Genomic DNA, 56,170 nt, shown 5'->3' with positions numbered 1-56,170 from the left:
TCGCGGCCGCGTTCGTGATCCAGTGGGTCGTGTTCGTCCCTTCGTTCGCGGCGCAGACCGAGCGCTTCTTCGACCTGACCGGCAGCCTGACCTACATCTCGATCACCCTGGGGGTCGTCCTCCTCACCCCTGCCGTCGACGCCCGTGCCCTGCTGCTGGCGGCCCTGGTGCTCGCGTGGGCCGCGCGGCTCGGCACCTTCCTGGTCCGGCGCGTCCACAGGGCCGGCAAGGACGACCGCTTCGACGATCTCAAGCCCTCGCTCGTCCGGTTCCTCAACGTGTGGACGCTCCAGGGCCTGTGGGTGACGCTCACCGCAGCCGCCGCCTGGGTGTCGATCACCTCGGCCACGCGGGTTGGGCTGGACTGGTTCGCCCTGGTCGGGTTCGTGGTCTGGGCCGTGGGCTTCGGGATCGAGATCGTGGCGGACCAGCAGAAGGGCCGTTTCAACGCCAACCCCGACAATGAGGGCAGATTCATCTCCACCGGCCTGTGGGCACGGTCGCGGCACCCGAACTACTTCGGCGAGATCGTGCTCTGGACCGGGGTCGCGATCATCGCGCTGCCCACGCTCCAGGGCTGGCAGTGGGTCGCGCTCGTCTCCCCTCTCTTCGTGACGCTTCTGCTCACCAAGGTGAGCGGCGTCCCGCTGCTGGAGAGGAAGGCCGACACCAAGTGGGGCGGACAGGCCGACTACGAGGCGTACAAGGCGGGCACCCCCGTCCTCGTCCCCAAGCTCTGGTGAGCAGGTTCAGTTGGGCGACGGTGACCCTCGCCCTCACCGTCGCCACCGGTGCGTGGCTGGCGGGACTGCTGCTCGACGCCGGCCCGGCCGCCACACTGGCCGCGGTGTGCGCTATCTTCCTCACCGTGGGAGCCACCGGTGGCTCCCTCCGAGCAGACCTGCGGCTGCTCGTCGTCGTGGGGCCGGTCTTCATCGTCGCTATGACTCTTCCCCGGCTGCTGACCCCGGTCAGCACGGTGGAAGCCCTGGCCAGCCTCTCGGCACTGGTGCTGGTGGCCGGGTTGCTCGGCGCGCGCGGGCCGCGCTGGGCGACGGTGGGGAAGGGCCTGGCGCTTACCGCCCTGATGTCCTACGGCCTGCCGCTGGGCGAGTCCGTCACCACGGGGCAGTTGCTGGCAGGAGCCGTGGCCGCCCTGTCAGCGGTCGTCGTGTTGCGGATCGCGCTCGGGGCGCGAGACCCGAGCGGCCCGGTGCGCGCGAAGGTCGCGGCCGTGCTCGTCGCCCCCCAGCCCGATGTCGCGGGGGCCCTGGTGGCCTGGCTCCAGGACCGTCCGACGGCGTGGCTGGACGAGGCCTGGTCGCGGCTGGCGCCTTCCGATCGATCCGCACCGCCTCGCAGCCCGACGATGAGCGCAGGGCTCTCCTCGACGCCCGCGCCCGCGAGGTGGCCTCGTTGCTCAGGGCCAGCGAACCGGAGGCCTCTGCCGCCCCGGAACAGGCGGGCACGACCGCACGGGACTCCGCCATGGCCGCTCTCGATCGGGCGGCCGATGCGGCCCGAGCCCGGGGCGAGGCCGTGGTGTCGCTGCCGCCCAGCGCGCGGCGTCGGCTGATCGTCGCGGTCTGGCGAGCGCCGTTCTCCTGGCGCTCCGTCCACCTGCGCCACGCCGTCCGGACGTCCGTGGCGGTGCTCACCGCTGCGATTGTCGCGGTGTCGCTGCTTCCCCCCGGGACCTCGTTGGTCTCGACGCTTCTGATGGCGACCTACGGGGTGCTCCAGTCGAGCTGGGCCGGGACACTTCGTCGAGCCTGGCAGCGCGTGGCGGGGGTCGCCGTCGGCGCGGTGGTCTCGGTGGCGGCTTTGTGGATGTTGCCACCGCAGGCCCTCGTGCCGGTGGGGCTTGCCGCCTTGGTGGTGGGCATCGGGACTGTCGCGGCGAACCCCCCGGTGTCCTACGCCGCCTTCGTCGTGGTCACGTTGGGCGTGAACATCGGCGTGAGGGACCTCGATGCCGGGGCGAGCCTCGGGGGCTACCTCGCATCGGTCGGCGTGGCGCTGCTCATCGGGGTGGTGTTCGGCTTCGCGGTGGTTCCCGGGGTGCGCCGGCCGGGCATGGCCGAGCGGGTGGTCGAGGCGCGCGACTCACTCGCGCGGGCCATGGAGTCCCTCGGGAGCGCCCCCAGCCCCCGCGACCCGGCGGCCGACCTGCGCCACATGAGGGCCGCCCTTGTGGCGGCGTCGGCGCTGAGCGCACCGTCGCCGCGGGGTGACCTGACGCCGACTCCGGACCCAGCGACAGTCCAGCGACTCGTCGATTCCTCGAGCGCCCTGGTTGCGCTCGCTGGGATTGTCGCGGCGGAGCGCTCCCCCGAGTCCGTGGCCGCCTTGAGCTTGGCCGCGGCGGTGATCCGCGGCGGCGAGCCGGCGCCTCCAGGCGGCGCCGGGCTCCGTCGTTGCTGGTGCGCCTGGCCAACGAGGTTGCCGCCCGCCTCGACGCCGTGCCCCGCTGAGCGCGACCACCCCGTCAACGGCGACTCCTACGGGCTGCAGTACTGTGCGCCCGTGATCACTCAGCGCCCGCCCCTCCCAATCCTCGCCTGGTCAGCGGTGATCTCGATCCTCGTCACCGTCGCCAGCGTCTCCGGACTGCTCCTCCCTTGGGCCTATGTCCAGGAGACAGCCAACTGGGCGCTGCAGGCCCAGGGTCAGGACGTCGGCAACCTGCTGGCTGTAGTGGCCCTGACGGCGTCGGCGGTCCGGTTCCGCGCCGGTTCGTTCCGGGCCGGGCTGCTCTGGCTCGGCACGCTGCTGTACCTGATCTACGCCTACATCGTCTACGCCATGGCGGTGCACCTCAACGCGCTGTTCCTCGTCTACGTGGCGATCCTCGGCCTCAGCGCCTACGCCGTCGTTTTCACCGCACCCGCCCTCATCGCCCGCGACACGAGCTTTCCCGACGGTGGACGACGCACCCTGGCCGCCTGGACCATGATCGGCACCGGCGCCCTCTTCGCCCTGCTGTGGCTCAGCGACCTGGTGCCCGCCCTCCTCACCGGCCAGGCGCCGGCGAGCCTGACCGAGGCAGGCCTGTGGGTGAACCCCATCCACGTGATCGACCTCGCCGTGGTGCTGCCCGGATTCATCCTCGCGGGCGTGGCGGCGCTGCAGGGCCGCAGGCACGGCCTGTTCTGGCTCGCCCCATGGCTCGCGTTCTCCGTGTTGATGGGCGCCAGCATCGTCGCGGCCATGCTGCTGATCGCCGGGGCCGGCTACCCCGGCACCCTGCCGCCCACGGTGATGGTGTCCATCGTGGTGACGGCCAGCGCGATCGCGCTCTGGCGCTACCTGCGCGCCCTCTGAGGCAAAGTTGCACGGTGGACCGAATGCCGCGCTTGACAGGCACGGGTGATCGCCATGCCTATCGGGAGCGCCGGTGCGCGTGCCAGACTCGGGCGATGACGCCGTCGGACGGGCGGCGCATACAGGAGGACAGGCATGCCGCACGGAGACATCACCCACATCGACATCCCGGTGACGGACCTCGACCAGGCTCAGCGCTTCTACAGCGAGCTGTTCGGCTGGCAGATCGCGGAGTTGCCCGGCTTCGAGGGCTACCCCATGTGGCAGGCCCCGAACAAGATCAGCGGCGGAGGGCTGGCGCCACGCGGTGAGGGTTTCACGCAACCGCGGTCCTACGTCGAGGTGGACTCGATCGACGAGGCCCTCGCCAAAGCCGAGGAGAACGGCGGCCGCGTGCTCATGGCCAAGGCGCCGATCAGCGAGACCAGCTGGTGGGCGATCTTCGAGGATCCCTTCGGCAACCACGTCGGGCTGTACGAGGGGACGACCGACACCCAGGCCCCGGAAGCCTAGGGGTCACCTCCGTTGGTCCACCAGCCCCAGGAGGTCGGGTGGGGCTGGCCGTTCGACGGCGGGCTGAGACGGAGTGCTCACGCGCACGTGACCGCTGGCATGGTCACGCTTCTGAGTTTCCCCAGATTGCGGCGCTGCGGCGGATAAGTTCTTCGAGGTCAGGCATCGGGTGCTCTGGCCCTGCCGGCAGGTCCGGATCAGGCGGGTCGAGGTGGGGTGGGCGTGGTGGTCCCCCGACGCCGGGTGTGAGTTGTTGGAGCCGGTGGCGTTGATGCTGCCTCGGCCTGCGCGCGGGGTCGATGTGGCGCGGTGGGGTGAACCACGGTGTCCCGGTGGCGGGATCCAGGTGCACCTGCCATTGGGATTCCTTCGATTGGAGGGGGTCCGGTTCGACGAGGCGGTGGTGGAACGGGCAGAGCAACACGCCGTTGGCTAGGCATGTTGCGCCGCCTTGCCACCACGGAATGATGTGATGTGCCTCACATGCCGCCGGTGTGGCGGTGCAGCCGGGGAACACACAGCCCTGATCCCGCTCGGTCAGCGAGGCCCGGAGGGCGGGGGTGAACAGGCGATGCGTGCGCCCCACGTCGAGTGGCCGCGATGGGGTGCCCAGCACCATCGGGATCAGGCGCGCGTCGCAGGCCAGGCGGCGGGCCTCCCCCGCCGACAAACCATCGACGCCGCCCGCTCCGAGGACGCTGACTTCACCCAGCCCGGTGGTGAGGGTGTCGTAGTTGAGGGTGATGTGGACTTGTGGACGGTCCACCCCATGCGAGGGGAGGGTGCCGCCACTGGCGGCGTGCTGGGTGAGGAGGACGAGGGCGTCGGCGCGACGCGCGCCGCGGCTGGGGGTCTCGCCGGTGGTGCCGTAGGTGGAGGCGGGTGGCATCAGGGCGTCGAGTTGGGCGGTGAGGAGGGCTGCGTCGGCGAGGGGGAGTTGGCCGGTGATCCGCATCGACCCGTGGAAATCGGGAGACAAGTGCAGGAACCTGTCGCGCCGCGCGGCGGTCTCTTCCCGTGCGAGGCGTTTCGCGTCATCGGCGTCCGAGTGGTCGGGGTCGATCACGTCGACCAGCCGGGCCGCCAGGATGCGTAGTTCTGTGGGGCCGAGGGTGTCGACGTGGGCGAGGATCAGTTCCTGGCATTCGATCAGCTGGGCGCGGGTCAACCGCGATGGGAGTTTGCGCAGCCCGGTCACGATCGCCTCGGCCTGAGCCACGGAGACCACGCCCTCGTTGAGGGCGGCTCCGATCAGCGGGAACCGGTCCCCCAGATCAGACGCGAGCCGCAGCGTCGCGGTGGCCTGGGCGGGGGTGGTGCGCACCGACTGCCGCACCCCGTCGATCACCGCGTCCGCGGCGGAGAGCTTGGCTTCGTGGAGGAGGTACAGACGGAGCCCGGCCAGTTGCGCTTCGGCCTCGGCGATCAACTCCACCAGTCCGGCCAGCCGTTGCACCGCGATCTGGTCTGCGCCGAGCGATCCGGCGGCGCCCCACAGGGCGGCGATGTATCGCTGCCCCAGGTCCACCACCGTCTCGCTCATGTGAACAATTCTGGCACCGGCCACCGACAGAAACGGGCCCAGAGAGCCGCCCCGACGGAAAGAAGTTCGGGCAATTTCGATCTCTGTCGCGAACAGGCCACGAAGATCGAGGCCACCGCGTTCCAAGAAATGAAATACCTTGTCACCCGCGGTTGAGTCCGTTCAGGAGGACCCGTGTTCTCGGGTGCGAACACGTCGGTCAGGTCCTGCTCGACGGTCGGGTCGGCTTCGACACGGGCTGCGCCGCTGCGCGGCTCGGCCCGGCTCACCCAGCGGGATGGGGCGGGTCGGCCACGACGGAGGCTGCGCCCTCCGCGGGCACCCAAGTCCGGTCACGAAGGGTCCCGCGCCTGACAGGCAAAGGGTGGGGGACGGCAGGGCGGCGCCGCGCAGCGGTGCCCAACCCGACGACCACCCAACCGGCATCCCGCCCAAACAGACCCAACCCCAACGCCGCCCTGCCGGCCGGCACCCGGAACAAGACAACGCCACAGGCATGACGAGTGCGGGGAGACGAGAGGCGAGGCCCGGGCGGCCTCAACACCCCAGCCACCGACCAAACCACCAGCCGACAGCAAGACCATGGACAACGGCCGCCCGGACATCGACTCACGGCTCACCGCACCCGACCACAAGATCCGCGTGAAGGTGGTAGTCACAACCCTTCGAGACAGGCCACGCCGCTCCGCGGGCGGCCCGGCTCAGCCGGCGGGTTCGGGCGGCGTTACTGGCGCCGCGATGCGGGTGAGTTCGTCCCCGAGCGCGCGGCCGGCCACCGGCACCGGAAGGGCCTCTGCGTCGGCATGAACGGCCACGCCCAGCCGGCCCGCGTACGACATGGCCGCCACCCCGAACCTGACGTTGCCCTGGATGACGGCCACTGGCCACATCCGCTCCACCGGCGCTCCGGCCACCGTCAGCAGCCGGTCGGGTCCGCGGACGTTGGTGACGAACAGGGCGATGAACCGCTGCCGCCTCGCCAGCCAGGCGAACAGCCGCGAACCCCACCTGGTGCGCGTCAGCTCGAACGTGCCCTGGGCGCGGGCCTCCGCCTTCGCGGCCCGGGTGAGGGCCGCGATCCGGGTCAGCCGCGGCACCGAATCCGGCCCACCCGTGGCTAGCGGCACCAGCATCACCCCCACCGCGTTGCCAGACGCGCCACGTCCCGGCAGCGCCACCGGGACGCTCGCGGGCAGCACCGGCGGCACCGGATGGCCGTCGGCCCGGAGCGCCGCCTCGGCCGCGACGGTCACCGCCGCGAGCAGCGCGTCGTTGACGGTGGCGCCCACACGCTTGGCCGCGCGGGCGAGTGGTTCGAGCTCGATGTCGGCGAAGGCCACGCCGTGCCGAGGCCCGATCGGTCCCAGCAGCACGGTGGGCGGGACTGTGGCCCTGAAGATCGATGACACCCGCGTCACCCCCGTGGCGACCGTCTTCCAGCGCGGCCGACGCTGCGGGGGCTCGGTGGCGGGCGCGGGGGCTGCGGCAGGCACCCCGGGGGCGGTGTTCGGCGGCGTGGCGTCGCCGAACAGGTGCTGCAACAGCCGCACCCCCGCGACACCGTCGGCCACGCAGTGGTGCGCGCGCAGGATGATTCCCGGGCCGTCGGCCCCGGCGCCCGGGACGATCAGCAGCTCCCACAGGGGGCGGTCAAGGGGAAGCGGGTGCGTCATCAGGGTTGCGGCCAGGCCGGCCAGGCCCTCAAGCCCGTCGACCGGCGCCGCCGGCCGGACATGCCAGGTGAGGTCCGGCCGGCAGTCCTCCCACACGAGCGCGCGCCCCTCGGCCTCGACTCGCTGGGCGAACCGGACCAGCCCCAGCGACGAGCTGTCGTCGAGCCTGGCTGCGAGGTCGGCGCGGAGGAGGTCGAGGTCCGCCGCGCCGCCCGCGGACACGAAGCCGCCGACGCCGAGGACTCCGACCACGAGGGGCACGTTGACCTGGTCCGGCGAGTCCATCACCACATTCGAGGCGTCCGAGGCGCTCAAGCGCTCCCGCTCACCCGTCATGGGCTGTCTTCCCGAGCCGGATGAGCTTCCATCCCACCGAGCCGAACCAGATCGGTAGCAGGAGCCCGTAGATGAGGTAGGCGGGGCCGATCATGGGACGGAACGCCTCGCTGAACAGGCCGATCACCCCCGTCACGATGCCGACCACCGCCAACGCCCGGCCGAACATGCCGTCCCACATCACCAGCGACAGCACCAGGATCCCGGCAGCGGTCAGGATCCCGGCCCAGGAGACGGCGTTGGTGGCCGCGATCAGCGCGTCCGCCGCGCTCACCAGAGAATCGCGGTCGGCGTCGTTGCCGGCCGCGGCGTAGGAGTCGCTCAGGACCACCAGCCCGCCGTGCAGAGACTGCGGGCTGCTGCCCAATGCCAACGCGATGGTCTCCGACGCGATCCCGAACAGTCCGCCGATGGCCGCCAGCCCCTTGTTGACCGCCGCGAGGGCCACCGCCAAGGCGCCGAACACCACCAGCGCGGGACCGCCAGTCCGACGAAACTCACCAACTCCACCAGGTAGACCGCCTTGTGGGCGGCGATGTACTCCAGCAGGGGGCGCCCTTCGGTGGGCGGGACCGGTGCGACGAAGACCAGGGTCACCGGCACCAGGACCAGCACCACGAACACCACAGCGGAGATTCCACCGATCCTGTACAGGGGTTGCCAGGACAGGTCGGGGCGGGCAGCTGCCATACGACGATCCTGCTCCCGCCCTCAGGGGCCGTCAAGGGCGCCGCCGACAACTTCACACGGAGGGCACCTCGCAGCGTCGACGTCGCCTCCCTGGCGTGACACACTCAGCGTCACCACGTCACTGGCGAAGGGGTGCTGCATGGAGGACTTCACGTTCACCGCCGAGCTGTGGCGCTGGTCTGGGGACGCCGCCTGGCGGTTCGTCACCGTCCCGTCGGATCTGGCCGACGAGATCCGGATCGTGTCGGGTCCGCCGCGCGGGTTCGGGTCGGTGCGGGTCGAGGTCACCGTCGGCGCAACCACCTGGCGCACCTCGGTGTTCCCGGATTCCAGCGCCGGCACCTACTTCCTGCCGATGAAGAAGGCCGTCCGCGTCGCCGAGGGCCTCGAGGACGGCGACGAGGTCGCGGTGACGCTGCGGCTTGTGGACTGACCCCAGCACGAGGACTTCACGACGGGGCAAGCTCCAGAGGACGGGGTACATACGCGCGACAACGGGGTATTCCCCTATAGGAATCCCTCCCGGTCAGGCTAGGTTCGCCTTGCCAGGCACATACCGGGCTTGCGTCCTACCCCTGAGGAGCACCACATGGAAAGCGCCGAACACGCCTGGATCGGAGACCAGCTCTCCCTCCACTTCCCCGCGACCGTCACGCCCGCCAAGGGCCTTCCGTTGGCGTTGCCCCTCCCAGGCCTGCCGGCCGGAGCACGCCTCACGTATGGGCAGACGATCGCCCTGGCCGGGGACTTCTTCGGCGTGGTCGGGGCGCCGATCAGCACGGCCACCGATCGGAGGGCCGCGTTCACCGCGGCCTTCGCCAGCCTTGGCGGCAACTGGGCCCAGACGTTGCAGATCCTCTCGATCATGGCCGAGGAGATCAGGGCCATCGACGATGCCCTCGCCGCGAAGAAGGATCCCTCGACCGCCTATGCGGTGCTCGGCGACTCCCTGTCGATGCGCTGGAACGTGGTGACCGGGGGCGAGAACGTGGGTGGCCTTCCAGTGGTGATGGGCCGGTACCTCCAGCTCGCCGCCGAGAACTGGGACCACTTCACCGAGTACGCCGTCGCCGCCTACTCGGCGGGGCACGAGCTCGCGATGGAACACGCCGCGGCCGTCCCCGGCGAATCACCGGCAGAGGCCGAGACCCGGATGCAGGAGGCCTATGCCCTCAACGCGTTCGCGGACCACTTCCTCACCGACCTGTTCTCAGCCGGCCATCTGCGCGCCCCTCGCAAGGAGCTTTCAGAGCAGGTCGCCACGCCGATCCCAGGCATGAGCGGCACCATGGGGAGCCTCCTTGTCCGCTGCATGCATGACGAGGACTCCCACAACGGGCTGAAAGTGAGCAACGCGGCCGGGAACTCCTGGGTGGCGTACGGGGACAAGCGGCTGCTCGACAGCGTCTCGGTGGACAATCGTGCCATGGTGGTCCGCGCCACCCAGGCGTCCGCCGACGACGTATGGGGCGCCCACCTCGGCGGCGCGCACCAGTACTCGGCGCTGTCCTTCATCCCCGACCTCACGCGGGTGGCAGACGTCTCGACGAAGGAGAACTTCTCCCCCCTCTTCCACCGCGACGCCGCAAGCGGGGTGGTGCAGCGCCGCAACGACGTGAGCAACCGCAGCGACTTCTCGTGGACCTCCGACTGGTGGGGATGGAGCACGTGGGCGGCGATCATGGCCGGCCAGTCCAGCGCCTTCGCCCCAGTCAAGTGCTACAGCCTTTCCAGCGGGGCGTTCCTCGGCTGGCTCGGGGTCGGCACCGACAACTACGTCGTCCTGGTGGGCGAGGAGAACCAGGCCCACGGGTTGGACTGGTACGCCTACGGCAACGACCTCTACCTCCGCAAGAACACCAGCCCGGCGTACCGCTACATCGGCGAGGGTGTCTACAGCTACGCCGACTGGGGCCTGTGGGGAGGCAACTACAAGAGTCCCGTCATCTACAACCCGGACTCGACGCTCACCTTGAAGGGCGCTCCCGGGCGATCGCTCTATCTGTACAAGGACAACCAGCTCTGCTGGTCCAACGGCGAGACCGACCTCAACTTCGTGCGGGTGGAGCTGCCCTTCGAGGACCAGTACGCGACGTTCTGACCCCTCACAGTCATCGCGGCGGTCCTCTGGGGCCGGGAGCGAGAGGGCGTACCCCTGCAGATCAGTGACTCCCGGCTCCGCCGGGCGCCCCTACGTCAGGTCTCCTCGCCGTAGGCTGTAGCCATGGCTGGGCTCCGGGCGTTGGGCGAGGATCTGTACGTTGTCGAGGGACCGGTCGTGCGCGACATGGGGATCGTCTTCACCACCCGGATGACGGTGGTCCGCCTGGGCGACGGGTCGGTGTGGATCGCCTCACCGGTCCCTGCACCATTCGCCACGATCGCAGAGATCGCCGCATTGGGCCCGGTCCGCCATCTCGTGTCGCCCACCCCCCGGCACTACTGGCGACTCCACGCCTGGCATGCACTCTTCCCGGAAGCAGAGCTGTGGTCGAGCCCGATCACGGCGGTCACTCTCAGGAAGGGTGACCTCCTCAAGGCCGAGATCCTCGGTCAGCATGCACCGGAGGCCTGGGCCGGCGACCTCGACCAGGCCATCGTCCGTGGCAGCGCACCGGTGAGCGAGGTGTTCTTCTTCCACGCCGCGTCCCGCACCCTCCTGGTGGAGGACCTCATCCAGGTGCACGAGCGCAGCCCAGGACACCCCCTCCGCAACGCCCTCATCGCGCTGGGTGGAGTGGCGGCCCCGCGCGGCGGCGTCGCCCGCGACATCAGGCTGACGTTCCGGGATCGCGCCGCGGCACGCCAGTCGATCCGCAGGATCCTGGAGTGGGACTTCGATCAGGTCGTCGTGGCGCACGGGCCGGTGATCACCCAAGCCGGCAGACGAATGGTCGAGGAGGCATTCTCCTGGCTCGGCCCCGGTGACTGAGTCCGCGCTGGTCAGGAGAATGATGGTGTTCACACACGACAAGGCCGGGCGCGTGGGCGCGAGCGACGGCGCGGCAGATCCACGGGAATCGACGGCGGCTGGAGGCCGGTCGGCGCTGACGCTGAGCTTTGACTCACCTGCTGCCACGTTGGAGTCGTGCGGCGGGAAGGGCATCAACCTGGTGCGTCTGACCCGGGCGGGGTTCAGGGTGCCGCCGGGTTTTGTGGTGGCCGCCGATGCGTATCGCGTCTTCGTCGCCGCCAATGACCTGACGACTCGGCTGGGGGACCTCCTCGAAGGGGTGGACGCGGGCGACGCGGCCGCGCTGGAGGCAGCCTCGGGCCTGATCCGGCGGGCCTTCGCCGACGGCGCGATCCCCGTCGAGGTGGTGGAGGCGGTGCGCGCGGCCTGGGAGCAGACGTTTGAGCCGGACTCCGCCCTGGCGGTGCGTTCGTCGGCGACGGCCGAAGACCTGCCGGACCTGTCGTTCGCGGGGCAGCAGGACACCTTCCTCAACGTGGTCGGCCTCGACGCCGTGATGGAGGCCTTGGTGAGCTGCTGGTCGAGCCTGTGGACGGCGCGCGCCATCGGCTACCGGGCCCGCACCGGCATCCCCCACGACGGTGTGGCGCTCGCGGCGGTGGTTCAGCTATTGGTTCCGGCGCGGGCCAGCGGCGTCCTGGTCACCGCCAACCCGCTGACCGGCTCACGCACCGAGACGGTGATCGACGCGACGTGGGGGCTGGGCGAGGCGCTGGTGTCGGGCCAGGTCGAGCCGGACCACTTCGTCGTCGACTCCGGGACCGGCCGGATCACCCGATCGGTGGGCGCGAAGGCGGTGGTCACGACGGCGCTTGCGGGCGGCGGGGTGACCACCTCCGCCCGGGAGCGCGACCCCGAGCCGTCGCTGAGCGATGCCGAGGTGCGCGAGTTGGTGGCTCTGGGGCGATCGGTGGCCGACGAGTACGGGACCCCGCAGGACCTGGAATGGGCCATCGCCGACTCGACCATCTACCTGCTACAGGCGCGCGCCATCACGTCGTTGTACCCGGTCCCCACCGGGGGAGGCGAGGCGCTGTGGTTCTCCTTCGGCGCCATCCAGGGGATGCTGCAGCCGATCACCCCGCTGGGGCGTGACGCGATCACGATGATGCTGTCGGGGGTCACCGAGCTTGTGGGGCCCCGGGTAGACCTGGGGAGGTCCGGCTACCTGACGCCCGCCGGTGAGCGCCTCTGGATTCGGATCGACCGGATCGTCCACCACCGGATTGGAGGCCGGATCCTGCCCAGGGTGTTGCCCATGCTGGAGCCGAGCTTCGGCGAGATCCTGGCCGGGTTGGCGCGGGAAAACGGATGGGCCCCCAGGCCCGGCCGCCCGAGCTGGTCAACCGTGCGGGGTCTGGCGAGGCTCGCGGCCCAGGTGGTGCCGCAGATCCCCGGTTCGATCCTCACCCCGGTGCGTCGACGCCGCGGGATGGATGCCCGGATGGCTGGCCTGCTCGCCGCTGCGCAGCGACGGCAGGTCGAGGCCGGCGCAGAGGACGACCCGTGGGCGCGCCTGGCCGCCAGGGCACGGGCGATGAGGGCGACCCTGGAGGGGTTGTTCCCGGTAGTGGTGCGCGCCTTCATCCCCATCATCGGGCCGGGCATGGCCATGATGGTCCGCGTGAAAGCGACGGCCCACGAAGCCGGCGATCAGGCTCAGGTGTTGGCGATGGAGGTCCTCCGCGGGCTGCCCGGCAACGTCACCACCGAGATGGACCTGGCCCTGTGGCGCACGGCCGCCGACATCCAGGCGGAGCCGGCCTCGATGCGTGCATTCGCGGAGCTGGAGGCCGCCGAGTTGGCGGACCGGTACGCGGCGGGTCAGCTCCCCACCCAGGCCCAGGGAGCGGTCGCGGCCTTCCTCGCGGAATACGGGATGCGTGGCGTCGGGGAGATCGACCTCGGGGTGCCCCGGTGGCGGGAGAACCCGATCGACGTGATGCGCAGCCTGCAGAGCTACACCCAGATCCGCGATCCCGATCAGGCGCCCGACGCCGTGTTCGCGCGCGGCGCGGCGCGCGCCGCGCGGGCCACGGACGAGCTGGCTGCTCTGGTGATCTCCTCCGGCGGCGTGCGGAGCCGCGGCAAGGCGGCCCGCGCCCGGTTCATGGTCGGCAGGATGCGCACTCTCCTGGGCGCCCGGGAGACGCCGAAATTCACGATGATCCGGGCCCTCGGTCTGGTGCGGGAGGGGCTGCTGGCCAGCGGCGGGGATCTGGTGCGCGCCGGCGTGCTGGGTCGGGCCGAGGATGTCTTCTTCCTGCACGTGGACGAGCTCGAGCGGCTCCGGGCCGAGCCGGCCGAGGTGTGGAGGTCCGTCGTGGCCGCGCGCCGGGACCTCGCGGACCGCGAGCGCCGACGCCGGCAGGTCCCGCGCGTGATCGCCGGCGACGGCCGCGCGTTCTACGAGGGGCTGGGCAGCGTCGACGGGGCGATCAGCGGGAGCCCCGTGTCCCCTGGGGTCGCGGAGGGCCTGGTCAGAGTGGTGTTCGACCCCCAGGCCACCCACCTGCTAACCGGGGAGATCCTGGTCTGCCCCGGCACCGACCCGGCCTGGACGCCGCTATTCCTGTCGGCCGGCGGCCTCATCACCGAAGTGGGCGGCATGATGACCCACGGCTCGGTGGTGGCCCGCGAGTATGGCATCCCCGCAGTCGTCGGCGTCCACCAGGCCACCGCGAGACTCCACACCGGGCAGCGGATCCGGCTGGACGGCATGACCGGGACGATCGAGATCCTCGACCAGGCCCTGGACCCCGCCCTCCAGGCCAGTGAGGTGGTCGACGGTGGCGCCGGGGCGCGATGACACGGAGGCGGGACTCGAGGCGCGGGCCGGCGGGTCGCTGTTCGCCGACGCCGGCCTGACGGGCGTCACGGTCGGGGTGCTCGCGCTGCTGTCGGCCATCAACGCCCTGTCAACAAGCGCCTACCTGCCCGCGCTGCCCACGGTGGCCGCGGATCTGGGTGCGTCGACCTCCTCCACGCAACTCACCCTGACCGCCTACCTGCTGGGCATCGCGGTGGGCCAGCTGACCTGGGGGCCGCTGTCGGATGCGGTGGGACGCCGCCGGCCGCTCCTGGTGGGACTGGTGTGCTACATCGCGGCCAGCCTGCTCTGCGCGGCCGCCCCGTCGATCGGGCTGCTCCTCGTGTTCCGGGCGGTGCAGGGGTGGGCCGCGTGCTCCGGTCAGGTGCTGTCGCGGGCGGTGGTCGCCGACCATGCCAGCGGGACCCGCCTGGCTCAGCTGATCACGGTGTTGATGCTGATGGGGGTGATCGCCCCCGTCGCGGCGCCGCTGATCGGTTCCGGGCTGCTTCTGGTGGGCTCGTGGCGGACGGTCTTCATCTTCCTGGGCCTCATGGGCGTGCCGATGGTGGTGGGCGTGATCCTGACCGTGGACGAGTCGTTGCCTCAAGCTGGGCGCCGCCGCGGGGGGCTCGTCGAGCTCGGGCGCACGGTGGGCGGCCTGATCGTGAATCGACGGTTCGTCGGTTACGCGGTGGCGTTGTCGTCGGGGTTCTCGACGATGTTCGTGTTCATGGCCGCCGCCCCTTTCCTGTTCCAGAACCGGCTCGGCCTGTCCGCGCAGCAGTACGCGTGGGTCAACGCCGGGATCGCCACCGGACTCGGCGCGTCCATGGCGCTGGTCCACCGGCACCTGGGGCGTCAGGCGCGAGAGGGCGTGTCGAACCCCGCCGGGACGGCCCGCTTCGGGATCGTGGCGTTGCTGGTCGGGACCTGCTGCACCCTGGCGGCATCCCTCCTGGACGCACCGCTGGCGGTGTGGATCTTCGTGCTGCTGCTGACCGTTGGCAGCCTGGCTCCCATCATGGGGAGCACCATGTCGCTCGCCTTGGGCGAGTCGTCCCACGCGATCGGGACCGGGACGGCTGTCGTCGGCGTGCTTCAGGCCATGCTCGGCGCTCTGGCCGCGCCCTTGGTCGGGTTGGGCGGACCGGAGGCCACGCTCCCGATGGCGCTGACCATGGTGGGGGCGGCGTGCGTCTCCGGCGCGGCGTTCCTCACGGCACGCCGCGCCCAGGCGAATGACTGGGCCCCCTGACGATGGGCGCCCGCGAAGTCGGCTGGCCCGTCCCCATCGCCCCCTGAGGAGGGCCGCCCGCGGAGTCGGCTGGCCCGTCCCCATCGCCCCCTGAGGAGGGCCGTCCGCGGAGCGGCGTGGCCCGTCTCGAAGGGTTGTGACTACCACCTTCACGCAGATCTCACTGTCGGGTGCGGTGAGCCGCGAGTCGATGCCCGAGCGGCCGATGTCCATAGACTGAAGGTTGCTGCCGGTGTGGTCGGTGGTCGGGTTGTTGAGGCCGCCCGGGCATCGCCGCCCGCCTCCCCGCACTTGACTGCCTGTGGCGTTGTCTTGTCGGGGTGCGTGCCGGCAGGGCGGCGTCGGGGTCGGGTCTGCTTGAGCGGATGCCAGCGAGGTGATCGTCGGGTTGGGCACCGCTACGCAGTGCCGCCCCGCCGTCCCCCACCCTTGCTGCCGGGCGCGTGTTCGGCTTGAACAGCAATCCCTTCCTGAGATCCTGCCCTGCACTCGCGAGCAGGTCGTAGGCCCTGGTGCACTCACGGAGACGACCACCGGCTGTTGGTGTTGGCCAGCCGCCGCAACCTCGTGCCGTTACTGTCGGCGTGAGCGCCGTCGCCACAGATCAGGAGGCCATCTCATGACCGATCCCGCCGAGCACACCCTCGTCCAGACCGCAGAGGGGACCGTCCGCGGGGTGTGGCGCGGCACCAGCGCCGCGTTCCTCGGGATCCCGTTCGCGGAGGCCCCCGTCGGGGATCTGCGGTTCCAGGCCCCGGTGCCGCGCTCACCATGGACCGGGGTCCGCGACGCGATCAACTACGGCGCCACCGCTCAACGGCGACCGTTCGGGGAGGTCACCGCGATCCCCGAGCCGAGCATCCCGGGCGACGACATCCTGACCGTCAACGTCTTCACGCCCGCCCCCGGCGACGCCGACGCCGACGCCGCACTGCCCGTGCTGTTCTGGATTCACGGGGGCGGGTACAAGGCGGGCTCGCCGGCAAGCCCGTGGTACGACGGTTTCGCCTTCAACCGCGACGGCGTGGTGACCGTGAGCGTGGGCTACCGGCTGGGCTTCGACGGGTTCGGCGCCGTCGACGGCGCGCCCGCCAACCGCGGTCTGCTGGACCAGATCGAGGGGCTGCGCTGGGTGCAGCGGAATATCGCCGCGTTCGGGGGCGACCCTGCTCGGGTGACCATCGCGGGACAGTCTGCGGGCGGCGGCTCAGTGCTGGCCTTGCTGGCATCCCCGCTTGCCACCGGACTGTTCCATGCCGCCATCAGCCAATCCGGCTCGTTGTCACCCGTCCCGCTGGAGCTGGCGCAGCGCCGCTCCGCACGGATGGCCGAGCTAGCTGGCGTCCCCGCCACGCTGGACGGGTTCCGCGGCTTGACCGAGGACCAGGTGCTGGACGCCGCCGCCCAGCTGGAGGCCCCTCCCACAGGTTCGCCGGGCTCGCCGCAGGACCTGGTCGACGGCCTGGTGGCGGGACCCGGGATCCTGGGGCTGCAGTTCCTCCCGCAGGCCGACCCCGCCTCCCTCCCGGCCGACTGGGTGTCCGCCGTCGCCGCCGACCCGCGCCCGCTCCTCCTCGGCGCGGTGGCGCACGAGTTCACCCTGATCGGCACGGAGCTCGCCCCCGCGCTCGGTGACGCCGACCCCGTGGAGCTGATCCGCGCCAGCCCGCTCGGGGATCTGACCGACGAGCTCGTCGCGGCCCACCCGGAGCTGAGCGGGCCGCTGCTGGTCGGTCAACTCCTGACGGTTTCCACCTTCCGTCGTTGGGTGCCGCAGGTGGCCACGGCCCGCAGCCGAGGACCCCAGGGACCCACCTGGGTGTACGACTTCCGGCGGGCCAATCCGGCCCACGGTCTTGCCACCCACTGTTGCGACCTACCGTTTACCTGGGACAACCTGGCGGATCCGTCTGTGGTGTCCTCGTGCGGCCCCGGCGCCCCGCAGTACCTGGCCGATGCCATGCATGGCGCCTGGGTGCGGTTCGTCACCACGCACGAGGCACCGTGGGCGCCGTGGCGTGCCGAGAGTCCCCGCACGATGGTCTTCGACGCCGCCCCCTCCGAGCGGGACGGGTACGGCTTCGAGACGCGCGCGGCTGGGTCCCCGTCTGCAGGGGTACCGGCAGTACGCGGCTAACGACGGCTCAACGCGCCGCGACGGCCCCCGCGTGAGCGAGGGCCGCCACCGGTGTTGAGGTCCGCTGTCACCGGACGGACTTGCCACCTCCACCGGCGATCACGTCGATGTCGATGTAGGTGAGGTTGTTGAGCGGGTCGACGACGGCGTCGCCGCCGGCCTCACCTTCCTCCGCGACCTCGATCGCGGTGCGGATGATGGTGCTTCCGTCGAACCACGTCTCCTGACCGAGATCAGTGGGCAGGTAGAACGTCACCCGATAGGTGCCAACCGCCGTCGGCTTCCAGCCACCCTGCGACAGACCGTAGATCACCTTGCCGCCCACGTTGAGCTCGCCGGCGAAGGACAACGACACCGGGGTGTCGGCACCCTCCCACGACGTTCCGGCCCAGGAGTAGGTGCCGGTTGGGTCGATCTTCTGGATCACGAGCCTGGCGGTCGGTGAGTAAACAGTCGCCTCGGTGCTGGCGTAGGAGCTGATGGTGATCTCGTCGCCGGTGATCACACCATCGTCAGGGACGAGATCGCTCGCGCACACGCCCTGCACCTCGTCGGGGCTGCTCGGGTTGGCGAGCATCACCATGGAGTAGCCCGTGAGCGGCGAGTCCAGGAGCTTGTAGAGCGAGAGCTCGACCCGGATCGGGCGACCCACCTTCATGTCCACGGACTCGAGGCTGTCGCCCCAGTCGATCTCGTCGACGTACAGCGTCCCTTCAGCGAGTTCGCTCTCGGCCTGCCAGACGTTGCCCAGCGTCTTCTGCGCGAACGGGAACATGCCCGCAGGGCAGGATTCGATGGCGGCTGCCGTCCATGGAACAGTGAGATCTGCCTGCAGTTCCGTGCCCGGAAGGGTCAGCCCGGGGGCGGCGAGATCGCCCCAGATCACCAGCGTAGTCCCACTGGCCTGCTCAAGGTGGAGAAAAGTCCAATGTTTCTGTGCCAGTTTTTCAAGCACCAGGGGTCGACGGCGTTGACTCGCCACGGCTGGCGAGGCGCGCCTCGTCGTCGCGTCGGTCTGCTCTGAGAGAGATTCAGACCAATCACTGGTCCCCGTCGCGTGTCGAGACCGGTCTCCGAGCATCCGCGCCGACACTCGTGAACACATCGAGGGCCAGGAGGCGGGATGACCATCACGGTGGTACGGGCAGGACACATCTTCGACGGGGACCGCTTCCACACCGGAGGCGACGTCGTCATCAACGGTGAGCGCATCGTCGCCGTCTCTGACGGGACCGCCTACGGGCAGGAGGTCGAGCTGGTCGACCACGGCCCGAACTCCACACTGCTTCCCGGCCTCATCGACGCCCACCAGCACGTGACCTGGGACTGCAGCGCTGATCCGGTCGCGTGGTTGACGACGGCCACCGACGACGAACTGCTGGTGCGGGCCCGTGCGAACGCGCGCCAGGCACTGGCCACCGGAACCACGACGGTGCGCGACCTCGGCGACCGCGGCTACGTGTCGCTGCGCCTGAGGGCCGAAACCGCAGCCGACCCGACCGCCGGCCCGAGGCTGCTCGCCTCCGGGCCGCCGCTGACCAGCGCGGGAGGCCACTGCTGGTTCCTCGGGGGTGCCGTCCGCGGCGTGGACGCGATTCGGGCGGAGGTTGCAGAGCGGGCGGAACGCGGATGTGACGTCATCAAGGTGATGGCCACCGGCGGCAACGTGACGCCGGGCTCGCTGCCTCACGAGGCGCAGTTCACTCGTGCGGAGCTGCGGGCCCTGGTGGAGACGGCCCACGGCTTCGGGCTCCCCGTCGCCGCACACGGGCACGGGGTGGAGGGGATCGAGTCGGCGCTCATCGCAGGGGTGGACACCGTCGAGCACGCCTCGTTCATGACGGCGGACTCCGTCGCCGACCGTCCGGACCTGGTCCGCCGGATGGTCGAGGCGGGGGTGTTCGCCGTCGGCACAGCGGGTTCGCTCCCAGGGGGGCAGCTGCCGCCCCGATTGGCGGCGGTGCTGCCGTTGGTCCTGGCTCATGCGCGCCGCATGCACGAGGCTGGGGTGCGGATCGCCGTGGCCACGGACGCGGGCATCGCGCCGTCCAAGCCGTTCAACGTCCAGCCGTACGCGGTGACGGAGGTGGCCCAACTCCTGGGTCTCATCCCGGCGCTCCGCGGGGCCACCTCCATCGCGGCCGACGCGATCGGCCTCGGGGACTCGATCGGCCGGCTCCGCCCCGGTCACACGGCCGACCTCCTCGTCGTCGACGGGAACCTGGAGGCCGGCGCGGAGGCATTGCACAATGTGAAGGCGGTCTACCGCTCGGGCGAGCTTGTCGGCTCCTGAGAAGTCCGAGGCGACTCCACCGGCTGGTGACTACGGCGACGGAGCAGCAGGGTGATCACCGCCGCCCCAGCCAGCAGTGCGGCCGCCACCACGACGAGGCCGGGACCCTCACCCGCGATCCACGCCCCCACGCGCGACGACGCCGCGCTGACCCAAGCGACCGGACCGCCCGTGATCAGGTCGCCCTGGAAGGCGCGGTACTCAACCCAGCCGTACCAGGTCACGTAGGCGCCCGCCAGAACCAGGAATGCCCCCGACAGCCTCTTGACGTGGGGCGCCAACGCGTGAAACCTCCCAGACGCTCCAGCGCCCAGGAGTGCGGTGACCAGAGCCAGCACCGACAGGACCGCACCCATGCCGAACGCGTACCCCAGCAGGGCGACCACACCCACCAGCGGCGAGTTCCCCGAGAGGGAAAAGGCGGAGACGACGGCGGCGAGAAACACCGGCAGGGTGCACGAGAGGGACACCGTCGCATAGATGACGCCGTAAGCGATCATCCCCCGAGGGCTTCCGTCCACCGCGAGCCGGGCCCGCGGGAGATTCAGCGCCAACTCCTTCCCTGCAAGCATGAACGCCCCTGCGACCATGAGGAGGAGCCCGGAGGCGGCGGTCACCACACTCAGCCAGTCCCCCAGCCCCACCGACAGGATCGTGATCAGGAGCCCGGCCACACCGAAGACGAGGACGAAGCCGACCGTGACCGCGACCCCGACACCCAGTGCGCGGGCGACGGCGGCCCGGCGGCCAGACTGCTCCCCGAGGAAGAGCGCAAGGTAGGCGGGCAGCATCGCGAACCCGCACGGGTTGAACGCTGCGATGGCCCCAGCTGAGACGGCAAGCGCCAGCGCGGGGAGCAGGTCGGCGGTCATGACGCGGCTTCGACGCACACTGGGGGGACACGCATGGGGCCTGCTCTCTCAGGGATGACCGACACCTCGTCCAACCCCCGTCCCACGCGAAAGATTCCGGCGATGGCGCGGAATCAGAACAGGGGGTGGTTCGTTGTTGTGACTAGACACCATTGGAGGTCTCCGTCGTGAACCGCTTCACCCTCGTAGCCGCGCTCGTCCTCACCTTGCTCACCGGCGCCTGCACCGCTCAGACCACCGAGGCGGATCCATCGTCGGCGGAGACCAGTGCGGCCTCGCCAGCGGGGACCCCCAACACCTCCCCGACGGGGGGCAGCGAGGAATCCTCAGCGGGCACCGGCAGCGAGGAGGCCCCGATGGCCACCTCGAGCGCGCCGCCGGCCCCGGCTGCTTCGCTGGCGCACCTCGCGGTCGCCACTCTCGACGGCGACACTTTCGACCCCGCGACCATCGAAGGCCAGCCAGTCATCCTCTGGTTCTGGGCCCCGTGGTGCACCATCTGCCGCGCTGAGGCACCCCACATCAACGAGGTGGTCGCTGAGCTTGAGGCGGCGGGCTCCCCCGTGACCCTGATCGGGGTCCCCGGACGCGGCGAGGTGCCGGAGATGGAGGACTTCCTCGACGACACCGCCACTGGCGGACTGACTCATCTCGTCGACTCCGACGGCGCACTCTGGCGCGAGTACGGCGTGGTCTACCAGCCGGCCTTCGCGCTCCTGAGCCCCGACGGCGGGGTCGAGGTCATCAACGGCGCGCTGGGCGCCGACGGGTTGCGGGAGGCAGCCACCAAGGTGGCCCAGGGGTAGGTTTCCGACCCGGGCCAGTCCGTGAAGCCGAGCCCACCAGGCCAGACCCCCGCCGGGTTGGGGTATTGACCCGGGGCTCACCGGTGGCGACGCTGGAGGCATGAAGGGAGTGCTCCCCGTCGACGACGACGCGGGCCCCGCGGACGGACTCAACCCGCCGTCGCCCACGACCGGGCGCCGGCCGGGTCTGCTGGGTGGCGCGCTGCTCGTGTGGCTGGGCATCGCCGCACTCGTCCTGGGGATGGTGCGGGTAGCGGTGGCGCAGCAACCGTTGACGCCCGCCCCCGCGTCGGCGGCCCGATGGGCGGGCCCTGACGAGATCGAAGACTTCGTCGAGCGCAGGGCTGACGAGTTGCGGCTGGCCGGGCTGGCCGTCGTCGTCGTCCGCGATGGGGACGTGTACCAGGAGAGTTACCTCGGCACCGCCGGGGACGGCCGCCCTGTGACCGGCGAAACCCCCTTCGTGCTGGGCTCCACCAGCAAGCAGTTCACGGCGCTCGCCATCCAGCGGCTGATCGCCGACGGGCACCTCAGCCTCGACACCCGAGTCTGCGACGTATTCCCCGACTGGCCCGACGCGGAGGGAACGCTCGGCGCCGTGACCATCGCTGACCTGCTCGGGCACACCTCAGGCCTCTCCACCACAGCCGGGCTGGGCCAGTGGGGGTGGTGGCCCGGGAGGCCGACATCGATCGCGGCGAACGCGGAGGCCCTCGCCGAAACCCGCCTTGATCCGCCCGGCACCTACGCGTACTCCAACAGCAACTACGACCTGCTCGGCGCCGTCGTCGAGAAGGTGACCGGGAAGCCGTTCGAGCGCGCCATGGAGAGGCTCGTCTACGCACCGTTGGGCCTGGACCACACGAGCGCCACCGCGACACCGGGCGCCGTCGACGGGTTGGCCGCCGGGCACCATCCGTGGTTCGAGCTGCTCACCGCGCCGACGCCCTGCCCATGCACACCCGGGGCGGTGCCGTCGGCGTTCCAGGTGTCCACGGCCGGCGATCTGACCCTGCTGGTGGGGGCCCACCTCGGGACGGTGACCTCCACCCTTCCCGACGGCGTGCTGGCCGCCGCCCGCGAGCCGCTCGCCACCGTCAGCGCCTACTCGCAGTACGGGTCGGGGTGGGTGGTCCGCCCGCTGTGGGAGCTGAGGGGCGAGGTCGGAGATCCGGTCGACGCCAGCCTCGACGGCGAGTCCCTTCCCATCTGCGTCGACCATCTGGGCAGCACCTACCGGTCCCAGTCCTACCTGCTGGCATGCCCCACGCTCGGGTTCGGCATTGTCGCGGTGACCAACACGGGGCGGGCCTGGACACCACGCGCTGGGCGCGGTTCCAGTCCGAGCTCCTGCACCTCACGCTGGGGACGCCGGCTCCCCCGCCGTCGTTCAACCCCGTCGAGGCCAACGCGGCCCTACTGGTTCTGGGCTCACTGCTGGCGCAGAGCCTCTCGGTGGTTCCGCTGCTCGGACGACGGCGCAGTGTGGCGCGCTCGCTCGTCGCCGTGGTGGGGGCGGCGGCGGCAATGGCGCTGTGGTGGGGGTACGCGCCGGCGCGCCTGATGCCGGGTGCCGATCGCCTCGCTGTGGGCTGCCGCGCCGGAGCTTGGACTGGCAACGCTGGTAAGCACCGCCCTGGCCGCGGGCGTGGTCGCGGTGGTCATCGCCCGCCGACATCGCGAGAGGCGGTCCTAGAACCGCGGCGCACGCTCGCGACAACAGCCCACACCTTGCACCTCTAGGCATTGTTGCGATACCTTGCAGTTCTAGGCTTCGAGGGAGTGCGTGATGAGGGTAGGTAAAGATCTGGTGGCGGCGGCGGCGACGCCGCTCGTCCTGGGGATCCTCGCCGAGGGCGAGTCATACGGGTACGCGATCCTGAAACGCGTCGGCGAGTTGTCCGGCGGCGAACTCGCCTGGACCGAGGGCATGCTCTACCCCCTCCTCCACCGCCTCGAGCGCCTCGGCTACGTCGAGGCCGGCTGGCACACCTCCACCGAGGGGCGCCGGCGCAAGCACTACCGGATCACGGCCGACGGCAGGGCCGCGTTGGCCGAGCACGGTGAGCAGTGGCGCGTAGTGAGCGAGGCGCTGCGGCAGGTGTGGACCGCAGCGGCCGCCCACCCCGGCAGCCTCGTCGTGGGAGGTGCCCCCGCATGAGCGCGCAGCACATCCCCGGCGTCGAGGCGCGCATCGAGTCGTGGCGCGGCTTCGTCGGACGCCGCGCAGCGATCAGCACGGCCGACGTCGACGAGCTGGAGTCGCACCTGCGCGACGAGATGGCCGACCTGCGCGGCGTCGGGTTGTCCGACGACGAGGCGTTCCTCATCGCCGTCGGGCGCCTGGGAGAGGTGGACGCGCTGTCGCGCGAGTACGCCCAGGAGCACTCGGACAGGCTGTGGAAGCAGTTGGTGGTGGGCTCGGCGGACTCCGCCACCGACGGTCGACGGGGGCTCGGGGTGGCGCTGGGCCTGGGTGTCGCGGCGGCTGTCGCGGTGAAGGTCCCCGCGCTGTTCGGGATCGGGCTGGAGGAGAATCCGGAGCACTACGTCAAGAACCTCCCCCTCCTGGTGCTGCCCTTCCTGGCCGGCTTCTTCGTGTGGCGCGCCGCCGTCGAGCCGCGGATGCGGGCCCGACTTCTGGCGCTGGTGGGCGTGGCGGTGGTGGTATCCGCGCTGGTCCTGAACCTCTATCCGTTCGCCGCCGAGTCGGCCACCGAGATCCTGGCCGCGCTCCACCTCCCCATCGCCCTGTGGTTGCTGCTCGGAGTGGCGCACGCCGGCGGCGACTGGCGCTCGGACCGGGCCCGGATGGACTACGTCCGGTTCACGGGCGAGTGGTTCATCTACTACGTGCTGATCGGGATGGGCGGCGGGGTTCTGCTGGGGCTCACCGCCGGCGTGTTCAGCACCATCGGGGTGGACACGGAGACCGCCATCTTCTCGTGGGTCCTCCCGTGCGGCGCGGCCGGGGCCGTGCTGGTGGCGGCCTGGCTGGTGGGCGCCAAGCAGGGCGTCATCGAGAACATGGCACCGGTCCTGACAAGGGTGTTCACGCCCCTTTTCGCCGTGATGCTGCTGGCGTTCGGGGCGGCCGCGATCTGGCAGGGCGACCTACGCACCGTGGACCGCGAGCTGCTCATCGTCTTCGATCTGGTGCTCATCGTGGTGCTGGCACTGCTGCTCTACTCGGTGTCGGCCCGCGACCCGCTGACCCCGCCGGGCGCCTTCGAGTGGCTTCAGGTTGTGCTGCTCGGAAGCGCGATCGTCGTCGATGCCTACGTGCTGGTGGCGATGCTGGGCCGCATCGGCGCCTTCGGGTTCAGCCCCAACAAGGTGGCCTCGCTGGGCTTGAACGCACTGCTGCTGGTCAACCTCGTCGGGTCCGTGGTCCTGCTGGTCGGCTTCCTGCGGGGTCGTCGCCCCTACGCCGATCTCGAGCGTTGGCAGACGGGCTATCTGCCGGTGTATCTGGCCTGGGCGGTCGTGGTTGGCGTGGCGTTCGGGCCGGTGTTCGCCTGGGCGTGATCCAGGATGGCTCAATGGTTGTCGCGAGCCGCGACGACCAGGCCGCGCACCACTTCGACGAGCGTCCTGATGGGTTCGGGCTCGGTTCCCGAGCCTTGAGCCAGCGCCGCGAAGGCGCTGCAGCGGTATCTCACGTACTACGGGGGCGTCACCGACGGCGCCACCCTCATGACGATGATGGGCGACCATGTCGAGCTCTGGGAACGCGCCGCGGTGGACGGCACGCCGGTGCGCGCGATCGTGGGCGAGGACCCCGTCGAGTTCGCCGAGACGTTCGTTCAGGCCTACAGCGGCCGGCAGTGGATCGACAGGGAGGCGCCCGCCTGATCGAGGCGATCGACGTCGCGGAGCGTGGAGGATCGAAGTGAACCTCCTGGGCGGCCCGTTCGATGGAATAATGGAGCCAGGCGTGCTCGTGTCGCCTCTTCCTCGCGGCTCGGCCGCGGGTCGAAGTGCCGCCGGGCCCCAGGACAGCGTCCGCCGTCCGCACTCGGTGGGGAGCAAGATGCCTTCTCAAGACCGGATCCAACAGCGTCGCCGGTACCTGATGTGCCGGCCGGACTACTTCACCGTCAGTAACGAGATCAATCCCTGGATGAACCGGACGCGGGCCACCGACACGGCCAAGGCGGTGCGGCAGTGGCAGGAGCTCCACGACACGTACCTGAGGCTGGGGCATGAGGTTGAGCTCATCGACCCGATCCCGGGCCTGGACGACATGGTCTACACGGCCAACGGTGGACTCACCATCGACGGCGTGGCCCTGGGCGCCAGGTTCGCCGTGGGAGAGCGTCGGGCTGAGGAACAACCGTTCCGGGAGTGGTTCGCGGCCCACGGGTTCGAGGTCGTGGAACCGCTCGCCACTCAGGAGGGCGAAGGCGACCTCCTGCTGGTGGGCGAGACGATCCTCGCCGGCTACGGCTTCCGGTCGCAACTGGACAGCCACGCCGAGGTCGCGGACGTGTTCAGACGCGAGGTGGTCTCGCTGCGGCTGGTGAACCCGATCTACTACCACCTCGACACGGCCGTCTGCGTCCTCGACCCGGTGCAGGGCCCGGGCGGTGTCGAGAAGGCGAACATCGCCTACCTGCCGTCGGCCTTCGACCAGCGCGGCCAGCGCGAGCTCCTGGAGAGGTTCCCAGACGCGATCCGCGTCCCCGCCGCCGATCCCGCGAGCCTCGAGCTCAACGCGGTTAGCGACGGCCGCAACGTCGTCCTGTCGCCGCCCGTCACCCGCCTCGACGCCCAGTTGCGCGAGCGCGGCTACCACCCGATCCACGTCGACGTGTCCGAGCTGCACCTCGGCGGCGGCGGGATCAAATGCTGCACCCTGACCCTGCGAGGAGGCAGACCATGAGCACCAAGACGAATCCCGACACAGCGACGACGCACTTAATCCACGAGGAAAGCGAGCATCTGGCACACAACTACGACCCACTCCCGGTGGTCGTCTCGACCGCCGAGGACGTCTGGGTGACCGATGTCGAGGGCAGGCGCTACCTCGACCTGCTGTCGGCCTACTCCGCCCTCAATTTCGGGCACCGCCACCCCGAGCTGGTGACAGCGGCCGTCGAGCAGATCGGTCGGGTCACCCTGACCAGCCGGGCGTTCCACAACGACCAGCTCGGGGCCTTCGCCACGGCCCTCGCCGAGCTGTGCGGCAAGGACCTCGTCCTACCGATGAACACCGGCGCGGAAGCCGTCGAGACCGGCATCAAAGCCGCCCGCGCCTGGGCCTACCGCGTCAAGGGGGTGCCCACCGACGCCGCACGGATCATCGTGGCCGCTGGCAACTTCCACGGCCGCACCACCACCATCGTCGGGTTCAGCGACGACCCCCTCGCCCGGGACGGGTTCGGGCCGCCCACCCCCGGTTTCGACATCGTGGCGTACGGCGACGCCGCGGCGATCGAGGCGGCCATCGACGACCACACCGCAGCCGTGCTCATCGAGCCCATCCAGGGCGAGGCCGGCGTCATCATCCCGCCGCCCGGCTACCTGCGTGAAGTCCGCGAGCTCTGCACGCAGCACAACGTGCTCCTCATCGCCGACGAGATCCAGTCCGGCCTCGGCCGCGTCGGGACCACCTTCGCGTGCGACCGCGAGGGGGTCGTCCCCGACCTCTACCTGCTGGGCAAGGCACTGGGCGGCGGCATCCTGCCCGTCTCGGCCGTCGTCGGCGACCGTGACGTCCTCGGGGTGTTGCGTCCCGGCGAGCACGGGTCGACGTTCGGCGGGAATCCGCTCGCCGCGGCGGTCGGGCTGCGGGTGGTTGAGCTGCTACGGACCGGCGAGTTCCAGGAGCGCGCCACGGCCCTCGGGCATCACCTCAAGGGCCTCCTCGACGACCTGCTGGGCCACGGCCTGACCGAGGTGCGGGTGGCCGGCCTCTGGGCGGGCGTCGACGTGGAGGCGTCGCGCGGCACGGGCCGCGACGTGGCGCTGAGGCTGCTGGAGCGCGGCGTGCTGGTCAAAGACACCCACGGCCAGACCGTGCGCATCGCACCGCCCTTGACGATCGAGGCGGCCGACCTGGACTGGGCGGTCGAACAGCTCAAGCTCGCCCTGGGGTCGAGCCGACCGCCCCGAACGTGAGGCCGGAGAGCTAGCTGGCAGGTCTGATACCGACTACGTGACCAGACCTGCCAATGAGCCGCCGGGTTGTGGTCAGAGGCCCACACTCGTGCGGTACTGCCAGACGGTGAGCACCGCGGATGCGCCCTCGCCGACGGCCGTCGCAACCCTCTTGGCGGACCCGTGACGGACGTCCCCGACCGCGAAGACGCCCGGGACGCTCGTCTCGAGCAGGAACGGGTCGCGTTCGAGGGGCCAGGCGCAATCGTTCTGACCTGCTACGTCCGGGCCGGTCAGGATGAACCCGCGGTCGTCGCTGGCGATCACACCCGTGAGCCACTGGGTGCGTGGCCGTGCGCCGATGAACACGAAGAGCGCGGTGGTGGGCTCGCTCACGGACTCGCCGGTCGCGGTGTCGCGGATGATCAAGTGCTCGAGGTGATCCTCACCTGATGCCCCCACCACGCTGGCGCCCAGCCGGACGGTGATGTTGGGGGTGTGCGCGATCTGTTCGACGAGGTAATGCGACATCCCGGCCGCGAGGCTCTGTCCGCGGACGAGCATCGTGACGCTGCGCGCCACGGTCGACAGGTGCATCGCGGCTTGTCCAGCCGAGTTCGCCCCACCGGCGACGAAGACGTCCTCCCCGGCGGTCGCGGACACCTCGGACAGTCCGGCACCGTAGTAGACGCCCCTGCCCACGAGGCTGTCCAGGCCGGGCGCGTCGAGCCTCACGTAGGACACGCCGGTGGCGAGGACGATCGAATGGGCGCCGAGCTCGGTCCCGTCCGAGAGGCTCACCCCTAGGGACCCGGGTGTGGTCCGCAGCGCTGAGACCTCCTGCGTCAGCAACAGCTCGACGCCGAAACGCTTGGCCTGAGTCGTCGCCCTGCGGGCCAGGTCGCCGCCGGACAGCCCAGACGGGAAGCCGAGATAGTTCTCGATGCGTGAGCTCATCCCCGCCTGTCCACCGGTGGCCTCCCGTTCGACGAGGACGGTGCTCAATCCCTCGGAAGCGCCGTAGACGGCGGCCGCGAGCCCGGCGGGGCCACCGCCGACGATGAGCAGGTCGTAGACCGGCACCTCGGCGTGGCCGCGCAGCCCCAGGGTCTCGGCGATCTGCTCAGGGGACGGCTGCTGGAGCACGACTCCGTCGGAGAAGATGACGACCGGGGACTGCGCCCCCTCACCGACGAGGGCGAGCAGCTCCGCGGCGTGGGGGTCGGTGGCAAGGTCGAACCACTGATACGGCACTTGATTCCGGGCCAGGAAGTCACGCACCGCGTGGGACTCCGCCGACCACCGGTGCCCGATCACCCGAACCCCCTCGAACGGCGGGCGGTGAGCCGCGAGCCAATCGTCGAGCAGGTCGTCGAGCACCGGATACAACCGCTGCTCGGGCGGATCCCACGGCTTGATGAGGTAGTAGTCCAGCTGGACTTCGTTGATGGCCATGATGGCCGACTCGGTGTCGGCGTAGGCCGTCAGCAGCACCCGTTTCGCGTCCGGATAGAGCTCCTTGGCGCGTGAGAGGAGTTCCACGCCTGACATCTCGGGCATGCGCTGGTCCACCAGCAGAAGGGCGACGGATTCGCTGGCCAACTTGAGCTGCCGCAGCACCTCGAGTGCCCGGCCGCCCGAATCCGCCCGAATGACACGGAACCGCTCCCCGAAGCCCTGCCGAACGTCATGAGCCACTGCTTGCAGGACCTCCGCGTCGTCATCGACCGCGAGGATGATCGGTTTCGCCATTGCCACCTCCCCCGACGGCGGTCCCGGTCGTCCCGGGCCACTGGTGCCGTCGCCGTTGCGTTCCTATCCTTGGACGGACTGGGCACCGTGTCCAGTAACAATCCGGAGAACCGGAAAGGCGTGGGGCAACATGTCCGAGCCGAACCAGAACCAGGCCCACCTCCAGCTTGCCGAGAGCGAAGAGCGCTACCGGGCCGCCATCGACAATGCGCACGACATGATTCAGAGCGTCCGCCCGGATGGCACCTTCGAATTCGTCAACAAGGCCTGGCTCGACACCCTCGGCTACACCCCCGACGAGGTGAGCGCACTCGACATGTGGGACACGATCCACGACAGCTCGCTCGAGCACTGCCAGCTCTACTTCGGCAAGGCGCTCGGGGGAGAGTCCATCCCCTACATGGAGGCGGTCTTCAGGACGAAGTCCGGAGATCCCGTGCCGGTCGAGGGAAGCGTCACGAACCGCTACATGAGCGGCACGATCATCGCCACCCACGGCTTCTTCCGCAACATCAGCGAGCGCCTTCACGCCGAGGAACTGGAGCGCCGCAACGCCGCGCTGATCCTCGACGAGAAGGCCCGCTATCTGGAGAAAATGGCCGCCCTCGGCAAGCTCTCCGCCGGACTCACCCACGAATTGAACAATCCCGCCGCCGCGGTGAGCCGCGCGAGCGCCCGGCTCACCGCGGCCCTCACCCAACGGGACGAAGCGCTGACCACCCTCGTCTCCCAGGGCATCACCAAGGACCAGTGCCGCCTGCTCACCGCACTCGCCCTCCCACCGGTGCCCGCACCCGGGGAACAGCTCGGCCCCCTCGATCGGGACCGCCGAGAAGGTGAGATCGAGCAGGTGCTCGATGATCTCGGAGTGCCCCAGGGCTGGTCGCTGGGCCCCGGACTGGCCGAAGCCGGGCAGACGGTCGCCTCGATCCGGGACCTCGCGGGCCAGGTGGCCGGCGCCGACCTGGTGCACATGCTGACCTGGATCAGCGCGACGAACGCGACGCGCGAGTCGGTCGAGGTTCTGGTGCGCAGCAGCCACAGAATCACCGAGATCGTCCAGGCCGTCAAGGGCTACACCCACATGGACCGCGCCGCCGAGCAGCGCGTCGACCTCCACGACGGCATCGAGAGCACACTGACGATCCTCAACCACGCCCTCCGAGACGTCACCGTGAAGCGCGAGTTCGACCGCGCGCTTCCGCAGCTCCGGGTCCACGGCAACACGCTCAACCAGGTGTGGACGAACATCCTCGATAACGCCGCGGGCGCTGCGGCCGGCTCGGGAACAGTCACGATCCGCACCCGCCGCGACGGCGACCACGCTGTCGTCGAGATCGAGGACGACGGCCCAGGCGTCCCCGCGGAGAACCTCCACCGGATCTTCGAACCCTTCTTCACGACCAAGCCGCAGGGCGTCGGCACCGGCCTCGGCCTCGACACCGCGTGGCGCATCGTGACACAGGAGCACGGCGGAACGATCGGTGTGGAGTCGCGGCCCGGCCGCACGGTCTTCAGAGTGACCCTTCCCCTCGACACCTGAAGCAAGCACCCAACTGCGCCCGGGGCGCATCGTCGCTTCATTCTCGGAGTCGCCGGGCCGTGACTGATGCCGCGGGCGGGTCGGTCACGTGCGACGACCTGCTGACTGGAGCCGACGCCCTGGGCTGACCCGCTACTTGACCAGTGCCTTGAGCAGGACGAGAGCCAGCCCGAGCAACGAGGTGATGAGGGCGCCGAGGAGCCGGGCCTGCGGTCGCGGACTCCAAGACGCGACGCCGAGCCAGCCGAGGATGCCGAGGACCACGACGGCAACCCAGAGGGTTCCCCAGATCGCGTTCTGGTCGCTGATGAGGCCGAACGTCCCCATGGTGAGCACCACGAGCGGGATCACCCCGGCAACGAGCATGCCCCAGGAATGATCGAGCGCGTCACGGGTGGCCCTGATCGCGCGCGTCCGCCACGGGGTGTCGCCCTCATACTCATCGCCGAGGTGGGCGACGGCGCCGGCGTAGACGTGCGCGGCCCAGAACACCACCAACGTGGCGATCACCTTGACCAGCACGTCCCACGACGCTTCGTCGCTGTTGCCGAGGATCACGACGAGGCCGGCCACCAGGATGACGCCGTGGATGGCCGGTTCGCTGACGATGATCCTGGCGATCGATCCCGCGACGCTGGCCGTTGCCCCGGCCATCAGGCGGCGCCGCCTGAGCGGAGCGGCTGGACTCGTATGAAGCAGGCCGGGGACGAGTGGCCCGGGTCCGGGGTGGCGGTGCGCACGTGTGGGCTCCTGTCGCTGATGAGTGCACTTGCCCGTCTACACCAGGCCAGTGAGATGAGGGTACTGCCGCCGTCCCGCGTCAGCGTGGGGCCCTTCGGAACCACCCTCGGCACGCATCAGCGACGGTCGCGCCACAGGTGTGACCCACGGGTGGGAAAACGCTTGCCAAAGCTCGGGGATCCAGCAACAATGGCTGACATGAATCGTGTCGCCGTGGTCACGGGAGGTAGCAGAGGCATCGGCCTCGGCATCTCGCAGGCCCTCATCAGCCAGAACTTCCGTGTGGCGGTGGTCGCCACCCGCCCCGAACCCGATGGCCTCATCGAAGGGCTTGGCGGGCAGGACAAGGCGGCCTACTTTCAGGGCCGCGTCGACGACGTCGACTCCCACGCGGGCCTGGTCGCAAGCATCGTCGCCCGGTTCGGCCGGATCGACGTCCTGGTCAACAACGCCGGCGTCGCACCGGAGGAACGCCGCGACCTGCTGGAGGCCACCCCTGAGAGCTACGACCGGGTGATGGGGATCAACCTTCGCGGACCCTACTTCCTGACCCAGGCCGTCGCCCGGCAGATGCTGGCTCAGGCCGTGGAGGCCGACGCCCCCGTGCGGGGCACCATCATCAACGTCTCCTCGATCTCGGCCACGACGGTGTCCATCAACCGCGGCGAGTACTGCCTCTCCAAGGCCGGCGTCTCCATGGCCACCCGGCTGTGGGCGGCGCGGCTCGCACCCGAGGCGATCCCCGTCTACGAGGTCCGCCCCGGCGTCATCGCCACAGACATGACCGCCGGCGTGACGGAACGCTACGACGCCCTGTTCGCCCAGGGCCTCGCGCCGATGCCCCGGTGGGGCCAGGCCTCGGATGTGGGCAGCGCCGTCGCCGCCCTCTCCAAGGGCGCCATGCCCTACAGCACCGGAGACGTCATCCACGTCGACGGTGGCATGCACCTCCCACGACTCTGAAGGACCTGGCGTGACCGCTCCCACCCTGACCCACGTGACCCTCGGCGCCGAGCGCGTGCCTGTCATCACCACCACCAGTCTGGTCATCGGCACCGGCTCGGCCGGGTACTGCGCCGCGGAGCGGCTGGCCGGGTTCGGCGCCCCCGACGTGGTGATGGTGGCTGACAAGATCCGCGCCGGGGCGTCGCGCAACGCGGGCTCCGACAAGCAGACCTACTACAAGCTGACCCTGTCCGGGAGCGAGCCGGACTCGGTGCGCTCGATGGCGGAGACGCTGTTCAGCGGCGGGTCCATGGACGGTGACAACGCACTGGCCGAGGCGGCCCTCAGCGCACGCTGCTTCTACCACCTCATCGAGGCGGGGGTCCCGTTCCCGGCCAACCACTCCGGCGAGTTCGTCGGCTACAAAACCGACCACGACCCGCGCCAGCGTGCCACCTCCGTCGGGCCGTTCACCAGCAAATCGATGGTGGAGTCCCTCGAGGCACGCATCCGCGCCCTCGACATCCCGGTCATCGGGAACTGCCGGCTCATCGACCTCCTCGCCGAGGACGGCGAGATCCGCGGGGCACTGTTCCTGCGCACCGACGTCGGCACCAGCCGCAATCCGGCCCAGGAGGAGGAGACCGTCGAAACCAACCTCGGCGAGACACCAGCCCCGGAGCCGAGCGGCACCTTCGTCCAGCAGCTGGCGAGGGAAACCTCACGCTTCCTGCTGATCCGCGCCACCAACGTCGTCCAGGCCACCGGCGGACCCGCCGGCATGTACGCCGACTCCGTCTTCCCGCACGGCCAATGGGGAGGCGCCGGAGCCGCTCTGCGCAACGGCGCCCGCGGCCACAACCTCACAGAGTGGCAGTTCGGCTTGGCGTCGATCAAGCCCCGCTGGAACGTGTCCGGGACCTACATGCAGGTGGTGCCGCGGTTCGTGTCCACGGACGCCGACGGCGGCGACGAGCGCGAATTCCTCTCCGACGTCATTGCCGACCAGAACCTGCTGGCCAGCCTCGTGTTCCTCAAGGGCTACCAGTGGCCCTTCGACATCCGCAAGGCGCGTGACGGGTCCAGCATCATCGACCTGCTCGTCTACCGCGAGACGGCCATGCGCGGCCGACGCGTCTTCCTCGACTTCCGCAGCAATCCGGCGGGCGACCTGGACGCTGCGCAGCTCGACGAGCAGGCCCGCGTCTACCTCGAGCGCGCAGGTGCGGCAGATCTCGCCGGCACCACGCCCATCCAGCGGCTGCGGCACATGAACGACCCGTCCTACCAGTTCTACCTGGGCCGCAACCCGGGCGTCGACCTGGAGAAGGACATGCTGGAGATCGCGGTGTGCGCCCAGCACAACAACGGCGGCATCGCCGTCGACGACTGGTGGCACTCCTCCGTCATCGACGGCCTGTTCCCCGTCGGCGAGGCCGCCGGCGCCCACGGCGTCTACCGTCCGGGCGGGGCGGCGCTCAACTCCGGTCAGGTCGGCGCCACCCGCGCCGCCCAGTACATCGCCGCGCACCGGGCGGATCCCCCCGGCGGCGACGGTTTCGATTCAGTGGCCATCCCGAGCCTGGAAGGGGCGACGCGGCTGCTGGCCGACGCCGTCGAACGCTTCCGGTCAGGCGCCGAGGACAACACAGGCAGCCTGATCACCGAGGTCACCGAACTGATGAGCCTGAACGCCGGCCTCGTGCGCTCCCGCGCCTCCGTGCTCGCGGCGCTGGAGCAGGTCACCCAGTGGCTGGGTGGCTACGAGCAGCTCATGGTCATCGACGAGTCCTCGAGACGCAGCGTCAACCGGTTGTTCCTCATCCATGACATCCTCACGAGCCAGTACGTCTACCTTCACGCCATGAAGGACTACCTGGACCACGGCGGGAACTCCCGCGGCTCCGTCCTCTATACGGACCCCGAGGGTGACCTACCGTGGCCGGACCAGGACCTCGGCCTGCCTGAGGAGTTCCGGTTCGTCCTCGACGCCGGAGCGCTCGACGGCGTGACCCAGGAGGTGGACTGGTCCGGCGAGGGCGTGCCGGAGTTCACCTGGCGCGACGTCCGCCCCATCCCCAGTGACGACGACTTCTTCGAGAACGTGTGGCGCAGCTTCCGCACCGACCATGGGGTACCGGCGCGGGGATAGGCTCGACAGGTGGATCATGCCGTGAACCGCGAGGCGAGGGAGCCTCTCTTCACGCCCGCGTTCATCCTTCTCGGGGTCGCGGATCTGGTCTACTTCACCGCGGTTGGGGTCTCCATCCACTCCCTCCCGCTCTTCGTGACAGGCCCTGTCGGCTCAGACGAGGCCGGGGCGGGCCTGGCGTTCGGAGCCTTCGCCCTCATGGCGCTCCTGCTCCGGCCTTTCGCCGGCCGGCTCGCCGACCAGGTCGGCAGGCGGCCGCTGCTGGTCGCCGGCGCGCTGGTGGGCGCTGCAGGCCTGGCGTTGATGCCATTGGCGAAGACCCTGGCGCTGGTGGTCGCGTTTCGTCTCCTCCAGGGTGTCGGCGAGGCGGCGTTCTTCGTCGCCGGATTCGCGATGCTGGCGGATCTCGCACCTCGCGCGCGGACCGGGGAGGCGCTCAGCTACAACTCGGTCTCGTCGCCCGCGACCATGGCGTCGCCGCCGCACTGGCCGTCGCAGCGTTCCTGGCGCTGGTCGGGGCAGTCTGGACCTGGTCACTGGTACTGCGGCGTGGAGGTGCGACCCCCGGCTGACCAGGCCGAGCGTGCTGGGACGACGCCGGCCACTTCACGTCGGTGGGCCCGCCCGACCTCAGCCCGACGTCTGTGCTGACCGTGATCCGGTATCGCCGTCCCCGGTCCCCTCACGCCGGATCGAGCGTGACCACACCGCCGCCGCGAGGAGGACGGCCGCAAAGACCCAAAGGTTGATCTCGCCCCAGATCCAGCCCGGATCCGCGGGCTGGATCCACTCCACCAGGGCAACAACCGCGGCGCTGAACGCGACGCCGGCGATAATGCTGGCAAGGGCCGCCAGGACCCGGACGCCCACACGGCGCCCGGTGCTGAGCGCCAGGCCCAGGAAGAGCGCCGCCGTGAGGGATGCCACGAGACCGACCAGGAAGAGTGCGTCCTCCAGGGGGCTGAGGTTGGGGCCTCCAGCGAGGCTGACGGTGATTGCCTTGAGCGTCCAGGCACCGATGCAGAGCAGAGCGGTGACGACTGCGATACGTGATGTGTTCATGCCATCAAGAGTCCGGCCGGCCGCGCACCGGCGTCATCCCTCTCCCGGGTGATGTGCGGTGATCCGTCTTGGCCTAGCCTCGGAGTGTGACCGGGTGGGATCGAAGTGTCGCCAGGCCGGCCGGCGCGATCGCACTGATGTCGCTGGTCGTTTCCTGTGCGCTTCTCGACGCTTGGCTCGGGGAGGGCTGGTTCATCGGAGGGCCGTGGGCGCTCCTGGGCGCCGCGGCAGCCGGATACCTCCTCGGCGCCTGGTACCCGCCGCGATGGTGCGCGCTCGCCGTCGCAGGTGCCGCGGTCGGCCTGACGGTGGCCAACCAGCGTCTCCAGTCGGACGAGTTCCCCATCGCCGACGACCTGGTGTTCTTCCTTCTCGCTGTGGGGGCGCCTGCCGTCGCCGGTGCAGCGTTGTCCCGAGGGCGGGCCCAGATCGCGGATCTGGCCGAGCTCGGACGAAGGCTCCAGGAACAACGTCGGGCCGACCTTGAGGCAGCGAGACTTGAGGAGCGGGAACGGGTGGAGACGGGGGTCCACCGGCGCCTCATCGAGCAGGTCGGGGCCGTGGTGCTGCTCGCCGAAGGGGCCCGCAGCCACCCGGGGGCCCCGACGATCTCGAACGCCCTGTCGGCCATCGAGGACGCGGCGCGCGCTGCCCTGATGGAGCTGCGCGGGGCGGTGGGGGCTCTGCGCACCACCCCGGAGCCGAGCTCCTCATCCGCCCCGGAGCCACCCTCCGGAGCAGCCGGCCTGACTCAGGCACCGCCCGGGCTTCGCGACGTGGCATTGACGGTGGGGATCGGCGCCGCGATCGCCATCGAGAGCGTCGTGCGTCACCCCGGTGCTCTACCGGCCTGGGTCGGTGTGGTGGCCGCCGTGATGGCGGCAGCGCCGGTGGTGTGGCGGCGCACCAGACCGTTCGTGGTCCTGGCGTCGACGGGGGGCCTGTCTGCCACCATCACCGCGACGCTGACGCCACTGCCGCTGTACGTGACCACGCTGGCCCTGCTCGTCGTGACGGCGTATGCCGCCGGCGCCTACGGCCGCCGCATGTCCGTGGCCCTCGGGCTGGCGTGGGCGGTGCCAGCCGCCCAGGTGTTGGCCCTTCCCTCCGACCAGCGCGACCTGGAGGGCCTGCTCCCGACGCTGGTTCTGGCGACCCTGGCGGTTCTGGCCGGCCGGGTTGCGGCGGGCGCCGCGCGTCGAGCCGCCACGCTCGAGTACCAGGTGGCAGCGCTTGAGCGGGGCCGAGAGATCGAGCACCGAGCTGCCGTCGCGGCGACGCGGCTGGAGTTGGCGCGAGCCCTGCACGACTGCGTCGCCCAGGCCATGACCATCGCCTGTCTGCAGTCGTCCGCTGCGCGCCTCCCTGGCGCGGATCCGGACGCGGCACTCGTCGCGGTGCTCGCGACCGCTCGAGAGTGCATGGCGGAGCTGCGTGACCGCCTCGACGAGCTCGACGATCCGGCGTCGGCCTTCGACAGGCCAGCCCTCGACCGCCTGGCCGCCAGCGGAGGGCTGGACGTCGCGTGGTCGGTGGACCCCGCCCTGGAGCCGACCGGTCCGGTGGCCGCACTCCTGCGGCAGGTTCTTCGCGAAGCACTGACCAACGCCGCCCGCCACGCCACGGGCAGCAGGGTGCGCGTCCGGATCGAGCGGTTGCCCGGCGACCGGATCGAGGTGGAGGTCGTCGACGACGGCACCGGCCACACCCAGTTCGACCTCGGATCCCGGACCGGACTTGCAGGCCTGCGAGAGTCACTGGCCGCTCACGGCGGCACGCTGACGGCCGGACCACGGCCGGAGGGCGGCTTCCGACTGACCGCCTCCCTCCCGGCACGTGAGGAGGTGCACGCATGACCACCGTCCTTGTCGCCGACGACCAGGAATTGGTCCGCGCCGGGCTGAGGATGATCCTCGGCGCCGAGGAGGACATCGATGTGGTGGGAGAAGCGGCCGACGGCGAACAGGCCGTGCGTGCGGCCCAACGGTTGCGGCCGGACGTCGTCCTCATGGACATCCGCATGCCCGGCATCGACGGGATCGCCGCCACCCGCCGCATCACGCACGACCTCCCCGGCACGAAAGTGGTGATGCTCACGACCTTCGACCGCTCCCAGATGGTGTACGACTCGCTCCTGGCCGGGGCCACGGGATTCCTGCTGAAGGACCTGCCTCGAGAGCAGCTGGTCGCGGGGGTGAGGGCGGCCGCCCGTGGAGAGGAGTTGCTGGCGCCCCGAATCACGCGCCGCCTGATCGAGGAGTTCACCCGGGCCGGGCGGCAGGGACCGCTGCCGGGCTACGACCAGCTGACCGAGCGGGAGGCGGAGGTGCTGATCGAGGTCGCTCGGGGCCGTTCGAACCACGAGATCGCCCAGCATCTGTTCATCAGCGTCGAGACAGTGAAGACCCATGTGGCCCGCGTGCTGTCGAAGCTCGGCGTCCGCGACCGGGTGCAGGCGGTGGTCGTCGCCTACGAGTCCGGCCTCATCCGACCCGGCTCCGATTGAGCCCCTCCCCCACTGCGGATCCAGACCTGCGCACTGCGGAGACGACGCCACAGGACGGACGCCGCCGGCGCCTGGACAGCGCATCACCAGCCGAGGGGAAACCCGTCCGCGCGAGGCTCGGACCCGACGACCAGGACACTGCCGTCGTTCTCCGGGTCAAGTCTCCAGATCGCCTGGCCGCGGCCGAAGACCGCCGCGTGCGGCGCAACCACCGCGTCGTGCCCTCGCGCGCGGAGCTTCCCGACGGCGCCCGTGCCCGCAGACGCCTCAACCTGGACCCGGCCCGTCGCCGGATCCCAGAACCAGCGCGGGCGACCGAGCGCGGTCTGCGGGTCGTCGCGGCCATCAACGGTGTGGAGCACCAACTGCACGTGCCCCTGGGCCTGCATGTGCCCGCCCATGACCCCGAAGGGGCCTACCGGGGCCCCGCCGCGCGTGAGGAAACCGGGGATGATCGTGTGGAAGGGGCGCTTGCCGGGCATGAGTTCGTTGGGGTGCCCCGGCTCCAGGGAGAAGCCGGCGCCTCTGTTCTGCAGCGAGATGCCCGTGCCGGGCACGACGACCTGTGCCCCGAAGCCGTGGAAGTTGCTCTGAATGAAACTCACCATCATGCCTCCACCGTCCGCGGCGCAGAGGTACACCGTGTCTGAGGCACGCGGGTCCACCGCAACGGGGGCCAGGGCGCGGGCCCCGACGGCGGCGCGGCGCCGCGCCGCGTGGGCGGACGACAACAGGGCCTCGACAGGCACGTCGACGAGCGCAGGGTCGCCGACCAGCGCGTAGGCGTCGGCCAAGGCCAGTTTGACCGCCTCAACCTGGCGGTGCCAGTCGGCGGCTTCGGCGGGAGAGAAGCCGTCAAGCACGTTGAGGGCGATGAGCGCGGCGATCCCCTGACCGTTCGGCGGCACCTCCCAGACCTCGTGGTCGCGGAAGCGCGCGCTGATCGGCTGTATCCATTCGCTCGTGTGCCCAGCCAGATCGTCGGCCGCCAGCCCGCCGCCGCTGGTGCGTGCGAACGACACGATCCGCGCGGCGAGTTCGCCTGTGTAGAAGTCCTCGCCGCGGCTGGCCGCGATGGCGGTGAGTGTCGCGGCCATCTCGGGGCTACGCCACAACTCGCCCACGGCGGGCGCGCGCCCCCCCGGCGCGAAGAGCGGGGCGAACCCGGACGCGCTGGGCTCGTCCTGTCGCTCGGCCGCGGCCGCCACGCCCCGTTGCCACCCCCATGCGACCACCCCCGAGACCGCGAATCCTTCGGTGGCCAGCGCGATGGCCGGCTGCAGTACGTCGGAGAAGGGCAACCGCCCGAACCGGCCGTGCAGGTCCGCCCACGCGCGAACGGCGCCCGGGACAGTCACTGCCTCCCAGCCCAGCAGAGGCATGGTCGCCCGCCCTTGGCCTCGGAGGCGGGCGGCCGAAGCAGACGCCGGAGCCCGGCCGGACCCGTTGAGGCCGTGCAGACGTTCTCCGTCCCAGACAAGGGCGAAGGCGTCCGAGCCCAACCCGTTGCTGCACGGCTCCACCACGGGAAGGCACGCCGCCATCGCCACGGCGGCATCCACCGCGTTGCCGCCGGCGCGCAGGATCGTGAGACCGGCTTCGGCGGCCAGTGGCTGCGAGGTGGCGACGGCGCCCCGGCGAGCGAACAGGGGCTGGCGGCGTCCGGGTTCCGCGAGGACTGATAGGCGCATGGTCAGCGGCCTCCCGCAGTCGTGCTGGTGGTGTGGTCTATCGGCCGACACTAGCCCACCCCGCCGACGGGATGTATCGCCCAGTTTGCGGGCATTTGCCAGTGCCCTTGCCCTCTCGATTGGGCGAGGGCGGAACCTCTCTGCGAGACCCGCATCGAGAGGTCTGCTAAAATGACATCAGCATGCCTGCTGATGTGACATCAGATGGCCGGAAGGGTGAATGTCCTGAATGTCCATGAGCGTTGAAGACGTCTACATCCCGCGCTACGTCGACGGGACGCTCGACGCGCTCCTCGCGGAACTGCCAGCATTGATGCTGACCGGACCGCGCGGCTGCGGCAAAACAACCACCGCGTTGCGCAGGGCGGCGTCCGTGATGCGCCTGGACCGCCCCGATGAGGCGGCCGCATTCCGGGCAGCCCCGGACGCCGTGCTCGCCGCCCAACCCACGCCGGTCCTGATTGACGAGTGGCAGGTCGTCCCTGAGTCGATGGGTGCGGTGAAACGCGCGGTCGACGCCCGCCCAGGCGCGGGCCGATTCATCCTGACCGGCAGCATCCGGGCCAGGCTGGACTCCGCCGGCTGGCCCGGCACCGGCCGCGTCGTCCCGTTGTCCATGTTTGGGCTCACCGTCGGCGAACTCCATGACCGGCACCGGGCCAAGGTCGCTCCCGAAAGGTGGTTCAGCGACGAGGACCCACCCGTGGGCACCCTCGAGGCGGCCCCCACCCTCGTCGACTATCTCGACCACGCCCTCCGCGGCGGCTTCCCCAGCGCCGTCGGCCTCAGCGAGTTCGCACGCTCGACGTGGTACGAGGGCTACATCGACCAGCTCGTCCGCCATGATGTTGCCAACCTCGCCGAGGTCCGCTCACCGGCTGGTCTCGGCGCCCTCCTGCGGGCCGTCGCCTTGAACACCGCCGGGTTGCCGTCCCTGACCACGCTCGCCGGAGCTGCGCGAATCGACCATCGGACCGCCAATGCCTACCTGGATCTGCTTGAGGACCTGCGGATCATCGAGCGCCTCCCCGCCTGGACCGCCAACCGCTTCAACCGCATGGTCAAGACCCCGAAGTATCACATCATCGACACCGGACTAGCCGCACATCTCGCAGGAGACACCCGAACCGGCATCCTGAAGAGCGGCGACCGGATCGGCCGACTGATCGACACCTTCGTCCTGGCCCAACTCCGGCCCCTGCTCAGGCTGGCCACCCCCGCAGTTACCGCACACCACGTTCGAGACGGAAACCAGACCCGCGAGATCGACCTCCTTCTCGAATCCGCCGCCGGCCAGATCGTCGGGATCGAGATCAAAGCCGCAAGCACCCTGGAGCTCCGCGACGCCAGACATCTCGCGTGGCTTCGCGACCAAATTGGAGACACGTTCCATCGCGGCATCGTCCTGCACACTGGAGCCACCAGTTACCCGCTCGGCGAACGCATTTGGGCCCTCCCCATCGCCAGCCTCTGGCAGTAACCAACTAGTGATGCCTCAAGCTCCGGCCTTGTTCCCACCGAGACCATGCCGGGTCCGGTGCGCTGGTCGCCCGGAACCGCTGCCCAGGTTTCGTCACTCGCCGGCGCCCCCTATGCCGTTCGGCTTGAGTATGTGACGCTGGCGACATGACCGAGCAACAGCCCTTCGACGTCCTTCAGCGGTTTCCGGGCTTCGAGTTGCGCCGCTACCCGTCGCATCTGGTGGCCGAGGTCGAGGTGACCAGCTCGTTCACCGACGCCGGCAACGACGCTTTCCGGGTTCTCGTGGCCTTCATATCGGGCCGCAACACCGCGCGAGGCAAGGTGGCCATGACAGCTCCCGTTGTGCAGGAGAGTGCGTCGGCCAGGATCGCAATGACCGCCCCTGTCGTCCAGGAGGCTGCCGTCGAATCCGACCGACATCTGGTCGGGTTCGTCATGCCGGCCGAGCTCAGCCTCGACACCGTGCCGAAGCCATCCGACCCCCGCATCAGAATCCGCGAGATCCCCACGCAGGTAGCAGCGGCCAGAACCTTCACCGGACGATGGACCGAGAAGATCTACCACCGGCACCTGGAGGAACTCCGCAGTGCTGTGACGAACGCCGGGCTCCAGGCCAGCGGGCCACCTCGGTTCGCCCGCTTCAACCCGCCCTGGACGCCATGGTTCATGCGACACAACGAGGTCGTGCTGCCGGTGATCGGGGATCATACTTGACCCATGTACGACCTGCTGTATCGCGGGGGGCTGACACCGTGGGTGGTCGCGGGTCGAGCCCAGGCTGACCTCGTGGCGCGCCTGCTGAGTTCCCCGACTGGCAGGTCGAGCCGGGGCAGTCCTTCGCGCTGGGGACCGGGGCCTTGCTGCGACGGGCCCGGTTCCGGGTGTTCCGCCTCACGAAGGAGGCGTGAGTCCAGGGGGATTGGGTTCTCGACCGACTAACACCATGACCTGGCAGGCGTACCCGACGCTCGATCGGTCCTCGACCGGTGACGTCGCAGCGGGCGCCGGCACCCCACGGGCGCATGACATCTGTCATGCCGAGGTCATGATTTCGTGCACTACTACCGCGACACCAAGGGTGCGAGCCTTGGGGTATGACCACCAGGCAGCAGACACACCACTACTCGCCCACCAGCCACGGCGCCCCCGTCCTGGCCGAGTTGCTCGGCGTCTCCAAGCACTTCGGAAAGGGCGCGGCCACGGTTCAGGCCGTCCGTGGACTCGATCTGGAGGTGCGGGCAGGCGAGCTGCTGGCCTTCCTCGGACCCAACGGGGCCGGCAAGTCCACGGCCATCGGGATGCTCACCGGCCTGACGGCACCAACATCGGGAACGGCGCGACTCTTCGGGCACGACCCCCGCGACATGCGGGCACGGCGTCGCCTCGGCACGATGCTGCAGGCCTCGGGAGTACCTGACACTCTGCGTGTGCGTGAACTCCTCACCGGGTTCCGCGGCTACTACCCCGCGCCCCTGCCCATGACGCAGGTCATCGCCTCTGCGGGTCTTGACGGGCTCGAGGACCGGATGTTCGGCGAGCTCTCCGGCGGCCAGCAGCGACGCGTGCTGTTCGGCATCGCCCTGGCCGGCGACCCGGACCTGCTGATGTTCGACGAGCCGACCACCGGCCTGGACGTGGAGGCTCGGCGAGGCCTGTGGGCCACGTTGCGCGAGCTGGCCCGGTCCGGGCGTGGCGTCGTGCTCACCACGCACTACCTCGAGGAGGCCGACGCGTTGGCCGACCGGATTGTGGTGATCGACCGCGGCGTGGTGATCGCCCAGGGAACGCCCACCGAGATCAAGGCCCTGGTGCCCGGGCGACGGATCCGTGTACAGACCTCGGTGAGCCTGTCCGTGGCTCGACAGTGGCCCGGCGTGGCCCGCGCATCACGCGAGGGAACGTGGCTTGAGCTGCTCGTCGGATCCGCCGAGCCCGCACTTCGCGCGCTGCTCGATCTCGACCCCGCGGCCGCCGATGTGACCGTGACCGAACCAAGCCTCGAGGAGGCCTTCCTCACCCTGACCAGCGACTCGGAGGCAGCATAATGACCACCCACACTGCGACACGCACCACGACCGACGCAGGGACGCCTCGATCGCATCCTGCAAGGATCTACGTCACCGAGGCCCGCCATGAGTTCCTCAAGCTGATCCGCATCCCCATCTTCGCCGTGAGCACGATCGCCCTGCCGGTGATGTTCTACGTGCTCTTCGGGTTGGCCTTCGGCGGCGGCGAATCCCGTGGCGTCGGCGCGACCACCTACATGATGGTGACCTACGGCACCTTCGGTGTCATCGGCGCGGCGCTGTTCGGCTTCGGCGTCTCGGTCGCCGTCGAACGCGGGCAGGGCTGGATGCGGCTCAAGCGCGTCTCACCGATGCCCCCTCAGGCCTACTTCGTGGCCAAGGTCGTGATGGCCACGACAGTTTCCGCGCTGATCATCGGCGTGCTGTTCATCCTCGGGGCCACACTGGGTGGTGTGCGAATGCCCGCCACCCAGTGGATCGGCCTCGGGTTGGTGCTGATCCTCGGGGCGCTGCCCTTCTCTGCCATGGGCCTGGCTTTCGGCTACCTCGTCGGCCCGAACTCCGCACCGGCGCTGCTGAACGTGCTCTACCTGCCGATGGCGTTCGCGTCAGGGTTGTGGATCCCGATCCACCAACTGCCCGAGTTCGTGCAGGGGATCGCCCCGGCGCTCCCGCCCTACCACTTCGCCCAACTCGCCCTGGGCACCATCGGTGCCGCTGAGGGTGGTTCGCAGGCGCTGCACGTCGTCGTGCTGCTGGCCTTCACCGCGCTCTTCCTGGCCGTGGCGTTGTGGGGCTACCGGCGCGACGAGGGCCGGACCTATGGATGAGCCGCACCGGATGAGCAAGAGCCCGCCGCAGCCCTCCCGCTCCATGCGCTATGTCTGGCTGGTCTACCTCGGCGCACTGTTCTACCAGCCGGTGTTCGAACCCTCGATCGGAGCCTTGGACTGGCTGGCCGTGGCGGTGCTGATCGCGCTGTTCCTGCCGATCTACACGGCGTCGTTCCGGGCCCGCGACGACCGACGCACCCTGATCCTCGTCGCGGCCCTCGGCGCCCTGGCCTTCGCGGGTTCGCTGGTCAACAGCGGGGCCAGCGTGTTCGTGATCTATGCGGCGGCCATCGCCGGCCGCGCGTTCCGCCCGCGCCGGGCCGTCGCGGTGGTGGCCGTTCTCGTCGGGCTGGTCGCCGCGATGGCCGTGATCTCGCCGGTGCCGATGCCGTGGCGGCTGGCGGCGCTCGGCCCCGCCCTGTTCTTCACCCCGGTGGTTGGCGCGACGACCATCTTCGACGCTGAGCGGGACCGCGCGAGACGGCGCCTCCGGCGTGCCGACGAGGAGATCGAGCGGCTGGCGACGATCGCCGAGCGGGAGCGGATAGCGCGCGACCTCCACGACCTGCTCGGGCACACCCTCTCGGTCATCGTGCTGAAGTCCGAGCTGGCCGCAAGGCTGGTGCGCGCAGACCCGGACCGGGCAACGGCAGAGGTCAACGACATTCAGAAGATCGGTCGCGAGGCCCTGGGTGAGGTCCGTGCGGCGGTCACCGGATACCGCGCGCGCGGCCTCGACGCCGAACTCGACGGGGCGCGGGTGGCCCTGGAGGCGGCAGGGGTCGGCGTCGAGGTGCACGCCGACCCGACCGATCTGCGCCCCGAGCAGGAGTCCGCCCTCGCGATGGCGCTACGCGAGGCGGTGACCAACGTGGTGCGCCACGCCGACGCCGAGCGCGCCTCGATCAGCATCACCACGGTCGGCTCCGATGTTCGGCTCACGGTGACCGACGACGGCCGCGGCTCTTCGGGGCTGGCGGGATCCGGGCTCACAGGCATGCGCGAGCGGAGAGCGGCCCTCGGTGGCCATGTCGAAGTGGGCGCCCCATCCGGTGGAGACGACCGGCACGGGACCGTCATCGAGGTGACGGTGCCCCTTGCTGAGACGGCCGACGACGGGCACCGCGCGGAGGAGGTGAGTGGGCCATGACCATCACCGTGGTCCTGGCCGAGGACCAGCTCATGGTGCTCGGCGCACTGAGCACCCTCCTGGGGCTGGAGTCCGACATCACCGTGGCCGGCACCGCCTCCGACGGCGAGGAGGCCGTGCGTCTGGTCGAGACGCTGCGGCCCGACGTCCTGTTGACAGACATCGAGATGCCCAAGCTGACCGGGCTCGAGGTGGCCGCGGAGGTCCGGCGCCGGGGCCTGCCGACCCGGGTGGTCATCCTGACCACGTTTGCCCGCAGCGGGTACCTCCGGCGGGCGCTGGAGGCCGGTGCCGTCGGCTACCTGCTCAAGGACGCGCCGGCCAGCGCCCTGGCGCAGGCCGTCCGCGACGTCCACGCCGGAGGCCGCGCCGTCGACCCCCAGCTCGCCGCCGACGCGTGGGATGAGCCGGACCCGCTGACCGACCGGGAGCGCCAGGTCCTGCGCCTTGCCGGGGACGGGTTGGCCAACGGCGAGATAGCCGGGCGGCTGCATCTGTCCGAGGGCACGGTGCGCAATTACCTGTCCGAGGCGATGGGCAAGCTCGGAGCCTCCAACCGAGTGGCGGCCGCTCGCCAGGCACGCGACCGGGGATGGCTGTGATACCCCCGGCACAGTCTTCAGATGTCTACCGGGTGGCCGAGGGACCGCCACCGCACGGCCGCCGCCGCACCCACGCCGATCAGCGCGAAGAAGACCAGCAGCCCTATGCCCGCCCAGTCGGTGTCCACGCCGGCAAGCGCGTCGATGGCGGGCAAACGGACTCCGAGATCGCTCGCCAGGCCCGCGAACGTGATCAACGAGATCGCGACGGCGGCGGCGATCGACACCGCCGTGATCACCACGTTGTAGCGTGCCCGTTTCCGGTGCTGGGCTGACGAGTACATCTTCAGCATCAGGAAACCGTTGAGGGAGTCGCCCAGCGTCATCGCCGCGGCGAACAGAAGCGGAAGGGACAGCAGGACCAGCGGGGCCGTGCCCGCTGGGAGGCCGACGGCCAGCACGAGCACGGCCACCGACGACGCGGTGTCGAACCCCAACCCGAAGAGCAGCCCGAATCCGTACACGTGCCATGGTTGACGGACCCTCGCCAGCGGCGCCAGCAGCACCCGCGACACTCCCCCATGCACGCCCGGGCCGGCGGGACCCGCCCGCCCAAGATCAGCCCACGCGCGCGCGAGGACCGGGAGGTTGGTCACGGCGATGGCAGCCAGGTACGTGGCCGCGACACCCGCACCGACAACTCCCAGCCAGTGCCGCGTCACTGAGTCCTCGTCGATCGTCGACCCGATCCACCCAGTCCCTGCGATGACCAACGCAGCAGCGACGAGCACCACCGTCGAGTGTCCAGCTGAGAACGCCAACCCCACCGCGGCCGACCGCCTCCCCTCGGCGACGAACTTGCGCGTGGAGTTGTCGATCATGGCGATGTGGTCTGCATCGACGGCGTGGCGCAGACCCAGTGCATAGGCGACGACGGCGGAGGCCACCAGCCCGGCACCTCCCGAGGCCACCCCCAGTGCCAGGAGTGCCAGCCCCAACGCATGGAGCGACGCGACGACACGCACCGTCGCCCTGCTGCCGGTCACCCCCTGCAGGCTCATCCCACGGCCCCCTCCGCGTACGCCGGTGCGGCATCGGTGTGGACCTGTTCTCCCACTGGCATCTCACTCCCCCTCGTGTCCGCCTCCCGGATGCCGTTGACGATCAGGGACGGCCGCGTGCGCACACGGACATCACGAGTATGCATCGTGCGCGCCAGGCGTCTTAGTTTGGGTTCTGGGACCTGGGTGCTCGTCACGCAACCGCGCGGCAGCCCCCGGCCGGGCGCAGCGACGGTGGTGGCGTCCGTGGGACCCACTCACCCGCCAGCCCCGGGGTGCCCCCGACGATCCTGATGGACTAGACCGGCTCGTTTCTTGGAGCACGGCGAGACGAATTGGGCCTGCCGGGTGGCGCTGGTCCGGAAGCGTGAGCGCACCCCCTCGTCGCTGCCAGCCCGCTTCTGCTTGGGCATATACCGGGCCGCTGAAACGCTGCACCGTTTCCCCCTCGTAGCCGTCAACGTCTTGTCACGGGAGCCGATGGTGTGGGCGATGCGCAAGAATTACCATCCCCCCAGGTGGCAAATCTGCCGCGCCGCTGGCCCCGTGACCGCTGGGCCAGGGCTCGAGATGCATCGCCGAGGAGGAGGCTGCAATGTCCATGAGGCTGCTGTGCCGGATCGGTAGGCATCGGTTCCTTACCCATCTCAACACGGAGGATGGGAAGCCCACGCATCAGCAGTGCGCGCGCTGCGGGAAGCGGCGGTACTACGGCTTCGATGAGGGAAACCGCGACCTGATCGCCTTCGGCACCTTGTTCCTCTAGCTTCGTCGCCCCTCCCCCTCAACGTGGTGTGACCGGCGGCCACTGCGGGCGCCTGTGTCGAGGGCGTCGATCTGGGCGATCTCGTCGGCGGTGAGCTCGAAGAAGAACACGATCGCCCGGACCCTCCCGTCTGCGAGCAGCTTGTCGAGCGAGGCCGGGGGGATCCTGCTCGAATCCACCCCCAGAGGCCTGAACCTCGACGACGTCCGCGGACACATCCTCCAGGTCCCGCACGTGATCGGCGTGCACGACCTGCACGCCTCCACCATCGCCACCGGGCTACCCGTCCTCACGGCCCACGTCGTCGTCGAAGAAACCTGCTTCGCCCAGGGCCACGTCTCCCAGGAACTGCGAGACCTCCAAACCTGCGTCGCCGAACACTTCGACGTCAGCGTCGAACACTCCACCTTCCAGATCGAGACCCCCTCCCACAGCGCACTGGAACGCAGCTCTCACCACTGAGACCCGGTTCTGCCCGACGTGGCGTGGGTTTGGAATCGCAAGGGTGTGGGTATGGGTGAAGTGAAGGGAAGGAGCCGCCATGACAAGCGACGCACCGCGACACCACACCGAGGACAGCGGGAAGGACAAGCACTCGCATGCGATGTACTGGAAGTTCGGGGCGATTCTCCTGGTCAACCTGGGACTGATGTGGGCACTCAGCATGTCTATGGTCCGCAGCCTCGACCACTTCTACTTCAATCCCAGCAACCTCTACATGGCCGTCCTCATGGTGGCCGCCATGGCGGTGCTGATGACGGTCGGCATGTGGTCGATGCTCAAGAACAAGACCCTCAACATCATCCTGCTCGTCGGGTTCCTGGCGCTGTTTCTTGCCGCATTCTTCATGGGCCGCAACGAGGTGGGGGTAGGCGACGAGGGATTCCTCACCTCCATGATTCCGCACCACTCGCGCGCCATCCTGGTGTGCCAGGAGGCCACCATCACCGATCCTGAGATCGAACAGCTCTGCAGCGAGATCGTCGAGGCGCAGGAGAGGGAGATCGCCCAGATGAAGGAGATCCTCAAGCGGTACCAGTGAGTTGAGCCGCCGCGGGGCACTCGGACCGAACGACACGTCCCATCCAGTGTCTTCACCGTAGTCGCGTAGTGACCTCGTTGAGGAGTTCCTGCGGGTCGAGCCACATGGAGGGGTAGTTGCCGTACCAGCGTTGGACGCCGTCGCCGTCGATGAGCACGAAGCCGTGTCCGGGCAGCCCGCGGTGCATGCCCTTGTCGAGGACCTCGTAGGCCTTGGACACGGTGCCGTCGTCGAGCAGATACGGGGTGGTCACGCCGAACTGCTGCATGTCGGGCAGGATCTGCTCGGCGCTGTTCATGACGATGGGCAGTACCTCGATGCCCGCCTCGGCGAATCCGTGGTTCTTCTCGATCTCGGCCATCTGCATGGTGCAGGACGCACAGCCGGCGCCTTCGTTGAAGTAGATGAGCACCGGGTTGGGGCGCAGGTCGCTGAGGGTCACTGAGGTGCCGGCTGTGGTGGTGAGGGTGAAGTCGGGGGCGAGGCGCTGGCTGTCGCCCTGTTCGGGGATGGCGGTCCACAGCCCATAACCGACGACTGCCGCCACGATCAGCGTCACTGCTCCGCCGACGACCCGGGTCCAGGTGAGCCGCTTCGTGTCGCGCTGCGTCTCGGCCTGCTGCCGGGTTCTGAGTTGCTCGCGTCGGGAGGGTGCCGGGGCGGTGGGGGTCATCGGGGCTCCTGGGAGGTGACGGTCGGTGCGCCGGTATCCGCAGGCGCTGTTGTTTGGGTGTCGCAACAGTCATGGACGGTCGCGGGCTGCTCGTTTCTGCGGCGGTCTCTGAGGGTGGCGACGACGAACACGGCCACCAGTGCGAGCAGCGCGAGCCCGAGGACGGCTTCGGGGATGGGGGCCGTGATCGCGATCAGCCAGGCGAAGACGTCGGAGAGCCAGGCGCCCATGCCGACCAGCGGGGCGTCGGCGCCGGTCATCTCGGTGGCGCCGGCCTGGCCGATCACGAGGATGCCCATGATCACGAACCCGACGGCGACCGCGAGGTTGACAGTATTGGTGGCCAGCGTGAAGCGGCCCACGTTGATGCGGATGGACTTGGCGCGGAGGCTGCGCATCCGCCCAGGACGCTTGTCCCACAGCAACGCCATCACGAAGAGCGGGATCACCATCCCGAACACGTAGGCCAGACCGAGCACCAGCCCGCCGACGGGTGAGCCGGACAGCGCCGACAGCGTCATCACGCCGGCCAGGACCGGTGCGCAGCAGCTGGAGGCGATGCCGGAGAACACGCCGAGGCTGAAGAAGGTGGCGGTGTCACCGCGTGCGGTGTCCGGTGCCCGGAGAAAAGACGGCATGGACCACATCGCCCCCGACAGCGCCAACAGGCCAAGACTGATCATCAGCAGCCCACCGGCCCAGTACAGGACCACGTGGTACATGGCGATGGCACCCGCGATCAGGCTGACCCCCATCGTGATCGGAACCAGGACCGCCGCCAGGCCGGCGGCGAACACGAAGGTCAGCGGGATCAGGCGCCAGCGGCGGTTCTTCGCCGCCGCGGCCAGATAGCTGGGGGCGAGGAAGACGATGCAGCACGGGGCGAACAGCGCGACGCCGCCGGCGAGGAACGCCGCCAGGATCCCGCCGGCGCTGAGCAGGTCCGCGCCCATCAGCGGGAACCAAGGTGGTCGACGAGCCGCGCCAGCTTGCCGCGCGGGATCCTGCCGTCGTGGAAGTAGCGCCCCGCCACCAGGGTCAAGGGGAACATGCCCGGATGGTGCTCAGCGATCAGGGCAAGACCGTGCGGTGACTCCGCCGGGACCGTCGTGAGCCGGAGCAGACCCGCGCGGTCGAGGGCATCGAGACGCTCGTGGGCGTCGTCACAGAAGTGGCAGGCGGGGGTGGTCACCAAGGTGACGTTCACCACCTGGGTCGGTGCGGTCGGCGGGGTGGGCGACTGGATCTCGTTCACAGCCCCAGCCTCAACCCTCCTCATCAGGGAACGATTCAGCCCGGGTCAAGGTTCGGCCAAGAACACTCCCCCAGCGCAGTGAGGGGGTGGGTTGGCCTGTGGGGTGAGTCAATAATGGCTGTATGGCTGAGCCCCGCAGGTCGAGTGTGTTGGTGATCGACGACGAGCGCCCGCTGGCAGGGATCGTCGCCTCCTACCTCAACAAGGCAGGCTTCGAGACCGCATTGGCCTACACCGGCCCGGACGGGGTCCGCTCGGCGCAGGACCTGGATCCCGACGTCATCATTCTTGACCTGGGTCTGCCCGGCATCGACGGGATCGAGGTGTGCCGCCAGATCCGGTTGTTCTCAGACTGCTACATCCTGATGTTGACCGCCCGGGCCGACGAGGTCGACAAACTGATCGGTTTGTCGGTGGGAGCCGATGACTACCTGACCAAGCCATTCAGCCCCCGCGAGCTCGTCGCCCGCGTCAACACCGTGCTGAGACGCCCGCGCCGCCAGGCCCACGGCACACAGCCGGCCGCGCCGCGCGAGTTCGGACGGCTGCGGGTGGACGCGGAAGGCCGCGACGTCTGGGTCGACGACCAGCAGGTGGGGCTGACCCGCACCGAGTTCGACATCCTCGACGCACTGTCGGCCCGGCCAAACATGGCTCTGAGCAGGCGGCAGATCATCGACGCGGTGTGGGGCCCGGGCTGGGTCGGCGACGATCACGTCGTCGACGTGCATGTGGCGAACCTGCGCAAGAAACTCGACGACCCGCCCGCGGAGCCGCGCTACATCCTCACCGTCCGCGGGGTCGGATACCGGATGGGACCAGGACGATGATGAGACTGCGCGGCTACGTCGGCCGGATGCGGTGGGGCACGCGGACGTTCCTCACCCAGGCGCTGGTGGTGGCGGTCGGTGTGATCACAGCGGCCCTGGTCGCGGTGGTGGTCGGGCCTCCGCTGTTCCACGAGCACCTGCAGCAACTGGGACACCTGGACGGAACCGCCGAGATGGGGCATGTGGAGCAGGCGTTCCTGGAGGCCGGCGTCAGATCGCTGGGCATCGGACTGGTGGTGGCACTCACGCTGGCTATCGGCCTGGCCTGGCTGGAGACCAGGCGGCTGCGCCGCCCCCTGGAGGAGCTGACCGCCGCCTCGGCCCTGGTCGAGGCAGGCGACTACAAGGCGCGCGTCCCAGACACCGCGACCAGTCCCGAGTTCAACGCCGTCGCCGACGCATTCAACGACATGGCGAGCCGCCTGGACTCCACCGAGACCAGCAGACGGCGGCTTCTCTCCGACGTGGCACACGAGCTCCGCACGCCCCTGGCCACCCTGACCGCTGAGCTGGAGGCCGTCATCGACGACGTGGTCCCCTGGGACCACGACAGCCAACAGCTGCTCACCCTCCAGGCCGCGCGGCTCAAGAGGATCGCCGCCGACCTCGACGACGTATCCCGCGCCGAGGAAGGCCGATTCACCCTCGACACCCAGGCCCAGCCGGTCTGGGAGCTCATCGAGCCCGCCGTCGCCACCGTCGCCACCCGATACGAGGCCAAGGGAGTCGTGTTGTCTGCGGACTCTCACCAGGGCCTCGTGGCAGCGGATCCGCAGCGGGTCGGTCAGATCCTGGGCAACCTGCTGGACAATGCGCTGCGGCACACTCCCGCCGGGGGAACCGTGCGCGTCAGCGCACGCGAATCCAGGGATGAGGTGGTGATCACGGTCACCGACACCGGTGACGGCCTCACCCCAGAACAGCTCACGAAGGTGTTCGAACGGTTCTACCGCGCCGACACGGCCCGCGCCCGCGACGCGGGCGGCTCCGGGATTGGGCTGACCATCGCCCGCAGCCTCGCCCTGGCCCACGGCGGCTCGCTGACCGCAACCAGCCCTGGCCCCGGACACGGCTCAACCTTCACTCTCACCCTCCCCCTCGCCAACGCGCCGGAACCGGAGCGTGTCTTGATCGATTCTTGACCCTCCATGGGTTGGATCGAGAGCTGAGCGTTCATAGCCTCGAGATCAAGGACCGGCGACCCCCGTCGGCCAGGAACGGAGCACGTACACATGTCACGCACGAAGCGGATCACCGCCACGCTGGCAGGGCTGGTCCTGACGGCCACCCTGGCGGCCTGCGCAGACCAGAGCGCAACTCCCCCGGCCGCGACCACCTCACCGACAGGGACCACCACGGCCTTAGGGACGGCGTCAGCGAGCGCCTCGTCGGACGTCGCCGCCGACCACAACGACCAGGACACCACCTTCGCGCAGATGATGATCATCCATCACGAGGGCGCCATCGAAATGTCTCAGCTGGCGATCGAGCGAGCGGAAACCCCCGAGGTTGTCGCGCTCGCCGAGCGGATCGCCGAGGCCCAGGGCCCGGAGATCGACGAGATGACCGCATGGCTGAGTACGTGGGGTGAAGACGTCTCCCCCGACGACCATGGCGGCATGGACATGGGCGGCATGGACATGGACGGAATGAGCCAGGAAGAGATGATGGCCCAACTCGACGCCTTGTCTGGCGCCGAGTTCGATCTGACGTTCCTCGAGGCCATGATCGCCCACCACGAGGGCGCCATCGAGATGTCCGAGCAGCAAGTCGCTGAGGGTCAGAACCCCGACGCGGTGGCGCTGGCCGAGAAGATCATCGCCGACCAGCAGGCCGAGATCACCGAGATGCAGGAGCTGCTCACCGGCCTCTGACCAGAACCCGGGCAGCCGCACCGTCACCAACATCACAGGACGCATCCTCACCGCCCCAACCATCACCGACCACAACACCGCCCAAGCCCCAACACCGTCGCCCCCGTTGACCTCCCCACCACCGCCCCCACCGACGGCCACCTCGACATCGAACTACCCCCACACAGCTTCATCACCCTGACCCTGGCGCTGGGCGATCAGTAGGCTCACGCGCCAAGCCTGCGTATAGGAGGTCCGGGCCATCTGACGAACTCGCATTCTTACCCCCTGCGACGCCCGAGGCGTGAGACGGTGAGGCCATGCTGGACCTGAGACGCCTCCAGATCCTTGCCGCCCTCGAGGCCGAGGGGACGATGACAGCCGCCGCCACCCGGCTCCACATGTCCACGTCGGCAATCAGCCAGCAGATGACGCTGCTCGAGCGCGAAGTGTCGCTGCCCCTGCTCGAGCGCGTCGGGCGCCGCGTGCGGCTCAACGAGGCCGGCAAGGCGTTGGTGGCCCACTACCGCGAGATTTCCGCGGCGGTCGAGGCTGCGGAGACCAGTCTGTCGCTCTATCACACCGATGTTCGGGGGACTGTTGCGATCAGCACCTTCCCGAGCTTCTGCAGCACGATCCTGCCGCAGGCCCTGATCGCTCTGCGGCGCGCGTACCCGGCGTTGGAGACCGTCGTCCGCGACATGGAGCCGGTGGAGAGCGTGGCCCGGCTTCGGTCGGGGGACATCGACGTCGCCGTGGTTGACGACCTCCACGATGTCCGGTTCGACGGGGTCGTGAGCTCGGTCCTCGCCAGAGACGAGATCGTGCTCTGCCTGCCGGCCGACTACGAATCCATGCCCGCCGCCCCGATCCGGCTGGAGGATCTCGCCGACGAGCGCTGGGTGTTCGACTCCGAAGGCAGCGCATTCGAGGTGTTCACGCGCGCGCTGTGCCGCGCCGCTGGGTTCGAGCCGCGGGTCATGGGGCATTGCAGCAATCTCATCGCGATGCTGGGGCTGGTTCGGGCCGGGTGTGGCGTCGCGCTCATGAGCGAACTGAATCTGGGCCGGGAGACCGAGGATCTCCTGGTCCGGCGACTGGAGCCGACCTGCAGCCGCGACGTCCTCGTCCTCACGCGGACCAGCGGCCTGACCCCTGCTGTGCGCGCGGTGATCAAGGAACTGCGCGCGGCCACCCGGACGCTGTACAAGGCGGGGGCCCGACGGCACGAAGCACCATCTTCCTGAAGAAGGCCCACCCGCACGGGGGGCCCCTTTAAGCGGCACTGAACAAGCTGTTCGCACCTTCGCGATGGACGCAGGGGCGGGCGCGATTTACCTTTGATACAGGCGCCAGAGAGAGGGAACCGCGCCGGGTTCCCACGACCTGAGAAAGCGTCTTTCATCGATTGTTTCCCTACCGGGCTGACGCCCGGCGATAGGTGCTGCCATGACCCTCAGTGCGTTGGATCTCTTCTCCATCGGCATCGGCCCCTCCTCGTCCCACACCGTGGGGCCCATGCGTGCCGCCCGGATGTTCGTGCGCGAGTTGGACACGCTGGGCCTCACCGAACGAGTCGACCGCGTGTGCGCCGAACTGTTCGGGTCACTGGCGCTGACCGGCCGCGGCCACGGCTCCGACAAGGCCGTCATCCTGGGCCTGCTCGGTGAGGATCCCGAGACGGTTGACACCGCCACGGTGGACGCCCGCGTCGACCACGCCATCCGGCGTGGGTCACTGCTGCTCGGCGGGGTCCGGCCGCTGATGTTCGAGTACTCGCGCGACCTCGTCATGCACATGCGCCGATCGCTCCCCGGGCACCCGAACGGTATGTCCTTCGTCGCCCTGGATCGGGAGGGCGGACTCCTCCTCGAGCGCATCTACTACTCGGTGGGCGGCGGTTTCGTCGTGGATCCGGATGCCGTGGCCCGCGACAGCACCCTGGTCGAGAACGACGTGACGGTTCGTTACCCGTTCTCCAGCGCCGCAGAGTTGTTGCAGATCTGCGCCCGCGAAGGTCTGTCAATCAGCGACGTCATGCTGGCCAATGAAGAGGCGTGGCGTCCGGAGAGCGAGACCCGGGCCCGCCTGCTCGAGATCTGGTCGGTCATGCAGGAGTGCGTCACCAACGGGTGCCACAGGACGGAGGAGCTCCTGCCCGGTGGCCTCCGCGTCCGCCGTCGGGCTCCCCGCCTCTTCGCCGAGCTCGTGGCCGAGGGCGAGACCTCCGACCCGCTCCGCGCCATGGACTGGGTGAACCTCTACGCCCTCGCGGTGAACGAGGAGAACGCGTCCGGCGGCAGGGTGGTAACAGCCCCCACGAACGGTGCCGCGGGCATCATCCCCGCGGTCCTGCACTACTACCGCGCCTTTGTCCCCGGCGCCGACGAGGAAGGCGTGATCCGTTTTCTCCTGACGGCGGCCGCCGTCGGCATCCTCTTCAAGACGAATGCCTCGATCTCGGGCGCTGAGGTCGGCTGCCAGGGCGAGGTCGGCTCGGCCTGCTCCATGGCTGCCGCGGGCCTGTGCGAGGTGCTGGGCGGAACGCCCGCCCAGGTCGAAAACGCCGCCGAGATCGGCATCGAACACAACCTCGGCCTGACGTGCGACCCAGTCGGCGGCCTCGTGCAGGTGCCCTGCATCGAACGCAACGCAGTCGCCAGCATGAAGGCGATCAACGCGGCCCGCATCAGTCTTCGTGGCGACGGCGAGCACCAGATCTCCCTCGACGCCGCCGTCCTCACCATGCGCGTCACCGGCGCCGACATGAAGACCGCGTACAAGGAAACCTCACAGGGCGGCCTCGCCGTCAGCTACACCGCGTGTTGACCCGTCTCCCGCGCGCGCACGATCCCCGGAACACGACCGCCACTACCTACCAAGGAACCCGCCATGCAGACAATGTTGTCTACGATTCAAGCCGCACCTGATACG

General features: G+C 69.8%; 51 protein-coding genes (1 of these 51 cut by a window edge). 38 read left to right on the top strand and 13 right to left on the bottom strand.

Features of this window, described 5'->3' with window-relative positions:
- The 4 genes from ACZK39_RS15310 to ACZK39_RS15295 form a co-directional block, all read left to right on the top strand.
- Positions 1–743 carry the 3' portion of a DUF1295 domain-containing protein gene (locus tag ACZK39_RS15310; protein WP_463613811.1) on the top strand. 130 nt of this gene lie to the left of the window's left edge, so 743 of the gene's 873 nt are visible here — the last part of the coding sequence; its start codon lies beyond the left edge, outside the window; it ends in the stop codon at positions 741–743.
- Positions 740–1,576, top strand: coding sequence for a hypothetical protein (locus ACZK39_RS15305; RefSeq protein ID WP_463613810.1), 837 nt, complete (start codon positions 740–742; stop codon positions 1,574–1,576). Before ACZK39_RS15310 ends, ACZK39_RS15305 begins: the two co-directional genes overlap by 4 nt.
- Positions 1,489–3,324 carry an FUSC family protein gene (locus tag ACZK39_RS15300; protein WP_463613809.1) on the top strand — a complete coding sequence of 612 codons (1,836 nt, stop codon included), beginning with the start codon at positions 1,489–1,491 and terminating at the stop codon, positions 3,322–3,324. The genes ACZK39_RS15305 and ACZK39_RS15300 overlap by 88 nt, the downstream gene beginning before the upstream one ends.
- A 135-nt stretch (positions 3,325–3,459) precedes the next feature.
- A complete protein-coding gene (locus ACZK39_RS15295; protein WP_182783288.1) occupies positions 3,460–3,837 on the top strand; it encodes a VOC family protein in 378 nt (125 codons plus the stop codon).
- Between the two features lie 103 nt (positions 3,838–3,940).
- On the opposite strand, the gene ACZK39_RS15290 is transcribed toward ACZK39_RS15295, so the two are convergent.
- The 3 genes from ACZK39_RS15290 to ACZK39_RS15280 form a co-directional block, all read right to left on the bottom strand.
- A complete protein-coding gene (locus ACZK39_RS15290) occupies positions 3,941–5,380 on the bottom strand; it encodes an HNH endonuclease signature motif containing protein (RefSeq protein ID WP_463613808.1) in 1,440 nt (479 codons plus the stop codon).
- A 701-nt stretch (positions 5,381–6,081) separates the two neighbouring features.
- Positions 6,082–7,389, bottom strand: coding sequence for a wax ester/triacylglycerol synthase domain-containing protein (locus ACZK39_RS15285; RefSeq protein ID WP_463613807.1), 1,308 nt, complete (start codon positions 7,387–7,389; stop codon positions 6,082–6,084).
- Positions 7,379–7,855, bottom strand: a complete 477-nt coding sequence (locus ACZK39_RS15280; RefSeq protein WP_463613806.1) for a hypothetical protein — start codon at positions 7,853–7,855, stop codon at positions 7,379–7,381. The genes ACZK39_RS15285 and ACZK39_RS15280 overlap by 11 nt, the downstream gene beginning before the upstream one ends.
- A gap of 363 nt (positions 7,856–8,218) precedes the next feature.
- Here ACZK39_RS15280 and ACZK39_RS15275 point away from each other — a divergent pair, with 363 nt between their 5' ends.
- From ACZK39_RS15275 to ACZK39_RS15250, 6 genes are all read left to right on the top strand, one after another.
- Positions 8,219–8,512 carry a DUF1905 domain-containing protein gene (locus ACZK39_RS15275; protein WP_463613805.1) on the top strand — a complete coding sequence of 98 codons (294 nt, stop codon included), beginning with the start codon at positions 8,219–8,221 and terminating at the stop codon, positions 8,510–8,512.
- A 156-nt stretch (positions 8,513–8,668) separates the two neighbouring features.
- A complete protein-coding gene (locus tag ACZK39_RS15270; RefSeq protein ID WP_463613804.1) occupies positions 8,669–10,180 on the top strand; it encodes a hypothetical protein in 1,512 nt (503 codons plus the stop codon).
- 123 nt (positions 10,181–10,303) lie between these two features.
- Positions 10,304–11,011 (top strand): DUF4336 domain-containing protein, encoded by a 708-nt coding sequence (locus ACZK39_RS15265; protein WP_182800386.1) that lies wholly within the window; start codon positions 10,304–10,306, stop codon positions 11,009–11,011.
- A gap of 22 nt (positions 11,012–11,033) precedes the next feature.
- Complete coding sequence (locus ACZK39_RS15260; protein ID WP_463613803.1) at positions 11,034–13,862, top strand: PEP/pyruvate-binding domain-containing protein; 2,829 nt, start codon at positions 11,034–11,036, stop codon at positions 13,860–13,862.
- Positions 13,843–15,120 carry a multidrug effflux MFS transporter gene (locus ACZK39_RS15255; protein WP_463613802.1) on the top strand — a complete coding sequence of 426 codons (1,278 nt, stop codon included), beginning with the start codon at positions 13,843–13,845 and terminating at the stop codon, positions 15,118–15,120. Before ACZK39_RS15260 ends, ACZK39_RS15255 begins: the two co-directional genes overlap by 20 nt.
- Positions 15,121–15,739: 619 nt before the next feature.
- Positions 15,740–17,257 carry a carboxylesterase/lipase family protein gene (locus tag ACZK39_RS15250; RefSeq protein ID WP_463613801.1) on the top strand — a complete coding sequence of 506 codons (1,518 nt, stop codon included), beginning with the start codon at positions 15,740–15,742 and terminating at the stop codon, positions 17,255–17,257.
- A gap of 67 nt (positions 17,258–17,324) precedes the next feature.
- Here the strand turns inward: ACZK39_RS15250 and ACZK39_RS15245 are convergent, their stop codons facing one another.
- Positions 17,325–18,143, bottom strand: a complete 819-nt coding sequence (locus ACZK39_RS15245; protein ID WP_463613800.1) for a hypothetical protein — start codon at positions 18,141–18,143, stop codon at positions 17,325–17,327.
- Between the two features lie 237 nt (positions 18,144–18,380).
- Here ACZK39_RS15245 and ACZK39_RS15240 point away from each other — a divergent pair, with 237 nt between their 5' ends.
- Positions 18,381–19,550, top strand: coding sequence for an amidohydrolase family protein (locus tag ACZK39_RS15240; protein ID WP_463613799.1), 1,170 nt, complete (start codon positions 18,381–18,383; stop codon positions 19,548–19,550).
- On the opposite strand, the gene ACZK39_RS15235 is transcribed toward ACZK39_RS15240, so the two are convergent.
- Positions 19,520–20,422, bottom strand: a complete 903-nt coding sequence (locus tag ACZK39_RS15235; RefSeq protein ID WP_463613798.1) for a cytochrome c biogenesis CcdA family protein — start codon at positions 20,420–20,422, stop codon at positions 19,520–19,522. The genes ACZK39_RS15240 and ACZK39_RS15235 overlap by 31 nt on opposite strands.
- A 167-nt stretch (positions 20,423–20,589) precedes the next feature.
- Here ACZK39_RS15235 and ACZK39_RS15230 point away from each other — a divergent pair, with 167 nt between their 5' ends.
- The 7 genes from ACZK39_RS15230 to rocD all read left to right on the top strand — a co-directional run bounded on the left by ACZK39_RS15230 (position 20,590) and on the right by rocD (position 27,351).
- The gene (locus ACZK39_RS15230) at positions 20,590–21,228 is read left to right on the top strand and encodes a redoxin domain-containing protein (RefSeq protein ID WP_463613797.1); all 639 of its coding nucleotides are present in this window, start codon (positions 20,590–20,592) and stop codon (positions 21,226–21,228) included.
- Between the two features lie 100 nt (positions 21,229–21,328).
- Entirely contained in the window at positions 21,329–22,792 is a 1,464-nt protein-coding gene (locus ACZK39_RS15225; protein ID WP_463613796.1) for a serine hydrolase domain-containing protein, read from the top strand.
- Positions 22,793–23,017: 225 nt separating this feature from the next.
- A complete protein-coding gene (locus tag ACZK39_RS15220) occupies positions 23,018–23,389 on the top strand; it encodes a PadR family transcriptional regulator (protein WP_182800393.1) in 372 nt (123 codons plus the stop codon).
- Positions 23,386–24,756: a permease prefix domain 1-containing protein gene (locus tag ACZK39_RS15215; protein WP_463613795.1), complete on the top strand. Its 1,371-nt coding sequence runs from the start codon at positions 23,386–23,388 to the stop codon at positions 24,754–24,756. Before ACZK39_RS15220 ends, ACZK39_RS15215 begins: the two co-directional genes overlap by 4 nt.
- A 117-nt stretch (positions 24,757–24,873) precedes the next feature.
- Positions 24,874–25,083: a DUF1048 domain-containing protein gene (locus ACZK39_RS15210; RefSeq protein ID WP_463613822.1), complete on the top strand. Its 210-nt coding sequence runs from the start codon at positions 24,874–24,876 to the stop codon at positions 25,081–25,083.
- 178 nt (positions 25,084–25,261) lie between these two features.
- Positions 25,262–26,113: a dimethylargininase gene (ddaH, locus tag ACZK39_RS15205; protein WP_463613794.1), complete on the top strand. Its 852-nt coding sequence runs from the start codon at positions 25,262–25,264 to the stop codon at positions 26,111–26,113.
- On the top strand, positions 26,110–27,351 hold the full coding sequence (rocD, locus tag ACZK39_RS15200; RefSeq protein ID WP_463613793.1) for an ornithine--oxo-acid transaminase: 1,242 nt from the start codon (positions 26,110–26,112) through the stop codon (positions 27,349–27,351). Before ddaH ends, rocD begins: the two co-directional genes overlap by 4 nt.
- 72 nt (positions 27,352–27,423) lie before the next feature.
- On the opposite strand, the gene ACZK39_RS15195 is transcribed toward rocD, so the two are convergent.
- Positions 27,424–29,082, bottom strand: a complete 1,659-nt coding sequence (locus ACZK39_RS15195) for an FAD-dependent oxidoreductase (protein ID WP_463613792.1) — start codon at positions 29,080–29,082, stop codon at positions 27,424–27,426.
- Positions 29,083–29,212: 130 nt separating this feature from the next.
- Between ACZK39_RS15195 and ACZK39_RS15190 the strand changes: the two genes are divergently transcribed.
- The gene (locus ACZK39_RS15190; protein WP_463613791.1) at positions 29,213–30,625 is read left to right on the top strand and encodes a two-component system sensor histidine kinase NtrB; all 1,413 of its coding nucleotides are present in this window, start codon (positions 29,213–29,215) and stop codon (positions 30,623–30,625) included.
- A 132-nt stretch (positions 30,626–30,757) separates the two neighbouring features.
- Here the strand turns inward: ACZK39_RS15190 and ACZK39_RS15185 are convergent, their stop codons facing one another.
- The gene (locus ACZK39_RS15185) at positions 30,758–31,279 is read right to left on the bottom strand and encodes a hypothetical protein (protein WP_463613790.1); all 522 of its coding nucleotides are present in this window, start codon (positions 31,277–31,279) and stop codon (positions 30,758–30,760) included.
- A gap of 285 nt (positions 31,280–31,564) precedes the next feature.
- On the opposite strand from ACZK39_RS15185, the gene ACZK39_RS15180 reads away from it, so the two are divergent.
- The 3 genes from ACZK39_RS15180 to ACZK39_RS15170 are packed head-to-tail and all read left to right on the top strand — an operon-like array spanning position 31,565 to position 35,114.
- Entirely contained in the window at positions 31,565–32,329 is a 765-nt protein-coding gene (locus ACZK39_RS15180; protein ID WP_463613789.1) for a 3-ketoacyl-ACP reductase, read from the top strand.
- A 10-nt stretch (positions 32,330–32,339) separates the two neighbouring features.
- On the top strand, positions 32,340–34,463 hold the full coding sequence (locus ACZK39_RS15175) for an FAD-binding protein (RefSeq protein ID WP_463613788.1): 2,124 nt from the start codon (positions 32,340–32,342) through the stop codon (positions 34,461–34,463).
- Between the two features lie 9 nt (positions 34,464–34,472).
- The gene (locus ACZK39_RS15170; RefSeq protein WP_463613787.1) at positions 34,473–35,114 is read left to right on the top strand and encodes an MFS transporter; all 642 of its coding nucleotides are present in this window, start codon (positions 34,473–34,475) and stop codon (positions 35,112–35,114) included.
- On the opposite strand, the gene ACZK39_RS15165 is transcribed toward ACZK39_RS15170, so the two are convergent.
- Positions 35,094–35,525 carry a hypothetical protein gene (locus tag ACZK39_RS15165; RefSeq protein WP_182783267.1) on the bottom strand — a complete coding sequence of 144 codons (432 nt, stop codon included), beginning with the start codon at positions 35,523–35,525 and terminating at the stop codon, positions 35,094–35,096. The genes ACZK39_RS15170 and ACZK39_RS15165 overlap by 21 nt on opposite strands.
- A 137-nt stretch (positions 35,526–35,662) precedes the next feature.
- On the opposite strand from ACZK39_RS15165, the gene ACZK39_RS15160 reads away from it, so the two are divergent.
- Positions 35,663–37,381, top strand: a complete 1,719-nt coding sequence (locus ACZK39_RS15160; protein WP_463613786.1) for a sensor histidine kinase — start codon at positions 35,663–35,665, stop codon at positions 37,379–37,381.
- Positions 37,378–38,031 carry a response regulator transcription factor gene (locus tag ACZK39_RS15155; protein ID WP_463613785.1) on the top strand — a complete coding sequence of 218 codons (654 nt, stop codon included), beginning with the start codon at positions 37,378–37,380 and terminating at the stop codon, positions 38,029–38,031. The genes ACZK39_RS15160 and ACZK39_RS15155 overlap by 4 nt, the downstream gene beginning before the upstream one ends.
- An 83-nt stretch (positions 38,032–38,114) precedes the next feature.
- Here ACZK39_RS15155 and ACZK39_RS15150 read toward each other — a convergent pair whose 3' ends face one another.
- Complete coding sequence (locus ACZK39_RS15150; RefSeq protein ID WP_463613784.1) at positions 38,115–39,722, bottom strand: gamma-glutamyltransferase family protein; 1,608 nt, start codon at positions 39,720–39,722, stop codon at positions 38,115–38,117.
- A 235-nt stretch (positions 39,723–39,957) separates the two neighbouring features.
- On the opposite strand from ACZK39_RS15150, the gene ACZK39_RS15145 reads away from it, so the two are divergent.
- The 6 genes from ACZK39_RS15145 to ACZK39_RS15120 all read left to right on the top strand — a co-directional run bounded on the left by ACZK39_RS15145 (position 39,958) and on the right by ACZK39_RS15120 (position 45,816).
- The gene (locus tag ACZK39_RS15145; protein ID WP_463613783.1) at positions 39,958–41,202 is read left to right on the top strand and encodes an ATP-binding protein; all 1,245 of its coding nucleotides are present in this window, start codon (positions 39,958–39,960) and stop codon (positions 41,200–41,202) included.
- 146 nt (positions 41,203–41,348) lie between these two features.
- On the top strand, positions 41,349–41,918 hold the full coding sequence (locus ACZK39_RS15140) for an SOUL family heme-binding protein (protein ID WP_463613782.1): 570 nt from the start codon (positions 41,349–41,351) through the stop codon (positions 41,916–41,918).
- Positions 41,919–42,298: 380 nt separating this feature from the next.
- A complete protein-coding gene (locus ACZK39_RS15135; RefSeq protein ID WP_463613781.1) occupies positions 42,299–43,249 on the top strand; it encodes an ABC transporter ATP-binding protein in 951 nt (316 codons plus the stop codon).
- Complete coding sequence (locus tag ACZK39_RS15130) at positions 43,249–44,061, top strand: ABC transporter permease (protein ID WP_182800406.1); 813 nt, start codon at positions 43,249–43,251, stop codon at positions 44,059–44,061. Before ACZK39_RS15135 ends, ACZK39_RS15130 begins: the two co-directional genes overlap by 1 nt.
- 10 nt (positions 44,062–44,071) lie before the next feature.
- Positions 44,072–45,214, top strand: coding sequence for a sensor histidine kinase (locus ACZK39_RS15125; RefSeq protein WP_463613780.1), 1,143 nt, complete (start codon positions 44,072–44,074; stop codon positions 45,212–45,214).
- Positions 45,211–45,816, top strand: coding sequence for a response regulator transcription factor (locus ACZK39_RS15120; protein ID WP_182800408.1), 606 nt, complete (start codon positions 45,211–45,213; stop codon positions 45,814–45,816). Before ACZK39_RS15125 ends, ACZK39_RS15120 begins: the two co-directional genes overlap by 4 nt.
- Before the next feature lie 17 nt (positions 45,817–45,833).
- On the opposite strand, the gene ACZK39_RS15115 is transcribed toward ACZK39_RS15120, so the two are convergent.
- Positions 45,834–46,817: a HoxN/HupN/NixA family nickel/cobalt transporter gene (locus ACZK39_RS15115; protein ID WP_463613779.1), complete on the bottom strand. Its 984-nt coding sequence runs from the start codon at positions 46,815–46,817 to the stop codon at positions 45,834–45,836.
- A 595-nt stretch (positions 46,818–47,412) separates the two neighbouring features.
- On the opposite strand from ACZK39_RS15115, the gene ACZK39_RS15110 reads away from it, so the two are divergent.
- The 3 genes from ACZK39_RS15110 (at position 47,413) to ACZK39_RS15100 (ending at position 48,625) form a co-directional block, all read left to right on the top strand.
- Entirely contained in the window at positions 47,413–47,583 is a 171-nt protein-coding gene (locus ACZK39_RS15110) for a hypothetical protein (protein WP_463613778.1), read from the top strand.
- Between the two features lie 90 nt (positions 47,584–47,673).
- On the top strand, positions 47,674–48,045 hold the full coding sequence (locus ACZK39_RS15105) for a cation transporter dimerization domain-containing protein (protein ID WP_463613777.1): 372 nt from the start codon (positions 47,674–47,676) through the stop codon (positions 48,043–48,045).
- A gap of 79 nt (positions 48,046–48,124) precedes the next feature.
- Positions 48,125–48,625, top strand: a complete 501-nt coding sequence (locus ACZK39_RS15100; RefSeq protein WP_220489469.1) for a DUF305 domain-containing protein — start codon at positions 48,125–48,127, stop codon at positions 48,623–48,625.
- A gap of 52 nt (positions 48,626–48,677) precedes the next feature.
- On the opposite strand, the gene ACZK39_RS15095 is transcribed toward ACZK39_RS15100, so the two are convergent.
- From ACZK39_RS15095 to ACZK39_RS15085, 3 genes are read right to left on the bottom strand one after another with little or no spacing between them, the layout of a single operon-like run.
- Positions 48,678–49,298 carry a peroxiredoxin family protein gene (locus ACZK39_RS15095; protein ID WP_463613776.1) on the bottom strand — a complete coding sequence of 207 codons (621 nt, stop codon included), beginning with the start codon at positions 49,296–49,298 and terminating at the stop codon, positions 48,678–48,680.
- Complete coding sequence (locus ACZK39_RS15090; protein WP_463613775.1) at positions 49,295–50,251, bottom strand: cytochrome c biogenesis CcdA family protein; 957 nt, start codon at positions 50,249–50,251, stop codon at positions 49,295–49,297. Before ACZK39_RS15090 ends, ACZK39_RS15095 begins: the two co-directional genes overlap by 4 nt.
- Positions 50,251–50,553 carry a hypothetical protein gene (locus ACZK39_RS15085; protein WP_463613774.1) on the bottom strand — a complete coding sequence of 101 codons (303 nt, stop codon included), beginning with the start codon at positions 50,551–50,553 and terminating at the stop codon, positions 50,251–50,253. The genes ACZK39_RS15090 and ACZK39_RS15085 overlap by 1 nt, the downstream gene beginning before the upstream one ends.
- 122 nt (positions 50,554–50,675) lie before the next feature.
- Here ACZK39_RS15085 and ACZK39_RS15080 point away from each other — a divergent pair, with 122 nt between their 5' ends.
- From ACZK39_RS15080 to ACZK39_RS15060, 5 genes are all read left to right on the top strand, one after another.
- Positions 50,676–51,383 (top strand): response regulator transcription factor, encoded by a 708-nt coding sequence (locus tag ACZK39_RS15080; protein WP_463613773.1) that lies wholly within the window; start codon positions 50,676–50,678, stop codon positions 51,381–51,383.
- Positions 51,380–52,525 carry a sensor histidine kinase gene (locus ACZK39_RS15075; protein WP_459055973.1) on the top strand — a complete coding sequence of 382 codons (1,146 nt, stop codon included), beginning with the start codon at positions 51,380–51,382 and terminating at the stop codon, positions 52,523–52,525. Before ACZK39_RS15080 ends, ACZK39_RS15075 begins: the two co-directional genes overlap by 4 nt.
- A 90-nt stretch (positions 52,526–52,615) precedes the next feature.
- A complete protein-coding gene (locus ACZK39_RS15070) occupies positions 52,616–53,257 on the top strand; it encodes a DUF305 domain-containing protein (RefSeq protein WP_459055972.1) in 642 nt (213 codons plus the stop codon).
- Positions 53,258–53,556: 299 nt separating this feature from the next.
- Entirely contained in the window at positions 53,557–54,483 is a 927-nt protein-coding gene (locus ACZK39_RS15065) for a LysR family transcriptional regulator (RefSeq protein ID WP_459055971.1), read from the top strand.
- 202 nt (positions 54,484–54,685) lie between these two features.
- Positions 54,686–56,065 carry an L-serine ammonia-lyase gene (locus tag ACZK39_RS15060; RefSeq protein WP_459055970.1) on the top strand — a complete coding sequence of 460 codons (1,380 nt, stop codon included), beginning with the start codon at positions 54,686–54,688 and terminating at the stop codon, positions 56,063–56,065.
- Positions 56,066–56,170: the final 105 nt, after the last annotated feature.

It is taken from the genome of Tessaracoccus luoxuelianae (assembly GCF_055326245.1).
The sequence above is the reverse complement of the archived record's forward strand: the minus strand, read 5'-3'. Positions and strand labels throughout refer to the sequence as shown.

What these genes read in the sequence shown, in the direction of transcription:
- ACZK39_RS15300 (WP_463613809.1), top strand. Translation starts at nt 1,489, where the DNA reads ATGGCCGCTCTCGATCGGGCGGCCGATGCGGCCCGAGCCCGGGGCGAG.
- ACZK39_RS15295 (WP_182783288.1), top strand. Translation starts at nt 3,460, where the DNA reads ATGCCGCACGGAGACATCACCCACATCGACATCCCGGTGACGGACCTC.
- ACZK39_RS15290 (WP_463613808.1), bottom strand. Translation starts at nt 5,380, where the DNA reads ATGAGCGAGACGGTGGTGGACCTGGGGCAGCGATACATCGCCGCCCTG.
- ACZK39_RS15285 (WP_463613807.1), bottom strand. Translation starts at nt 7,389, where the DNA reads ATGACGGGTGAGCGGGAGCGCTTGAGCGCCTCGGACGCCTCGAATGTG.
- ACZK39_RS15275 (WP_463613805.1), top strand. Translation starts at nt 8,219, where the DNA reads ATGGAGGACTTCACGTTCACCGCCGAGCTGTGGCGCTGGTCTGGGGAC.
- ACZK39_RS15270 (WP_463613804.1), top strand. Translation starts at nt 8,669, where the DNA reads ATGGAAAGCGCCGAACACGCCTGGATCGGAGACCAGCTCTCCCTCCAC.
- ACZK39_RS15265 (WP_182800386.1), top strand. Translation starts at nt 10,304, where the DNA reads ATGGCTGGGCTCCGGGCGTTGGGCGAGGATCTGTACGTTGTCGAGGGA.
- ACZK39_RS15260 (WP_463613803.1), top strand. Translation starts at nt 11,034, where the DNA reads ATGGTGTTCACACACGACAAGGCCGGGCGCGTGGGCGCGAGCGACGGC.
- ACZK39_RS15250 (WP_463613801.1), top strand. Translation starts at nt 15,740, where the DNA reads ATGACCGATCCCGCCGAGCACACCCTCGTCCAGACCGCAGAGGGGACC.
- ACZK39_RS15240 (WP_463613799.1), top strand. Translation starts at nt 18,381, where the DNA reads ATGACCATCACGGTGGTACGGGCAGGACACATCTTCGACGGGGACCGC.
- ACZK39_RS15235 (WP_463613798.1), bottom strand. Translation starts at nt 20,422, where the DNA reads ATGACCGCCGACCTGCTCCCCGCGCTGGCGCTTGCCGTCTCAGCTGGG.
- ACZK39_RS15225 (WP_463613796.1), top strand. Translation starts at nt 21,329, where the DNA reads ATGAAGGGAGTGCTCCCCGTCGACGACGACGCGGGCCCCGCGGACGGA.
- ACZK39_RS15220 (WP_182800393.1), top strand. Translation starts at nt 23,018, where the DNA reads ATGAGGGTAGGTAAAGATCTGGTGGCGGCGGCGGCGACGCCGCTCGTC.
- ACZK39_RS15215 (WP_463613795.1), top strand. Translation starts at nt 23,386, where the DNA reads ATGAGCGCGCAGCACATCCCCGGCGTCGAGGCGCGCATCGAGTCGTGG.
- ddaH (WP_463613794.1), top strand. Translation starts at nt 25,262, where the DNA reads ATGCCTTCTCAAGACCGGATCCAACAGCGTCGCCGGTACCTGATGTGC.
- rocD (WP_463613793.1), top strand. Translation starts at nt 26,110, where the DNA reads ATGAGCACCAAGACGAATCCCGACACAGCGACGACGCACTTAATCCAC.
- ACZK39_RS15195 (WP_463613792.1), bottom strand. Translation starts at nt 29,082, where the DNA reads ATGGCGAAACCGATCATCCTCGCGGTCGATGACGACGCGGAGGTCCTG.
- ACZK39_RS15190 (WP_463613791.1), top strand. Translation starts at nt 29,213, where the DNA reads ATGTCCGAGCCGAACCAGAACCAGGCCCACCTCCAGCTTGCCGAGAGC.
- ACZK39_RS15185 (WP_463613790.1), bottom strand. Translation starts at nt 31,279, where the DNA reads ATGGCCGGGGCAACGGCCAGCGTCGCGGGATCGATCGCCAGGATCATC.
- ACZK39_RS15180 (WP_463613789.1), top strand. Translation starts at nt 31,565, where the DNA reads ATGAATCGTGTCGCCGTGGTCACGGGAGGTAGCAGAGGCATCGGCCTC.
- ACZK39_RS15165 (WP_182783267.1), bottom strand. Translation starts at nt 35,525, where the DNA reads ATGAACACATCACGTATCGCAGTCGTCACCGCTCTGCTCTGCATCGGT.
- ACZK39_RS15160 (WP_463613786.1), top strand. Translation starts at nt 35,663, where the DNA reads ATGTCGCTGGTCGTTTCCTGTGCGCTTCTCGACGCTTGGCTCGGGGAG.
- ACZK39_RS15155 (WP_463613785.1), top strand. Translation starts at nt 37,378, where the DNA reads ATGACCACCGTCCTTGTCGCCGACGACCAGGAATTGGTCCGCGCCGGG.
- ACZK39_RS15150 (WP_463613784.1), bottom strand. Translation starts at nt 39,722, where the DNA reads ATGCGCCTATCAGTCCTCGCGGAACCCGGACGCCGCCAGCCCCTGTTC.
- ACZK39_RS15145 (WP_463613783.1), top strand. Translation starts at nt 39,958, where the DNA reads ATGAGCGTTGAAGACGTCTACATCCCGCGCTACGTCGACGGGACGCTC.
- ACZK39_RS15140 (WP_463613782.1), top strand. Translation starts at nt 41,349, where the DNA reads ATGACCGAGCAACAGCCCTTCGACGTCCTTCAGCGGTTTCCGGGCTTC.
- ACZK39_RS15135 (WP_463613781.1), top strand. Translation starts at nt 42,299, where the DNA reads ATGACCACCAGGCAGCAGACACACCACTACTCGCCCACCAGCCACGGC.
- ACZK39_RS15130 (WP_182800406.1), top strand. Translation starts at nt 43,249, where the DNA reads ATGACCACCCACACTGCGACACGCACCACGACCGACGCAGGGACGCCT.
- ACZK39_RS15125 (WP_463613780.1), top strand. Translation starts at nt 44,072, where the DNA reads ATGAGCAAGAGCCCGCCGCAGCCCTCCCGCTCCATGCGCTATGTCTGG.
- ACZK39_RS15120 (WP_182800408.1), top strand. Translation starts at nt 45,211, where the DNA reads ATGACCATCACCGTGGTCCTGGCCGAGGACCAGCTCATGGTGCTCGGC.
- ACZK39_RS15115 (WP_463613779.1), bottom strand. Translation starts at nt 46,817, where the DNA reads ATGAGCCTGCAGGGGGTGACCGGCAGCAGGGCGACGGTGCGTGTCGTC.
- ACZK39_RS15110 (WP_463613778.1), top strand. Translation starts at nt 47,413, where the DNA reads ATGTCCATGAGGCTGCTGTGCCGGATCGGTAGGCATCGGTTCCTTACC.
- ACZK39_RS15100 (WP_220489469.1), top strand. Translation starts at nt 48,125, where the DNA reads ATGACAAGCGACGCACCGCGACACCACACCGAGGACAGCGGGAAGGAC.
- ACZK39_RS15095 (WP_463613776.1), bottom strand. Translation starts at nt 49,298, where the DNA reads ATGACCCCCACCGCCCCGGCACCCTCCCGACGCGAGCAACTCAGAACC.
- ACZK39_RS15090 (WP_463613775.1), bottom strand. Translation starts at nt 50,251, where the DNA reads ATGGGCGCGGACCTGCTCAGCGCCGGCGGGATCCTGGCGGCGTTCCTC.
- ACZK39_RS15080 (WP_463613773.1), top strand. Translation starts at nt 50,676, where the DNA reads ATGGCTGAGCCCCGCAGGTCGAGTGTGTTGGTGATCGACGACGAGCGC.
- ACZK39_RS15075 (WP_459055973.1), top strand. Translation starts at nt 51,380, where the DNA reads ATGATGAGACTGCGCGGCTACGTCGGCCGGATGCGGTGGGGCACGCGG.
- ACZK39_RS15070 (WP_459055972.1), top strand. Translation starts at nt 52,616, where the DNA reads ATGTCACGCACGAAGCGGATCACCGCCACGCTGGCAGGGCTGGTCCTG.
- ACZK39_RS15065 (WP_459055971.1), top strand. Translation starts at nt 53,557, where the DNA reads ATGCTGGACCTGAGACGCCTCCAGATCCTTGCCGCCCTCGAGGCCGAG.
- ACZK39_RS15060 (WP_459055970.1), top strand. Translation starts at nt 54,686, where the DNA reads ATGACCCTCAGTGCGTTGGATCTCTTCTCCATCGGCATCGGCCCCTCC.